We start from the raw sequence: 57671 nt of genomic DNA, 5'->3' as shown, positions 1-57671 counted from the left end.
CTTTTATCACCATTACAGCTACCAATCAAAGTGAGTTGGCCAAACGAAGTAGTATATGTATTCAGGTGCCTAATGACGAAGTAAAGCATGCTAAGATTGGTACATTTTCGTCGCAAATTGCCTTTGACTATGTATTAAACGTGATTTACTCCTGTATCTATAAAATCGACTACTTGAAAAATATGCAAACCCTAACACAATCGTTGGAGAATTCGCATCTCAATGACATGATGAATGACGTATAGAAAGATTAGCTTCTCTCTAACTTCAAAATAAGCGGCAACTTATAAGTATAGATGGTTGTTTTTCGGCAAATAAGGTCTAGTTAGTATTATGCTAACTAGACCTTTGTTTTTTATTGCTTGCTAAGAATCTGCCATACTGGCGACTTCTTATGCTTTTCAACTATTGTCCACATTGAAGGTCAATTTTCATCAATAGCGTTTCGAATATCGTAATCATCAATGTTAATATCCAGGACCATTCCAAGTGCTAACTTTGCCAGTTGATCTCCAATGAAGGGAGCCATGGTCAGCCCGGATGCTCCAAGCCCATTGGCAGCGATAAGGCCGTTCCAGCCAGGGACAGCTCCAAGCACCGGTAGAAAACCGGGGGTAAAAGGACGAAAACCGACTCTTACTTCCTGAAAAGTGCTATTTGCTAAACCAGGTGCTAATTCTAAACCTTTATTTAGGATTTCCTGCATCCCGCCTGCTGTTACTCTTGTATCGTAGCCTTCGATTTCATTCTCGTGAGTTGCCCCAATTACGATCTTCTGTTGATCAAACGCCAACAAGTATTGATCAGTAGGCGGCATGATTACAGGCCAGGTGCCGGTATCTTGTTTGACAGGAACCTGCAAGTGCATAATCTGTGCCTTTTGAAAACTAACCTTAAAGCGAATGCCCAACGGCAGCATCAGTTGATTGGCCCATGCACCTGCACAAACAATAACTTCGTCAGATGAGAAACTGTTTGCACCGACCGCTACTCCGGTTACATGGTCGGAATCGTATTGAAGCACAGCATCCCCATGGATAAGGGTTGCCCCATTTCTTTGGGCTGATCGGATCAATGCATCACGCAGCGCTCGACCATCTATACGAGCGGCACCGCTAATATGAACAGAATGATAGTGATCTACTAACAAAGGAAAACGTTCATGGGTTTCCTTTTGATTTAGTTGCTTAATTTCGCCGATTTCTGGTGCATCTGTATGTCGTAAGTGTGCCCGTTCCTGCATTTTTTTAATTTTCTCCGAATCATCATGAATACTGAGAGCCCCGACTTGAGCATAGCCAGTTTCTGTTTCTCCCTCGCTTTTGAGTTCTTCAATCAACCTAGGGTAAAAACGTGCGCCTGCTTTGGCTAGCTGGTACCAAGCCTGATTGCGTCGCTGTGATAGCCAGGGACAGATAATGCCAGCAGCTGCATCTGTCGCCTGTCCTTTATCTTTGCGGTCTACAAGAATGACATCAGCGCCCATTTTTGCTAACTGGTATGCTGTCGATGCCCCCAGAATTCCTGCTCCGATTACGATAACTTTCTTCATGAATACATCCCTTTCCTAAATCACTGTATCCATTATAGCGAATACTGCATGAATGCATAAAGTTTGAAACATTAATATTTCAATCCTTATAAAGTTCTTAGAATTGATCTGTAAAGTAATTGTCAGAACGAATGAAAAGGATGAACTGATATGGATAACATTATTTTACAGACTAAAAATCTCTGCAAAACCTTTGGACGACAGCAGGCAGTGAACAACGTCGCGTTGTCTATTCAGGAGAATTCCGTGTATGGATTGCTCGGGCCAAATGGGGCAGGAAAATCAACTACCTTAAAAATGCTAACCGGTATGCTACGCCCGACAGCCGGTGAAATTTTATTTCAAGGAAAATCCTGGTCCCGTAAAGATCTCGCTCAGATCGGCGCACTGATCGAATCTCCTCCACTCTATGAGAATTTGACAGCTAGAGAGAACCTGAAGGTTCGCACAACGTTGCTTGGACTACCTGATTCGCGGATTGATGAAGTGCTGAGCATTGTTGATTTGACCCATACCGGGAAAAAGCGCTCCGGCCAGTTCTCGATGGGTATGAAACAGCGGCTGGGCATTGCGATTGCTCTCCTCAATCATCCCAAGCTATTGATCCTAGATGAGCCAACCAATGGACTAGACCCCATTGGTATTCAGGAACAACGTGAGCTGATTCGCTCCTTCCCGAAGCAAGGAATTACCGTAATTCTTTCCAGTCATATCCTATCCGAAGTCGAACAAATCGTTGACCATGTTGGGATCATTGCTGGCGGCGTATTAGCTTATCAAGAGGCGGTCACTTCAGGACAAAACCTGGAATCGTTGTTCATGCAGATTGCACAGGAATACCGAAAGGGAGGTGAGTAGCATGCAGCAAAACATAGCAGCCGAACATTTAAAATTAAAGCGCACCTTCACGAAAAAGCTAGTCTGGCTGGCTCCCATCGTTACTCTTCTTCTATGTACCGGGCTCATGGGAGGACATATGTTCCAAAGCGCCAGCTACAACTGGTGGTATATCATGCTGCTGCCAGGTGCTCTCACCTTAATGTGCTCAGGAGTCATCCAAAAGGATGGCAAGAAGCTGAAATACCGTGCTATCCTCGGCATGTCTGTGGATTTGGCCCAGGTATGGTACGGGAAAATCGGGGTTTGCGTAAGGCTCTTAATGGTTTCATCTATTATCCTATTTGTAGGAATAACTCTTGGCGGATTCGTATTCTCATCTTCCGTGACACTAGCAGGAAGCGTCGCTGCAACTCTGATACTTTTTGTTACCTTTTTGTGGCAAATTCCACTTTGCCTGTTCTTAACGGACCGAATAGGCATGTTTGCCACTCTAATCATCAACATGCTGGGCAATGTAGCCTGCACCATCTTGTTCGCAACGTCTTCTATATGGTGGGCGGTACCCTATGCTATTCCAGCGCGATTGATGTGCGCCGTTATTCAAGTGCTGCCTAATGGGCTTGCTGTTCCTTCAGAAGATCCACTTTTGGATAGAGGCGTAATTGTGCCCGGCCTAGTGATCACCGTTGGTCTATTCATGATTCTGTCCGTCCTGACGGCCATGTCTTTCCGCAAGCGGGAGGCTAAGTAAGATGATATCTTTCTTCCGCAATCTGAAATCTGATGTGCTTAAACTTAGAAGGCAGCCCTTATTGCTGGTGCAGCTGCTTGTGCCACTCCTAGGCATAGCAATCTTTCTAGCCTATTATTCCTTCACTCCGTACTCACCAATTTCGAAGGTAGACGGCTATTTGCAGGTCCTAGCTGTGGCTCTTCCTACCATGATTGGTATTGTATGCTCCATTGCTGTTGAGCAGGAGTCAGTCGCTGGAAATTTCCAACACCTCTTGACCTCGCCGGTGAAGCTGCTACCTTTTTTGAGCAAGCTTAGCCTGCTTCTGTGCTTGGGATTTGGTAGTGTGCTGCTTGCCTCAGGCGGCTTTGGAGCTTGTTATATATATCTGATGAAAGAGTCCCCGTATGGCTTGATGTTTTATGTGTTGGCTGCCTGCATTCTGTTTATGTCCAGTGTATTCCTTTATCTTCTGCATTTTTTCATTAGCTTGAGATTCGGCAAAGGAGCTTCTATCGGTCTGGGCATCATGGAGAGTCTATTGTCTGCTTTGCTCCTTACAGGGCTGGGTGATCATAATTGGATATTCATCCCCCCTGCTTGGGCGGCCCGGTTCATCACCATCTGGGTGCAATACGGTGTAAGCCCAGCAGATTCTATCCCTGAAACTATACAGCTTGATTGGGGAATTAGATATTGCGTAGTAGGGACCTTCGTCATCATGGTATTATTAGGGTTATGGATTTGTCGTTGGGAAGGACAAAACTCATCGGAGTAAAGATTAGAGTAAAGAAAGCAAAGGGAAGTGAATTAAGCATGGCAAACTTGTTGGCCGTTGATGATGAACCTGCCGTTTTGGCACTCCTTCAAAATATTTTGCAAAAAGATGGCCATGTTGTCACGGTGGTCTCCGCCTCCCCACAGGTTCTCACCATGCAGCTTGGAGCCTTTGACCTCATCCTACTTGACGTAATGATGCCAAGCATGGACGGATTCACCCTCTGTCGGGAAATTCGCAGTAAAGTGGACTGTCCGATACTGTTCCTCACGGCAAAATCCATGGAGAACGATGTGATGTTGGGCCTTGGGGAAGGGGCTGACGATTATATTGTCAAGCCGTTTGGGGCTGGAGAGTTGCGCGCTCGAATCAACGCCCATCTCAGACGGGAGCATCGTGAACGACGAAATGTATTCTGCATCGGGGAAGTTCATTTTAATCTGTCTGGTAAGGAAATCACCGTTCAGAATGTTGTAATCCCGTTTACCAAAAGTGAATATGAAATATGTAAGTTTTTAGCTCTAAATTGGGGCCAGGTGTTCTCTAAAGAGCAGATTTATGAAGCCGTCTTTGGGTTTGATGGGGACAGCGATTCCGCTACCATTGTGGAGCATATCAAAAATATCCGGGCCAAGCTTGGCAAAGTAGAGGTTTCGCCAGTGGAGACAGTTTGGGGGATCGGGTACCGATGGAAGTAGCCAAAGTACAGCAAGCACGCAAGATAACCAAACTGCGAACCATTTTCCTGGGCTATTTAGTTATGTTCTGTATCGGGACAATTGCGCTCGCGCTGTTCCTGGTCCTCATCTTCTATGTCCTGATGTCTTGTGGAACCATTCTTCCCGCGAACTATGCTGAAAATCAAGTATGGGAGGATAAGGCAATCATTGAAGCTGGCAAGACCCTACAGCCGGATTCTCGGCAGAAACTATATAGATATGCGTTATTCACTTCGAAAGGCCGCCACATTGAGGGAAATCTTCCTGAAAAGCAGGCTCAAGCCGCTTGGAGTGTTACGCAGCAGAGCAATACTGCCTATCAATTTCCCTATAACTATGTAAAAGTTTCACATAATAATAAAGTTACTGTGATGCGCTACTCTGTCTCGGCACAGTTTGAACATCCTATTCTACGTCAATATCTGCCGAACGCGGAATTGTCCTTTTTTGCCGTGTTTTGTATCGCCTTCCTGGGGGGAGGAGCCCTACTCGCTTCCTCCTTCGGACGAAAGCTGACGCGCAAAATGAGTGGATTGCAGCAGGCTACAAAGCAAATTCAGGCACAGGACCTGGACTTCTCAATTCAGCTCAGTGGTGTGATGGAAATCGACCAAGTGCTCCATTCTATGGATAAAATGAAAGAAACGTTAAAGACTTCGCTTCAGAAACAATGGAATCTCGAAAAATCTCGTCGCGAGCAAATATCCGCCCTTGCACACGATGTCAAAACACCGCTCACTATCGTTCGCGGAAACGTAGAGCTGCTGTCCGAAACCGATCAATCGGAAGAGCAAAAGAACTATACCGATTATATAGCGGAGAGCACCAGGCAAATGGAGCAGTATATCAAAACTCTTATTGAAATTTCAAAAGCAGAAACAGTAGCCACCCTGCAGGCGGAAACGATAGATACGGACTACTATTTAACGAAGGTGAAAGATCAGGTAAAGGCCTTGGCTGCTGTCAAAAAAACATCCGTCGCATTTGCTGCATACAACCTCCCTAAGACGTTGTATGCAGACCCCGTTCTGCTTGAGCGAGCCATCATGAATGTTGCCTCTAATGCGGTAGATCAAGCACCAGAAAATAGCGAAATCCGGCTGACTGTAGAGTCTGTGGAAGAATGTATGCGGTTCAGCATCGTAGACGAAGGCCCGGGCTTCTCTCCTGAGGGCCTCAAACAAGCAGCGGAGCAATTTTATATGGGTGATTCGTCCAGAAGATTAAGTGGACATTACGGTATGGGCCTATATATAACAAAATCCATTGTGAACCTACATGGCGGACAGTTGATCATCGCCAACTCTACCCAGACAGGCGGCGGACAAGTAAGCATTGAGATACCATCGGTGCATTGATGACCTAATGTTAAAACCACCAAAATAAGTATTAGCTATTAGGTTGGTTTGATTTCATAAGGTCCCCCCTCTTCCTCGTTTGTTATTGAAACGATATAAAACGCTACTGACCTTCGAAGGTCAGTAGCGTTTTATCATTTTGCCATCGGAATGAAAACACTCCTGGCGCAGGCTATAGCGATTATTATAAGGAACGTGGTTATTTGATTACTGTATGTGTTGCTAAACGAATGTTGCTTTTTTACGGAAAACTGTAAAATAAAATATAGCAAATCCTATTATCCATATGCCCATAATCCAAAAAATAGAGCTGAACACACTTTGACTTTGTGCTTCTTGATCAAGTACGGATCCTAGAATAGACGTTCCGATAGCCCCCGCCATAAAGCTTCCCATCATATAGATACCCATACCAACTCCGGTTTGCTTACCGCTTAATGTTCGAGAAATGGTGTTTGCCATTGTAATCTGAGCGAACGTTAACCCAGTATTCGCTAGAATTAAAATGATCGCAATAACTGCTGGGGCCGCCTCTGTAAAAATACCTAATATAAGATATGCTATCACTTGGAATAGGAAAGCCAACGAGAATACAAAGCGGTTGCCCTTTGCATCCGCGATTTTCCCACCTACCAGCCCAAGCAATGCAGCAATCAAAGCACCGGGAAACATTACGAGTCCTGTATTTACAGAAGATAAGTGATGTATTGAGCTTAGCACCTGCGGTATCAAATACGGAACACATAAATTAAGGGTAAGAACCATACAAGCGATAATCAATCCTATCGTATATCTTGTATTTTTAAAGAGTGTCGGTTCAATAAAGGGTTCATCTGTTTTGTTAATACGAATAATGAACAATACGAATATGAGGATCGTAGCCGCGAAATAGCTCCAGCTGTGACCAGTAATGGAGAGCAGCAGCAGCGTAATGGAAGCGGCAAGCAAAATACCTCCTATGAGATCAGCTTTTCCTTTTGAAGGTGCTTCATTGATTAAATACCTTCTGAAAAAAGGAATGGTAACAATTATTAAAAATGAGATTAAAAATAGGTAACGCCAGCTTGCGAATCCAATAACAAAACCAGCAATAATTGGACCTATTGCCGTCCCTAAAGCCATTCCGGCAGAAGTAATCCCCAAAGCCTTGCCACGATTTGCAATAGATATATAGCGAATCGGGATCAACATGGATGAGGCCGGAACAACAGATGCTCCAATGGATTGGAAAATTCTGCTTACAATAACCATCCAATAATTAGAAGAAAAGAAGCCGAATATAGATCCTAGCGCAAAGCAACATAATCCAAAGGTAATTAGGTTCTTCAACCTAAACATGTCCGCCAATTTTCCGTAAGCCACTGATCCAATAGCATAAATAATGATATATGCTGTTACAACCCAGCTTACTTGGGAAGAGGATAATTGAAATTCTTCGCGTAGTGAAGGTAGTGCGACATTAAACATGGTAGAATTCATCACTGAAATCACCATTGCAAATGCAAGTATCCAGATAATAGCATAGGACTCAGATTGTTTGGTGCGATTGTTAACTGACACTGCGTCCTCCCTACTTCCGATCGAGCGGAGATTTAGCCACCACGTTCAGATCAAGTTCGTCGATAATAGCCATTACACGATCCATACGGAGCGGGCCTGGTTCTGTTGGAAAGGTGTATGTTTCGTGCGGTTCACCCAATGCCCGGAAGAAAGGTTCGAACAATCCAGACACCAACATACCTACGACTTTCGTATAATGAGAGTCCAGTCTATACGAATGAAGTGTTCCTGCAGGTACATGAAGAAAATCTCCAGGGAATAGTTTTACTTCTTCTCCGTTTGCCCACATCGTCATTTGTCCCTGCACACAGAAGAAAGTTTCTGTATGGTGGTTATGAAAATGTTCAACAATGGGGTCTCCTTTCGGGCCATCAGAAGCTACAAAAATGTATTCCCCGTTCGTATTTTCTTGAGTAGCTAGAATCCTGTGAAGCTGGTCTCCAGTGAGCAACCGGTCTCCCTCTCCATTTTCCAGAACATAAGGAGCTACGCTTCTTGGATTATGGCTTTCTTCAGACGAGTTATACTCCCCCCATCGAACAGCATCTTGAAGGAATACAATGTCTGCTCTATTGGAAGCTTCCGTCAATTGATTCTCAGAATACGAATTCATCGCTGTGGTTGGATGTTCAAAGTAAGGATACGGCTCTCCTAAAAGCTCATATATTGCCGTGAGATTACCTTTAATCGAATAGGAAGCAAAGCGATTTCGATGCCCAGCCATTCGATACGCATGTGCGATTCCAGGAGGGATATGAACATAGTCTCCGGCAGTCAACAAATAGTTCACTCAATCGAGCATAAATTCAATTTTACCTTCCATTACATAGATAGATTCAAAAGCATCTTTATGTCTGTGTAGCGGAAAGGTCTCTCCTTTCCCACCTGAAATCGTCGTTAATTCGAGTACATCCCCAGTGCTTTTAAAATCGGCAATAACAGTAGCTACCTGTTGACCAAATACATACCTTCTTCCATCCCCGCTACGCAGCAAATATGGCTTTTTTTCTTCTGGAAGCTCTGTAGTTAAACTAACACTCATCATGTTATCCTCCTTTGTATTTATATTTAAAATTTTAATAGTTTCGATTTTTCACTTAAATGGTCATGAGCGACAGCTTATGGGCAATTACGACCTGTATCAATTGAATACATCTTAAAAATTGATATAATAAAATTTATGACTAAAAAATGGTGTGCTTTCTACCAACAAAGGAGGGGATCGCATTGGTTAGCGAAGAGGCATATTATCTAGACCATAATTTCACAAATGGGACTCCAATTTCTCTTTGTCCTATTCAAATAGAGGGAAATATTCAAAAACACGCTCATGATTTTTACGAAATATCTTATATCAAGGAAGGTAACGGCACACTAAAATTTTCTACACAAACGTTGCCCGTCTCCAAGGGAGATATTATTTTTATCCCTTATGGAAAAGAACATCTCTTTGTTCAGAGTAATACAACAGATCATACACCGCTTGAGGTTATGAACTGTCTTTTTGACAAGCAAATACTAACATTGCCCGGAGAGCCTGCTGATAGCCAAATTCAAGAGGATTTCTATCGTTTGGCCCTTCTTTTTCGGGAATGTACTGACTATATTCAAGTTCGAGAAAATGCAAAAGAATTTGCTAAAATTATGTACACTATTGAAATGGAGCAAAAATGTAAATCCACCGGATTTAGATATAAACTTTATTTATACTTAATCGATTTATTAGAACATATCAGCCATGCCATGCAACAAATAGCTCATGTTTCCAGGCCAATCATAACCGATCCCATTCAATATGCGATTGATGATATAACCAGAAATTATAAAAATCCGTTGTCCGTTGACCAAATTTGCAAACAATTCTTAATTAGCTCACGGCAATTTCAACGCAAATTTAAACAAGCCAGCGGAATGACCTACACCAAAATGCTGCAGGATATTCGTATTCACGAGAGTTGTAGCTTACTATTAGATACTCATTGGAGCGTTCAAACGATCGCACTTGAAGTCGGTATTCATGATATGAAATATTTCTATCGAATCTTCAAGGAACGATGTGGATTAACCCCTCATGAATTTCGCTTTCATGCCTGTTCGAATATTCAGTAATGCGTAGATCTTATGGGCGTCTAAAAGCTCCCTTTTTCGCATGTTCATATACATTTCCTAACAAAAAGAGTTCTAAAGTTTTTACTTTAGAACTCTTTTTTCAGAAGTATTTATTTGGTAATCGTAATTTGTTTGGATGCAGTATTATAGTTTACCTGATAACCCGAAAGCTCGCTGATGACTCGTAATGGAACCAGCGTGTAGCCGTTAACAATAACTGGAGCAGTGATGCTCGTCGAATAATTTCGGGAGTTGTTTAACTCATATACAGCAAGTGTGGAATTCTTGACTTGAAGTACTATTTGTTTGCCGTCTGTAGGACGATTCAGAATGATCTTTTTGGTGCCTTTTTCATAATTTACATCGTAACCCACCCGTTCACTGATAAATCGTAACGGGACCATCGTTACGCCATTTATGATTTTCGGCGCCTGAGCTATCGTTGTAGCCCGACCATCCACATAAGCTGTTTTAGCTCCTGGTGTTAGGGTGAACGACGTTGAATAGGAAGCAACCGCACTGTTCGTGTAATTCGTCGTAGTACCGGAAGTGGTGGTAGTAGAGCTTGTCCCGGACGATGAACTGCCGGTGCCTAATGCTCTATTGCGAATAGCCTCCAATCGATCCAGCAGATCGCTTTTACGTGTACCGGTTGGCAGATCACTAATCGCATCTCTGGCAGAACGCCAGTCGGACGCATTTAGACTGTTCTCCGCAATCCGCATTAAATCTCTCGCTTTCTCATAGTTCGATGAACTAGAGGACGAAGAGTAGTAACCATCCGAATTCGTGCGTTCGGATATCTTTACACCACTAGATTCCCTACCACTACTATTTACGGTTATGACCTTAATCTCATACCAGCGTCCCTCTCGTAAATCCGTAATTTTATAGGATTCTGAGCTTGTAGTTCCCTTATAATCGCCATCAACATATATTTTCACCTTCTCTGCTCTGCTCGGCATGTCATAGGTGATTTTGATCCAGGTGTCGCTTTTGCTATCGACTTCAAGATTGGACACTTCTGACGAATTGGAGGACGTACTGTCCGTTGTGGCAGTCAGTTTCACACCGGAAGACAACGCACCTGTGCTTCGCTTGGATTTTATCGTGAATGTGTATGTCTGGCTTGCCGAAAGATTGTTAAATGTATAGGATGATCCTGTTGAATCCGTTACCAGCTGGCCATCCTTATACAGGCTGACTGTACTAATTCCGCTAGGTCTTGTCCAGGAAACAGTAACGCTATAGTTATTAACTGATGTCACTGAAGCACCTGTCACTTCGGGCACAATATCGGTAGAGACTGAAGACGTTGTAACGGGAATACTAACTCCCTGAGATAAGTTTCCGGATTTGTCTATCGTTTTGACCGTTACATTGTAGGCTGTAGCAGCATTCAAGACATTAAACGTGTAAGACGTGCCTGTGGTTCTCTGAATTTCTGTACCATTTAAATAGATAATCGCTTGGCTTAAGTCAGTATCCTTAGGCAATATGTAATTGATGGTAAATCCATTATAACCTACATTCGTCGCTGTCAGCCCGCTTACTTCTCCTGGGGGTGTCTTATCTACAGGACCATCAACGGAAGCTGTTTTAGCCTGAATTGTTGTACCGAGAGATTCATTTCCACTCTTATTCACCGTTTTCACGCGAAAGGTATATGTCGTGTTCGGCTGTAAACCGCTCATCATATAAGAGTTACTTCGAATGTTATCTACATATACATCGTTAGTGACATTAACCACTTTTACATGGTCAAAATTGATGTCCGACGGATTGATCCAAGACAAATTTACTTTTGTTGTTTCTGTAGGAACCGCAGTAAGACTGCTTACATCTGCTGGCGCAATATTCGAAGTAACCAGCTGGCTCGACATTACTTTTATCATTTGGTTAAGAGTGGTCTTCTGACCAGTTAACGAAGTCAATTTCGCGCCAGAAGTGATCGGTATATGGCGTCCTTGAAGAGTCGCTAATTTGGTATGTGATTGTGCACTATTCAAACCTGTCAGATTTGAGTTATGCCTTTCAGTCGGCAACGCGCTAGCCACTGCATCGGGTCCCAAAATGCCATATCCCGTATTCAAAATCAGTGTGGCCGTTGCGAACGGAGCCATCCATTGACGCAGACGTTTTTTATTCATATGCTATGCTCTCCTTGATACCAGTATGGAAATTTTATTTGTCAAAACGAATAAGTAAACGCACAAACCCTTCTGCTGCAATCCAGCTTTTAAAATATATACCATAACGTACAGACGTTCATTTAACTGTTATCGGAATTTCCATACCAAATGTTTAGACCTCATTTTTTTCTTACGTTAATCTAAACAACCCGGACGTTGTGACCCGAGTATCAAAGTAAATATTAAGAGTTAGCTGTAAATTTTCGATATATCGTAACTTTCTACCGTTTAATAACATTGCATTATAGGATATATTAAATTTTAAGTAACAGAAAAAGGAGGTCTATTATGTTCAAAAATGCTTTTAAAACGTTTGGTGCCATTGGTAATATTGAAGCGATTTCTTATTTGCTGCTTGTATGTATTGCCATGCCACTTAAATACGCAGCTGGAATGCCGCAAATGGTAAGCTGGGTGGGAATGATCCATGGGGTACTGTTTGTGGCTTATGTGGTTGCCACGTTAGTCATGTTGATATTGCGTAAAATTACGCTGCTGCAAGGGCTTGCAGCCTTGATTGCCTCGCTGTTGCCGTTCGGCCCCTTCATTTTCGATCGTAAGGTGCTTAAGAAAGCCGCAGCCCGCACTAATCATGCCAGCCCGATCAAAGCTACATAAACCTATACCAGGCCTAGGTCAACGCAGCCATGCGGTGTTCTCTTTACCACTTATATAGCAGAATATAAAAAACAACCGATGGCTGTAAACCACTCGGTTGTTTTTTTATTCATGAATAATAATTATTAGTTCCTGGCATTTTCCAAAAATTCATAATAGCCATCATTTGACGGATCATCCTGGTTATTACGTTTGAGATATCCTGCTATAGCTAGATAAGCAAAAAGTCCGAACATAGCAGCAGAAACAACTATATATACTTTAAAACCGAAAATCATTGAAAAGATGATCATAAAAATACCGATTGTAAGGGAGACGCCTAACTTTGACATTCTTTCATCCCTTTCTGTTATATTTATGTAATCACAACTAATCTCTCGGGTAATTTACACTCATGATATCCATAAAAGGAACTTTATCCGTTTCTCCATTACTCTCTACATGAACCTTGCCTGTTCTCGGGTCCATTTTAACGATTTGTCCGCGGGTTGCTTCTTCGCGTCCCCATACAGTCAATACAACTTCGGATTGCTCTTGTTGTGCTTCTACAAGCTGATTCCCGATTTCCTCCAGTACAAATTCATCCCGAGTAGGCCGTTTGGGTACCTTCGCTTTTGCCACTTGCATCACTCTTCCTTTCGCGCAAAATCAAATTCATTCCATTTTACCATACTTTTCATCATTTGGTGCTGGTAATGTGAGTAAAATTACATCCCAGGATGCACCAAAAAGCCGAGTTCTCAAAAATGAAAACATCGACTCTCTAAAGTCGCTTGTTGGAGCTCATTAGGGGCGCTTGAAAACCGACCAGCTAAGTCATTTGACCAATTGTGGAATGTAATCCACGATGTTATAAATTGGAGCACTGCTCTGTTGCGTAACGGCCAAAATTAATGCACCTTCGAGCATTGAAATGATCAGTACCGCCAGGCTGTGTGCCTTTTCCTCATCCAAGCCCGATTCCTGAAGACGCTCCATATAAATGCGCTGCCAATCTGTAAACGTATTCACACAAGCATGACGTAGCGATTCGCTGATACAGGAAGTTTCCGCAGCAGCCCAGAAGCCAATCGGCATGAAGCTGTCAAAGCCGAGACGGTCTGCCTCCTCAGCTGTATGACGAATAAAATCCTGAATGGCTACTACAGGATTTTCGTTTCCGCTCAGTGCCTGTTTTAATTTTTGCTTAATAAACTCATTCCCTCTTCTTATGCACTCCAAAGCCAACTCTTCTTTACCATGTGGAAAATAATAATAAAGTGATCCCTTCGGCGATCCACTCTCGGCAAGAATCTGATTCAGTCCGGTCGCATGATACCCCTGGTGAAAAAAGAGTCTCGACGCCGTTTGTACGATATTCTCATATGATTCGGGTTTAGCAGTCATATACAGCATCCTTCATTATATAATATTTGAAACTTTTACTTTGACAAAAAAATAATAGCATGTTTATTATATATAGACCGATCGTTATAATTCAATACCCATTAATTTATTGGAGGAACAAAAACAACATGAGTACAATGAGTCAAACAAGTTCACCCTCTGAACCCAAGACGTTCAAGGTGCTACCTATTATGATTGCCCTGCTCCTTAGTGGCTTTATTGGAATGTTCAGTGAAACGGCACTTAACATTGCGTTGAATGATTTGATGCAGATTTTGCATATTACAACAGCAACAGCCCAATGGCTGACTACCGCTTATCTGCTGACACTCGGTATTTTGGTGCCTGTATCGGGATTGCTGCTTCAAACCTTTACTACAAGACAGCTGTTTGTGGCATCGTTGCTGTTCTCAATAGCTGGTTGTCTCGTTGCGGCGCTTGCCCCTACCTTTTCAGTGTTATTGATCGCACGCATTTTGCAGGCCATTGGTACAGCACTGTTATTGCCGTTAATGTTTAACACCATCTTAATTATCTTCCCTGCTGAAAAAAGAGGCGCGGCTATGGGAATTATCGGATTGGTTATTATGTTTGCACCTGCGGTAGGGCCTACTATTGCAGGGCTGGTGCTACAAAATTTATCTTGGCACTGGATCTTCTGGATCTCTCTTCCGTTCCTGGTACTCTCGCTGATCTGCGGTATTTTGTTTATGCAGAATGTCTCAGAACCGACCAAGCCCAAGATTGATCTTTTATCTATTATCCTATCTTCCATTGGTTTCGGCGGTGTCGTGTTTGGTTTCAGTAAATCCGGAGAAGGTGGCGAAGGCTGGACCAGCTTGGTTGTTTTGCTTCCTGTGATTGTCGGTGTGGTATCGTTGATTTTGTTCTCTGTACGACAGTTGAAAATGAAGGCACCTATGCTGAATTTGCGTGTATTTAAATTTCCAATGTTTGTGATCGGCGTTATCATGGTGTTCTTATGTATGATGACGATCCTTTCTACGATGCTGATTCTTCCACTGTTCTTGCAAAAAGGGCTGGCCTTGTCCGCTTTAACAGCAGGTTTGGTGCTTCTGCCCGGTGGGATTATCAACGGTCTCTTGTCGCCTATTATGGGCTCCTTATTCGATAAATTCGGTCCCAAATGGCTTGTGATTCCAGGACTTGTAATCGTGGCTGCTGTGTTGTTTTTCCTGTCAGGCATTACAACGACATCCACGCTCGTACTCATTATTGTGCTGCATAGCTGCTTGATGATCGGCATTTCTATGATTATGATGCCAGCCCAAACTAACGGTCTAAACCAGCTCCCTATGGATCTATACCCAGACGGAACGGCTATTATGAGTACGCTCCAGCAAGTCGCTGGTGCAATCGGTACTGCCGTAGCGGTAAGTATTCTCTCCAAAGGCATGGACAGCTATTTGAGCCAATCCAGCATGCCTCAATCCGTAAATGAAATGGCTAATGCCATGGTAATCGGATCTCAGAATTCATTTTTCTTTGCAATGGTCATCAGCGTGATCGGTCTGATCCTTGCGTTTTTCATTCGCAGAGTTCATGTTGAACATGGCACTGCTAAAGCACCCATGCACTAATTAACCATTATTTTTATTCCAAATATAATACCTGAATAAATTTAAAGGCTGCTAACCATCTCATTTATGGTTAAGCAGCCTTTTTTTACGAATCTAGATAGGTATTCATATAATTACATATTTACAAATCCTCCTCATTTGGTTACGATATGACTCACGGAGTAAAGCGTAAAAATTACGATTACTATTAAGGAGGACTCCCTGTTGTTTAAACGTTCATATTTCAAACTATGTATCCCTGCGGTAATGGCGGTGATGATGACAGCCTGTGCTTCATCTCCATCCACTACATCCACATCCTCTACGGCACCACAAGATAAGAGTGTCACCTTATTGTTCAACGTGCAAAGCCCTTCTATTGATCCTCATACAGATATTAATTACACAGCCGTTCGTGCTGGAGTAAATGAAACACTGATCAAAGTGAATAAGGATCTCAAGCTGGAAGCTTGGCTTGCAGAGAAATGGGATAGTAAGGACGGGCGACACTGGACCTTTAGCATCCGACCAGGCGTGAAATTCCATAGCGGTAAAGCCGTAGATGCCGCAGCTGTCAAAGCCTCTCTGGAAAGAGCGCTAAAGCTCAATCCATCGGTCAAAAATGCACTACATATCCGTGATATTCATGCAGAAGGGAAGACCTTGAGCATTACGACGGACAAGCCCTTCCCGGAATTTGTATCTGAGCTGGTTCATCCGAATACCGCAATTATGGACACCACAGCCACAGGTGACTTCCCATCGGGAACGGGGCCGTTCCAGGTTGCCAGTTTCCGTGCCGGAAGTGAACTGAATCTGGAGCGCAACGAGCACTATTGGAACGGTGAAGTAAAGTTGAAACATGCCAAGTTCATGTTTAACGAAGACGCCAATGCACGTCAGCTTGCTTTTCAAGCTAAAACAGCCGATATTGTGTATCGTCCGCCTATTGAAAGTCTGGAGCTCTTGAAAGCTGATTCTACCGTTAAGATTGACTCTCTTCCCAGCCTACGGACGCACCAACTTATTTACAATATGAACAATCATGATCTAAAAAAAACAGCTGTGCGCAAAGCATTTGATCATCTGATCAACCGAGATGAGATTGCGAGCGGTATCATGTCTGGTCAGGGAACCCCTGCGCAAGGTCCGTTCTTGCCGGATTTTCCTTTTTCACCGGAATATATTACGAAAAAGTTTGATTTGAATGCGGCGCGAGAAGGCTTCAAAGAGGCTGGATATACAGTGCAGAACGGCAAAATTACGAATCCTGATGGCTCCCCCCTTCATTTTACATTGTTAACCTACCAGTCGAGAGCAGAGCTTCCACTCATTTCACAGCTAATTCAGGCTAACGCTAAGGAGCTTGGCATTACGATTGATATCCGTCAGGTTGATAATATTGATGAATATCTGGCCGCTCATCAGGATTGGGATTTGGCGACTTACAGTAACATTACAGCCCCGCGCGGCGATGCAAGCTACTTCCTGAATGCGGCCTATATGCCGGAGGGAGCATTGAATTACGGTCGTGTGCATATACCAGAACTCGAGCGTATGATTACACAACTGAACACAACTGTGAATGAGGAGCAGCGCAACAAGCTGGCGCTGAAGGCTGTCACGCTGATTGACCAAGAAAATCTGCAATCCTTTCTAGTTCATCCAAACAACGTAGTGGCCTATCGTAATTACGTACATAACTGGGTAACCAGCCAAAGTGAATACTATCTGCTGACCCAGGACTTGGATGTGAACTAGCATGTTTCAATCCATTGCCAAAAAGTTTCTGACGTTTATGTTGTTTTTTCTTATTCTTTCCTTTGTGAGCTTCTGTCTGCTTAAGCTTGTTCCGGGCGATCCCGTTCGGAGTATTCTTCGAGTAGATGATGTAGCTGTATCCAATCAGCAAATTGCAGATATGCGTAGCCAATTGGGGCTGGATCAGCCATTGCCTGTGCAATATGGTAAGTGGCTGGTTCAGTTGCTCCAGTTGGATTTTGGACAATCTTATTTAACCCATCGTCCAGTCTTGACAGAGTTTATAGAAAAGCTGCCTTATACACTCCTCCTGACTGGAGGCTCCTTGTTCATTATGCTGCTGATAGCTCTCCCGTTGGGCACATTGTCTGCGCTGTACCGTAACCACTGGATTGACAGTGCCAGTCGTGTGTTTGCCTTAATTGGCTCCTCGATTCCCAGCTTTTGGTTAGGTCTTTTGTTTATCGAATGGTTTGCGGTTAAATTGCGTATTTTGCCGTCTATGGGAGACGGAACTATTTTCCACTTAGTCCTCCCTTCCCTTACCCTCGGATTGGCAATGGCGGCTGTTTATGTACGAATGATTCGCGCAAGTCTGATTGAAAGCTCGGGGCAGGATTTTATCAAAGCAGCTCAAGCCCGTGGAATCAGTCCGGTTCGCATTTTTTTCAGACACATGTTCCGTCACAGCTTAGTTCCACTTATTACGGTATTCAGCGAGAGCATTGGCAGCCTATTAGGAGGTACGGTGGTGATCGAAGTGCTATTCGCCTATCCGGGGCTTGGCAAATGGATTGTGGATGCAATTGCCGCGAGAGACTACCCCATTATACAGGGCTATACAATCTTTATGGCCGTATTCATTATATGTCTCAATATCTTGGTAGAGCTGTCCTACCGTTGGGTCAATCCTGAAATTGCTTTGAAGGAGAAACGTTTATCATGATAAAATCCGTACATGCGGAAAACAGGCAGTTCACCAGGGCACGATTGTCCAAAGCATGGATCGGATCACTCTCCATCCTGTTTATTCTTACAGCCATTACAGTCATACCCTTCTTAGCTCCGCAAGATCCGTATCATATCCAAATGGGAAGTCGACTTCAACCGATCAGCGCAATGCACTGGCTGGGAACCGATCATTTGGGTAGAGATGTGCTGTCGAGAGTCATAGCAGGACTACGGACGACAGTCGGAACCAGTTTGTTGATTTTGATCGTTTCGCTGGTTGTCGGGGTTCCCTTCGGTCTGCTGTCAGGATTTATTGGAGGCTGGATGGATCGTGTATTCCAACGTGTGGTCGATGCCTTCATGACTTTGCCTGATTATATTTTTGCCATTGTACTAAGCGGCCTGCTCGGACCAGGCTTAGGGAATCTCATATTCGCGGTCTCTGCAGTAAAATGGGTTGGTTATGCCCGCCTGGTGCGCAGTACCGTTCTGGCTGAAAAGCAAAAGGATTACATTTCGCTATCGATACTTGCGGGTACCTCCTCCCTGCGAATTGTCATGCGGCATATTCTGCCCCATGCCATTGGGAATGTACTGGTACTGGCTACGCTGGATATCGGCAAAATCATCTTAATGATCGCCTCTCTATCTTTTTTGGGCTTAGGTCCTCAGCCGCCCATTCCCGAATGGGGAACGATGTTGAATGAAGGGCGTGCATATTTTCAAATGGCACCCCATTTAATGCTGGGTCCCGGCATAGCTGTCGTACTCACCGTGCTACTGGCGAACGTGTTTGGAGACAAGCTACGCGACCGATATGATGTTAGAACCCGGTCAGAGGAGTGAACTATACATGCTGACTATTGAAGGCTTAACGATTCGGACAAAAGCAAAAACGATTGTAGAACAACTGGAACTTGCCATTCATCCGGGAGAATGGTGTGCTCTGGCAGGCGAAAGCGGCAGCGGTAAAAGCATGACTGCGTTCGCTATTGGCGGTCTCCTCCCCGCTTCTGTTAGCGCTGAAGGAATCATCATGTGGAATGACGAGAATTTGCTTGCCCTACCTGTTAAACAAAGACGTTCCTTGCTTGGCAGTGAAATATCTTACATTTTTCAAGATTATCACGGGGCTTTTACACCTTTTTTACGTGTGGGCAGCCAACTCGACGAGCTGATGTGTGCTCACGGCAAGCAAGACCGTAAAGCGCGTAAGCAGCGCTGTATCGAGGTGCTGGAGCACGTACAGCTTCCCGCCGAACGTGTGTACCGCAGCTATCCATTCGAGCTCAGCGGCGGTCAATTGCAGCGAGCGGCTATTGCAGCTGCACTGCTTCTAAAACCAAAGTTGCTTATTGCCGACGAGCCCACAACTGCGCTGGATACGCTCACTGCACACCGAGTACTCCAGCTCATTGATCAAATCCGGATGGAAACGGGAATTTCCGTCTTGTGGATTACTCACGATCTACGGCATGTACGGAAGTATGCGGATCGAATTGCAGTAATGCGTACAGGTGTTTTGGTTGAAGCTGGCCAAACGCAAGCGGTGCTAGACCATCCAGTCCATCCCTATACGCGTCGCTTGCTGGCGGCTATTCCGCCGCTGTCTCCAGGCGCTCCTTCGCGTTTGCCATGCAATAGCACTGATGAACAGCTTGCACCGGAAAGGAGCACAATACATGAATAATCAAGCCGCCTGCGCTCAGTGGCAAGACAGCTCTAATCCTGTTGTTACCGTCTCCGGTTTGACGAAGGCTTACACTGGGGGCAAAACTGTGCTGCACGATGTTGCTCTATCGATCTTGCCCGGAGAATGTCTGGGTGTTGTCGGAGAAAGCGGCAGTGGGAAAAGCACACTCGCTCGCTGTATTTTAACATTAGACCCGTTTGATCAAGGTGAGCTTAGACTGGATGGACAGTCCATTCGAGGATTAAAGCGAAGTGAATTAAAACGGATTCGCAGCAGACTGGGGGCGGTATTTCAACATCCATCCGCAGCTTTGAACCCCAGACTAACCATTCTGCAATCACTGCTGGAGCCATTGGATCAGCTCAAGTGCTATGTTCCTTCCTTTATGGCGGGTATGCCCTCCGGACGTCGGAATATAGCAGAACAACTGTTAGGTATGGTAAAGCTTCCGGCCAGCTATCTGGATAAGTTCCCACATCAGCTCAGTGGTGGGGAAAAGCAGCGTGTAACCATTGCACGTGCCATTAGCACAGAACCGGATTTTATCGTATTGGACGAACCGACTGCAAGTTTGGATGTGACCACACAAGCCACGGTTTTGAATCTGCTTAAGGATTTGCAGGATGAGTTGCGACTGGCTTATCTGTTTATCTCGCATGATCTGGCGGCTGCGCACTTTATGAGTGATCGAATTATGGTTATGAAAGATGGCCGTGTGCTTGAGCATTTTTCCAAGGAATCATTATTTCATTCGGATCGGCATCCCTATACACAATCGTTACTGGAGGTTTTTTCAACATGCTGCCTTCCCACCGAGCCTATCTTGCTTTAGCAATCCCTTTAATTATTTCGACGATTACAACCCCGCTACTCGGTGCGGTGGATACAGCAGTAATCGGTCATTTAAGCCACTCTGCCTATTTAGGCGGCGTGGCAGTCGGTACTCTTATTTTCAATACTTTATATTGGCTGTTTGGCTTTCTGCGAGTCAGTACGTCAGCTTTCACAGCACAAGCCGCAGGGGCACAAAATAACGATCAAGGCATAGCTGCTCTCATGCGCCCACTTGCCATAGCTCTACTCATTAGTGCAGTATTTATTGTATTGCAAAAGCCCATTTTGCTAGCTTCTCTCCAGCTCATCCATCCAGCTCAGGATGTGGCAGAGCAAGCAGCAATTTATTTTAACATCCGTATTTGGGGAGCACCCCTTACATTAGTGAACTATGTGCTGCTCGGATGGCTGATGGGATTGTCCCGCGTGAAAGCTACACTATTTTTACAAATATCCATGAATGTGATTAATATGCTATTAGCTATTGTATTTACACAGATCATGCATTGGAATGTCGCTGGGGTTGCAAGCGCTACTCTGATTGCAGAAGCTCTTGCATGTGTATTGGGTCTTGTACTGGTGTTCCGTTCACCGATTTGGAGAGAATGGAAGCGCAGCGGACAGAGGAATTGGCGAGAATGGTTCGGTGCCTCAGAGTTAAAAAGTGTCATGGCGACGAACCTTGATCTCATGATTCGTACTGCCTGCCTGTTGACGATGTTTAATCTGTTTACGGCGCGCAGTGCGAGCTTTGGAACCGATCAGTTGGCGGCAAATGCTATTTTGTTGCAGATCCATTACATTATGGCTTACTTTTTTGACGGGTTCGCCAACGCCAGTAGCATCATGACGGGTCAGGCTCGTGGTGCCGGGGATCGTAAAATGCTGCAGAGAGTTATTCATTTGTCCTGGTTTTGGACACTGGTTACCAGTGTAGTGACGGGAGGATTGTATCTTGCACTGAAAGATCCGCTGATCTCGCTATTTACGGGGAATGCTACAGTGATTAGCCTGACAGCTCCTTACAATGGGTGGCTGGTGGTCTTTGCCCTAGCAGCCGGGCTGGGACTGGTATTCTACGGTGTGTTTACAGGGATGACGGTAACGTATCCGATCCGTAATTCGATGCTGATTTCACTGGTCTGCTTTTTGATTGCTCTCTTCTGGTGCGTTCCTCATTATGGGAATCATGGACTTTGGTTATCCTTTATCATCTTTGCCCTGGGACGGTCACTGTTTCTGGTGGTCTACTTACCTCGGTTGAAGAGGATTTAGTAGCCCCTGCTTTACATCGCTCTCAAAAACAAAGGATGTCCCCTCCACCATATATGTGGTGTGGGGACATCCTTTTATTATTTATTCATACGGCTTTCAGGTTAGGCGCTTGCCAATCCTTCTACTCGCCTTGTGGTACGGTCAAGCCCAGACCATCCGCTACACGACGCCCGTATTCAGGATCAGCTTTATAGAAATGACCGATCTGACGCAGTTTGATTTCATCACTTTCTACAGGCTTCATGGCATTTACAATGTTTCGGACCAGACGTGAGCGCTCCTCTTCACTCAGCAAGCGGTACAGGTCCCCTGGTTGTGTGTAGTGATCGTGATGATCATAGGCTACACTTTGTGCCTCGCCAGACACTTCAAAAGGAGCAATTTTGTGAGCAGATGATTCTTTCGGTCCGCCGAGACTATTCGGCTCGTAATAGACAGATCCCCCGCCATTACCGTCACTGCGCAATGCACCATCGCGTTGATAGTTGTGTACTTCCGCATGTGGCCGGTTGATTGGCAACGCATTATGGTTTGCACCTACACGGTAGCGATGTGCGTCACCATAGGCAAACAGGCGTCCTTGCAGCATCTTATCCGGGGAAGCCTCAATACCAGGAACAAATGAACCTGGCGAGAATGTCGCCTGCTCTACCTCAGCAAAGTAGTTCTCAGGATTGCGATTCAGCACCATGCGCCCTACCTCGATCAGCGGGTAATCCTTTTGAGACCATACTTTGGTCACATCGAATGGATCAAAACGGTACGTATCCGCATCTTCTATGGGCATAATCTGCACATAAAGTTTCCATGCTGGGAAATCGCCCTTTTTAATCGCATTAAACAAATCTTGTATATGATAATCCGGGTTTTCACCGGCAATTTTCGCAGCTAAATCCACATCGAGATTTTGTATGCCTTGTTCTGTTTTAAAATGATATTTCACCCATACGGCCTGTCCCTCGGCGTTCACCCACTTGAACGTGTGGCTGCCAAAACCATGCATATGTCTAAGTGTAGCGGGAATACCGCGATCAGACATGAGAATACTTACCTGATGCAGCGATTCAGGAGACAAGGACCAGAAATCCCAGACCGCATTCGGGTTTTTCAAATGCGTTTGGGGGTGACGTTTTTGCGTATGAATAAAGTCAGGAAATTTAATGGCATCCCGAATAAAAAAGACAGGTGTATTATTGCCCACGAGATCATAGTTTCCTTCTTCTGTATAAAACTTTACCGCAAATCCACGTGGATCGCGTACAGTATCGGACGAGCCTAGCTCACCTGCCACAGTAGAAAAACGGATAAACATCGGTGTACGCTTACCCACTTCGGACAAAAAGCTTGCTTTTGTATATGAAGACAAATCATTAGTGACTTCAAAATATCCGTGTGCCCCCGCACCTTTGGCATGAACAACCCGTTCCGGCACACGCTCCCGGTTAAAATGCGCCAATTTTTCCAGCAGATGCACATCCTGAATTAGTACAGGCCCCCGTGAGCCTGCTGTAATCGAATTCTGATTATCTCCAACAGGAGCGCCCCAGCTTGTAGTCAGGTTCGTTGGTTGGTTACTCATAATTGAAATCACCTCTTGATTGAATTGGTTGACCTTGTGCCTTTCACTATAAATTGTGCACAAACAAAAATCAATACTTTTTTATAATAATTATAATTTAGGATTTAGAATTAGTTTAAAATCACAAATAAAAAAGCAAGCCCCTTAAGGCTTGCCGTAATATAGTGCTGTATTTATTTACAATAAAGTGACTTCAATTTCTATATTCTGAAATGATCGCATTGATCACTTCTTTAGGTTTTGCTATAGAGACTTTCAGACAATATTCATATAGAATTCATCATAAAATCATAATAAGAGCTGCTTTCTATCGAGAAAATCCAAAATATCCTGTACCGACTGCTTTACCTCCCGGCCTTCCGTAGATACGATTAAATCAGGTTCCAGCGGTACTTCATATGGAGCATCAATCCCTGTAAAATGTTGGATTTCTCCAGCTCTTGCTTTCTTGTACATGCCTTTTGGATCACGACGCTCGCATTCCTCTAGACTGCATCGGATATAAATCTCGTAACAGCCCTCCTGCTGTAAAATGTCCTTTACCATTTCACGATCCTCACGATAAGGCGAAATGGTGGCGCAAATCGTTAGAACACCCGCATGGGCCATTAGCTTGGACACTTCGGCTATACGACGAATATTTTCTTTGCGGTCAGCGGGCAGGAAACCCAAATTGCGATTCAAACCATGCCGAACATTATCCCCATCCAAAATAAATGTACGTATACCTCTTGCATATAACGCTTTTTCGAGTGTGGAGGATACCGTTGACTTTCCCGAGCCAGACAGCCCCGTAAACCAAAGCACCGGACTCTTATGTCCATTCAGAAGCTGTCGAGCTTGCTTATCCACTTCTGATACATGCCAGGTAATGTTGGAAGATGGGTTCATTCAGCACTCTCCTATTTCATCAGTATTAATGTTTAATCTGTCTCTAACATCAGGATAGAGCATTTTTAAAACTGTTTAAAGTACGCTGCTCTGCTTTGTGGTCCAATACCGCAAAGACAACCCGTTTAAACAGGAATCCATATCCTTCAGTTACAAGTACTTGCTTAAACCAACTGGCTACCTCCTCCGGCTTATTGCGGAATACTCCACAACCATAAGCACCAAGCACAAGATGTTCTACCCCGTTTTGCATGGCCATTCCCAAAATGTAACGAATGCGCTCCAACATAACTTCTCCAATCCGATTGACCTGCTCTGGCTCCCGTTCATGCACGACTCCAGCATTCACAGCAGGCGCGGTCAGGAAATCGACTAGATACGGCTCTTCCAGCAATGTTCCCTGATCATCCCGAAATACAGGAACTTGAGGAGAATAAATCATATAATCTGAATAAAAACAGCTCCGCAGCTTCCGATTATGTTGGTACATTTCCTCCATTTGTGAAATACAAGGATACAGTGCTGACGAACGAGCCAAGCTTTCCTCTTGAGCCTGACTGCCTCCAAGGAATCCGCCCCCGGGGTTTTTGGCTGATGCAAAATTCAAACAAGCTACGTGTTCCCGCTTCTCCTCGACCTGGAGTCTATGTGCGGCCTGCAACGTACTTTCTCCCGTTACTTCCATCTTTTTAATGATCGCCTGTTCGACTACATCGGAAGAAGCTCCTAATATACTTTTTATTCTTTGCTCTGCATCTTGCTTTATCACTACCAGTTGAGAAGGTCTATATAGCTTCGAGCCTGTGACCGCATTCCCTACCTCTTTTGCTATATTTACTTGTACCTGTTTGGTATTTGTATAATGCCCATTCTCTAAAATGGATAATGTTTCATGCGCCATATGTGACCTGGCATCCCGCTTACTTCGGGAATTCATTGTGTTTTTCATGGTGACTAATCCTCCTTTTGCAATAGATCTTCACGTAAATTCGTCAATATTTCCCCCAGCCAGTTCGTACCCCGCCATAGCTTCCGGTGCCGTATACGAGCATCATTTTCAGCTAAACCTACACCCCAAATGGTATCCGTAGGACTAGCCTCAACCAGAGTAGTTCCCTTCGTTTTAAGCAGGTGCTTGAGCAAATTCGTATTTTGGGTGAACTTGGCATAATTTCCGTCATACACAAATTGCTGGCAATTTGCTTCCCATAAGGATTGGTCAAATCCGCGCACACTGCGACCACGGGCTTTTTGCTCCCTTGGGGTAGGGGCTTGCATAATTTTCAGAGCTGCCTCTTCATCTCCGAAAAGCTGCGCTTTTTTTAGCATCATATATTGCTCAGCACAGTTAAACTCCAATCCATCTACGACAAATTCACAAGGGTACCATTGCGAAAATGGTGAATGACTGCGATAAAAAAATGTAAACTTCTCCATGACTAATCCTCATTTCTTCTTCCTTTTATGCTATATAAAACGTGACCGTGGCTTAAATCGGTATAGCTTGGACGGACGATGTCCGGCCGCCTTCCTGTATTCATTGGTTTCTTCCACGAGATCTGCTATTTTACGACGAAAAGCCGCGGCTAACAGCTCTTTACCTAAAATAATTTCATACACCTGTTGGAGTTCACTCAGTGTAAACAGAGCTGGCATCAGGTGAAACGCAATATCTGTGTATTCAATTTTGCTGCGTAGACGCTCAATACCGTACGCAATAATTTTGGCATGATCAAAAGCAATTCCCTGTGACTCCAGCACTTCTCGCTTGATTTCTATGGTTTTCCCCTTAAGAATTTCAGTTACTTTCACTTTGGCTGTTAAAAGGATGTCCGCATGCTTCAATGTAATGTCAATGTTTTGCTCCCACGTATAACCTTCCGGTTGATTCGTCCGCGTCTCCTGAGCCACACTGTAATCCAGCTCAAACCATTGAGCATCTGCGGCATCATCTCCTGCCTGTACCTCCAAGGATTCATGGTCTACTAACGCCATGTAAGCGCAGCTGATCACCCGCATACGCGGATCACGTGCTACATCTCCCCAAGTGTACAGCTGCTCCATATAAATCTGATCCACATTGGTTTCAGTTTTAAGCTCACGGCGTGCAGCCTCTTCCAGGCTTTCATTCATGCCTACAAAACCGCCGGGCAACGCCCATTGCCCTATAAAAGGATGCTCTCCTCTTTGGATCAAGAGGAGCTGAAGTGTTTTCTCCGGTAGCTTACGGTAATTCTGCTGGAGCTGATCCATTACAGTAAATAGCAGCATATCTACCGTTACGGATGGACGCTCATATTGATTAGCATCATAAAGGGCCAAAAATTGCTCCTCCGTCAAGCCACTGTCGTTGTATTTCGATCTATCTGTCACTTGTGTCACCTACCTGCTCATATTTGGGACATCATCGCTTTTCCTTCAAAAGCAACGAATGCTCTATGTAAATTTTAATTTAAATCATTTGATAAAAACAAAATGTTAATATCAATACATTAATATATAATTAGCGCTTCGTCAATAGGGTGTATAGACCTATTTTTGGTCATGTGATAGTACTATTAGACTGTTTACTGAATTTTACTTGTTGCTTATTGTCATATCATGTATGATGTTTTGGACAATATAGGAAACACAACATACTAAACACGTAAGGAGAAGATCCAATTGTCTAACCCGTCTAACCCGTTTAATCCGCAATACAATCAACAAGGAGCACCGTCCAGACCTGCCCCTGTTTACCCGCCACCTGTTTCATTCAAGGAGTGGATGATCAGCTTACTCCTGATGGCAATACCAGTAGTTGGAATTGTTATGCTGTTTGTGTGGGCTTTTAGCGGCTCGACAAATCCGAGCAAAGCGAACTACGCTAAGGCAGGCCTGCTATGGGCCGCTATTGTAATTGTTATCTATATCATTATGGCTGTTGCTCTATTGCCTGCGATCATAAGCTCATTAAATTCCAGCAGCTATTATTGATTTCTAGTACATAGCAAAATAACCTTCTGATGAATCCAATTGAATCATCAGAAGGTCTTTAAACTAAAACTGTCGACCCTGTCGGCAGTTTTTTTACTTCACCTTACTTCACTTTACTTGTACCAAAGGTCATCGGTTTCAAGCTCTTGTAGACTGTGCAAAAACGATTTTGAGTTATCGACATAAAGTTCGGTATCGATATAGTCAATGAGCATTCGACCATGATTCCAACGGGCTCGTCCTTATCTACACCTTTGACCCGCAAAGCATGTGCAAGCTGATTGGCCTGTTTGTTCAGATCAGCATACGTCAAGTGCTTGTCCCCAAGTACAACCGCCACATGGTCCGGTGTGCGCTCAACCTGCTCCTCAAACAACTGATGAATCGTTTTCTCCCGTGGGTAATCCGCTAACATACCATGTAACATGCTCAACTTCATCTCCTTCTCCTGTCAGCCATAATCCAGATATTACAATAGGTTGGGGATTTAACTGGAGAAAAAGAAATGACATCAGAGCTTGTTTTTCGACTGAACATTTCTTTAAAATAAGTATATAGCTACTTCTTGCTCTACAATAAATACCACAGATTGGTTACTCGACTGGAGGAAAAGAAATGACATCGGAGTGGCAGAGACTACAGACCAAACTGCCGGAATGGGTAGAACAAAGCCGTCATGAGTATATTCATGGCAAGGTAGCAGCGTATATTCCCGAACTGTCCAAGGCCCCGGCCGACGCGCTGGGTATTGTGGTCATGAACGGTGCGGGTGAGACCGTGGTAGCCGGAAATACGGAAATCCAGTTTACGATGCAAAGCATCTCAAAGGTATTTACGCTCATTCTGGCCTTGATGGATAATGGAGAGGACGTTGTCTTCTCTAAGGTAGGTATGGAGCCTACCGGAGACCGTTTTAATTCCATGCTAAAGCTAGAACTAGTCGAGCCGGGGATTCCATTTAACCCACTGATTAATGCCGGAGCAATCGCGGTCTCCTCTCTGATTCGCGGAAACAGTCCAGAAGAGAGATTTGCCCGTGTTCTTCAATTTTTCCGTCTGCTTACTCATAATGACACATTGGAATATGATCAGGATGTCTACGATTCAGAATCAGCCACAGGCCATTTGAACCGTTCCCTTGCTTATTTTCTAATGGAAAAGGGGATTTTAAGAGGTCATGTGGAGGATGTGCTTGACGTCTATTTCAGACATTGTGCTGTCAAATTAAACTGTACAGATTTAGCACGTATGGGACTCATACTAGCCTACAACGGCCGTGATCCGGTCACAGGTATACCTTTGATCCCTCGTCGCTATGTACAGATCGCCAAAACATTTATGACAACATGCGGTATGTATGACGCCTCTGGTGAATTTGCCATTCAAGTCGGACTCCCTGCCAAAAGCGGCGTATCTGGCAGTATAATGACGATGGTACCTGGACGATACGGCATCGGGTTAGTGGGACCTTCATTGAATCGTATGGGCAACAGTACAGCGGGGGTACACTTGCTGGAGACAATGTCCCGCGATTTGGATTGGAGTTTGTTTTAGGATATAAAAAAAGGGTATTCCCAGCCAGTACGGCTCATAGGAATACCCTTTTCTGTTACGTTCTTGCTATGTTAAATGGTTTGACCCTGAACCAATTTGATTTGAATACGGAACGGGTCAGCCACATACAAGGCCCCATCACGTTCTTGTAATCGATAACCTGTCGCAGTCAAACGAGCAGTAATGGCATCCAATTCTTGTTGGTCTGGAACAATCAGTTCAAAATAATCCAATCCAGCAGCCTGCTCGGGAGCTGGTGGCGCTCCTTCACCTGCCCATATATTCAAGCCCATATGGTGGTGGTAACCACCTGCGGAAACGAACAAGGCTGAAGATCCATATCGGCATGTAATGTCAAAGCCAAGCACATCGCAATAAAATTGCTGTGCTGTGAGCAAATTAGACACATGGAAGTGAACATGCCCAATTACCGTTCCCTGTGGCAGTCCCTGCCAAGGTAAATTTTCAGAAATGGCAATCAGGTCTTCTGCATCCACAGGTCCAGTTCCCATCATGTAAAATCCATTTGCATCTTTTTTCCATTGATTACGAGGACGATCCGCATAGATTTCAATTCCGTTATTATCGGGATCATGGATGTATAATGCTTCACTTACATCATGGTCTCCCTGTCCGATTTCAATCTCATGAGCCAGCAGATTACGCAAAGACAAACCCAGAGCTATACGATCCGGTAGAAGAATAGCAAAGTGATACAATCCGGCTGCAGACTGGCGCGGCAGAATAACTGAATTTTCAATATAGTTAAGAATCAGTAGCGCATGCTTTCCGTCAACAGTCAATTCAGCGGTATCCGCTGTTTGACGTAGAAGCTGTAAACCAATGACCTCAGTGTAAAATTGAATAGAGCGCTCCAAGTTACTAACTTTTAATGAAACCTGCCCGATTTTAGTGTTGTCATGAATATGTGCTGTCATGAGATTTCCCTCTTTCTACATGGATTGGATGACTAGGCTTAATCAAATTTATTGTTCTGTTGACCCACGACGGCTGAACAAAGAATCCAGAGACCAGCGAGTTGTCGGCGCAAATACGAGATGAAGAGCTACCAGAATAAAAGCAATATCCAGCTCATAGCCAGCGCCTTGACCATTCCCCATCAACCCGCCGGACAATTTGGCCGTGAAAATAGCACCGATCAATACAATAACTAAAAGTCCGGATACATAGCGAGTAAGCAATCCAAGAATTAATGCAATCCCGCCGACCAACTCAATCACCGCAACGACATAACCTAAAAATCCTGGGACACCAATGCTGGAAAACCAGCCTGCAACATTACCCAATCCCATTTGGAATTTAGCAATTCCGTGCGCCAAAAACAAAATTCCGAGCGCCACCCGCATAATTGTAGAAACATTTCTGCTTGCTGAACTCATGTTTATCTCTCCATTCTGTTTGTTTTAATACACTCATACAAGCGTATATGAATAATTAATTTATATTACTAATAATTTAGCCAAAAAAATAATGACGTCCGAATCTATACTGCAACACATAAGTATGAATTACACTCAAATTATTAGTAATAGTAATAATTATTTTGTAATGTGAATTTAGCATAAGAAACTATAGTCTGTCAACAAATTATTTGGTATGATAAATAATAAATTAGTATATATTATTTTTTCTGTAAGGAGGAACGCTCTATGGGTATAGGATGCAACATTCGGGCGGCTCGTAAACGTAAAAATTTATCCATCCAGCAAATATGCGAACGAACCGGTCTATCTCAAGGATTTATGAGTCAAGTCGAAAATAATAAAACCTCCCCTTCCATCGCCACATTGGACAGCATCGCTAATGCGCTGAATGTACCTCTCGCTTTTCTGCTTCTTAAAGAAGAGGAACGGATGCAAGTGATTCGTAAGGACGAGCGTCGTAAAACATTGTATGGTAAAAACAAACTCCAGGTCGATCATTTGGGTGGTCAGGGTAATGTCAAAATGATGCTGGTGGACATGCCGCCAGGCTCATCTACAGAAGAAGAACATGCTCATGCAGGGGATGAGATTCATTTTATTTTGGAGGGTACGGTATACGTGGAGCAGGGTGAGGATTCAGCTACTCTGGAAGCAGGAGATTCCTTTAGCTGGAGAGCAGCCATCCCCCACTATGCCAAAAATGTTGGAGAAAACAACGCGCGTATTCTGATCTCCGTGTTTCTCGAAGCAGAAAATGACGCCTAAACAAGATTTGAGCATATCACAATATCAATTACCCATTTCATTGTAAAAAGCGTGTACCGGGAAGTTAAATTAACTTCAACGATACACGCTTTTTTGTAATGGCTGTTTAACTCATCTTATTCTATCGCCTGCTGGGCGTCTGTACGCGATTCCCACGGCAGCTTGAAGGTTTTCATGATCTGCTTGGCATTGGCTGGGAGCCCGCTTACCGGATCACCCGTCGTACCCAACAACTCTTCTTTTTTATCTATAGTAACACGCCCATAAAAAGTAGTGCTGCTGTCTCCCCATCCTGTAGTATACTTGTAGATCAGCGGCTTATTTAATTTCGGATAGGTTCCCCACTGATCTTTGGCTTTATTAGCCAAAAACAGCTCCAGTGGATCGTATTCCATCGTAAAGGTTTTATCAAAGGGAGCTCCCACATACCCTTGATAGGTAACAATCGGAAAACCGTCCTTCACTTCAACCAGACTCAGCACATCCCCGTTCACTGTAAAATACCGCAATGCTTCGCCTTGGGGGAACATATAGACACTGGACAGCAGCTCAGTGTTAGGACGATGTTCTTCTATATAAGGATGGACAGAACGTCTTTCTAAGTGGATTAATGCTTCACGTGCTGCCACGAGATCTCCCTCATATATTTGTTCTTTTAGTTTACCGTGAATCGGTGGCTGGATCTGAATCTGTGTATTTGTCTTCTCTAACGTATAACCTAAATCAAGAGATACATCTCTAAGAGGCACATATACGTCTTTACCTACAACCTCAAATGTAAGCTGCTGCTTGCTCTTACGTAATCGCTCCTTAAGAACTAAGGGTTCTGCCCACTTTTGCAGCGTGACCTGCTTTTTTTTAGCATCCCAATGGTAGCTTGCACCTACAGCTTCAGCCAAAGGTTTAAGCGGTACCATGAGCTTACCGTCAATCAATAGAGATTTGGTCTTGTTGTTTAAGGGTTGACCGGCTATAACAATATCTGTTAGTTGTGTTGATTGAGGTGCTGTGGTTCCCTGTTCAGCCGCTTCGACTTCTCCTTGGTGCATTGTTGTCAAGAGCAATGGTAGCATCAGCAAGGCGACAAACAATCGCTGAAATCCTGTTCGATCTAGCTTCATTATGAGTCTCCGTTCACTTAATAGACTTGTTCATTCCGGCTCTATTTCTTTTTGGCTGCGTCAATGTCTCCAGGTCTCATCCCTGCCCAGATGTTCGGGATACTGACGGTCTCTGGATGCTCAAATACGAGAAACGCAGTCGGCAAATATCGTTCTCCGTATTCAGAGGAAGGCTTGTTGACAATGGTGTTATCCTTGACGAGCACCGTTGATGAACCTCCATCCAGATTAGCACCGATAACCGCTCCATGCTTAAGTAAAATATTTTGCATATCATACAAGTTGGCACCTATGCTGTACCCAGGCTGGCGACCGTCGACGGTTACGAAAAGGATTGCCCCGTCTGCTCTCTGTCCCATCGCGGTACGGGGAGCAATGCCCCATCCCTCGCTTGCACTGCGAATCAGGCCTTTTCCATTCACAATTAGGCGTGGTTGGAAAGTAACCGCTTCTTGCACATTCATTTTGGACAACTCGGACAACGAATAGTGACCGGCTATCATTTTTCCCTGTTTATCAATACCTACGATTTGAACAGAGGCATTTTTACCCATATCGTTGTAATATATCTGGCCCTGAGAAATGACAACACCAATCGGTTTAAAGCCATTCCCGTTCCAGTTGGGATCAGCGAATCCACCGCCGTTTACACCAGCAACGGCCCCCAAACGCTCGACCATACTAGATACATGTTCTCCCCGGCCGACTTTAGCAGGAACCCCGAGCCTAATTTTAGTGGGGTCATGCACCGTCATAACATAGCCATGATAGTTACGACCCGACACCTCTTCCACTTCAACCAACGGTGTCTGTTGTACTTTAGTAGGTATCAGATCAGGCAGATTGATTGTATGTCTATCCTTTTCCTCTCCCATCTCTTCGAACCGGGCCGAATATTCAGCCACGCGCTTCTTCGCCTCTGCTTCGCCGATAAAATATTTCGCCCAGTGACGATGCTGAGTCGTAATCAGCGTATCCGCAGCCAAATAGCGCATCTCCTTGCCAGAAGGGGTTAAAAACAACCATGCACCGCCCCCAATTCCTGCTAACAGGAATACAATAAAAAGTCGCAACATAAAGCGACCAAATTTTCCTTTTCGTTTCTTTTTCTTATTTTTCTGCCTGCGAGCTGCTGCACGCTGTGGCAAGACTTCCGGTTTCATTCATCATCTCTCCTGTTTGGTGACTTCTATCGTATTTCTTCACTATTGCCCATCAAATGATCAGTAGCGATAGGCTGCGACATCTAACGACAATATCATAAACTAATTTTGTAGAATGATAGTGTCAATTTTTTAACAGATTCATCCACTCTGAAAAAGAATACAGCAAAAAGCCCTTCACATAAATGTGAAGGACTGTAAATAGGGGGGATATCCTATTTACGGAGCAGCCTCCGGTTCGAGTAGCATGAACAGCTCTTTCATCTGCTGTCGCTTAAGTTTGGGACTAAGCACATACAAAGTATCGCCCGGTTCAATCACAGTTGTACCTCTCGGGGCAATAATTTGCTCGTTCCGAATAATGGCTGTGAATAAGATGTCTTCAGGCAGCTGTATATCCTGAATCGCCTTGCCGGCGATCGACATCCCCTTTTGTACCTGAATATGGTTGATTTCCGAAGTGGTTTTTCCCAAAGAAACTAATTCCAACAGTGAAGGCGACGATGTCTCGTTAGGGTCCATCAAGCCAAGCTTCACCGCTAGCCACGAGATCGTGGTACCTTGAATAATCGCAGAGGTGAGCACGACGAAAAATACGACATTAAAAAACAAAGGTCCTACATCCATTTCGTCCAGTAATGGATAAGTTGCTAGTACAATGGGTACCGCTCCCCGCAGTCCTGCCCAGGATAACAGTGTCTTCTCACGAACAGAGTACCTGGAAAAAAGCAAGCTTAGGAACACACCTATTGGACGAGCCACCAGCATCAGGATAAAGGAGAGCGCCAAGCTTTGCCACGCAATGCCCAGCAATTGATCGGGAAAGACCAATAGGCCGAGCAGGACAAACATCATAATTTGCACCATCCAGGCGAAGCCATTGTTAAAATGAATAATGGATCGCTTGTAGGTCAAGTCGGAATTTCCCAATACAATGGCCATGACATATACCGCCAGCAATCCGCTCGCCTCCAGTAACGATGCCGCCGCATACGTCAAGACTGCAAATGCCAATGCCATTACAGGATACAAACCGGATGAATCAAAATTCATTTTATTAATCGCATATACACCTAAGCGTCCGAGTACAAAACCAACGGCTAGACCAAAACCCATTTCCCATAAAAACAACAAGATATGTATCCAAATGGATTGCTCAGGGTGATGTATCAGCTCAATCAATGTTACTGTGAGAAATACAGCCATCGGGTCATTACTGCCGGATTCCGCTTCAAGCGTCGAGGTAATTCGCTTTTTGATGTTTTTACCTCCTAAAACGGAAAACACAGCTGCCGCATCTGTCGATCCGACAATAGCGCCAAACAGCATGGATTCCATCCAGCTTACGCCTAAAATAAACTTGGCGCACACGCCAATGACTACAGTCGTGATGATGACCCCTAACGTTGATAATGACAACGCAGGTCGAATTACTGGCTTAACATCTGTAAACTTTGTCTGCATCCCGCCTTCAAACAAGATTACAATGAGCGCGAGAATGCCCACCAGCTGTGTGATAAAGGCATTATCAAAATAAATAAACTGACTGAGCACCATGCCTACAGCAATAAACAAAACGAGCGCAGGCATACCGAAACGGCTGGAAAATTTGGTAGTCAGCACACCGACCAGCAGCAAGCCGGACAGCAAAAGCACAATCAAATTAATCACGGTTGTCTGTTCCATACGGCTTCTCCTATCTTGAAAATAAATGTTCATTTTTTCGCCTTCTAACTATATACCCTCAAATCACACAGAATACTAATCATAAGTAAAAAATATATGAGAAAATCAAAAAATCCAGCTTATGGTTTGTGCTAAATTCCGCACTCCACAAGCTGGTTTGTACATTTTTTTAAAATTTCTCAAGCTGTACCCGTTCGTCGTGCTTAGGCTTTGGGCTGAATCATATGTGCTGGTACAACATATTGATCGAACTGCTCTTCCGTCAGCAGTCCACTGCGGAGTGCCGCTTCCTTTAGAGACAGCCCTTCTGCATGTGCAAGTTTAGCGATTTTAGCAGCATTTTCATATCCAATATGTGGATTCAATGCTGTCACCAACATTAGTGAATTATTCAAATTGTGCTCAATCTTGGCGAGATCGGGCTCGATGCCAACGGCACAGTTGTCATTAAAAGCAATGATGGAATCGGCCAGTAGATGAACTGATTGCAAAAAGTTGTATATGATTACTGGCTTAAACACATTCAGTTCAAAATTACCTTGACTTGCTGCAAAGCCGATAGCTGCATCATTACCCATGACTTGCGTAACGACCATCGTCAGTGCTTCACTCTGGGTCGGATTTACCTTACCTGGCATAATGGAGCTACCCGGCTCGTTAGCAGGAATCGTGATTTCCCCCAAGCCGCTTCGCGGACCACTAGCCAGCCAGCGAACATCATTGGCGATTTTCATCAAATCCGCAGCTAGCGCTTTGATTGCTCCATGTACAGCCACCACTTCATCGTGACTGGTCAGCGCATGAAATTTATTAGGTGCAGAAGTGAACGTTTTGCCAGTGAAGCCGGAAATTTCCGCAGAGGTTCGGGAACCAAACTCTGGATGAGCATTAATTCCTGTGCCCACTGCTGTTCCGCCAATCGCCAGCTCCTTCATATATTGAACCATGTCGACGATCATCCGCTTGCTTTTATCCAGCATGGCATACCAGCCGCTAATTTCCTGACCCAGTGTAAGTGGTGTAGCATCCTGCAAATGGGTTCGACCAATTTTGATAATATCCTTGAACTGTTCTGACTTCTGTTGAAAAGTCTCTTTCAGCTTGTCAATGGCAGGCAACAAACGGTCCTCGACCGCAATGACACCCGCTACATGAAGCGCTGTAGGAAACGTATCATTTGAGCTTTGCGACATATTCACATCGTCATTCGGATGCAGCTTCGCATCTTTTCCCTGTTCTTGTAACCATTCGCTGCCTAGATGAGCAATCACTTCATTGACATTCATATTAGACTGCGTACCGCTCCCTGTCTGCCATACAACCAATGGGAAATGGTCATCAACTCGTCCAGCTAGAATTTCATCCGCTGCATAAATAATAGCATCCTGTTTTTCCTGAGATAGCTTACCCAACTTATAATTGCTGATCGCCGCACTTTTTTTGAGTACCGCGAACGCCTGAATGACCTCTAATGGCATTTTCTCCGAGCCAATCGGGAAATTTTCCTTACTGCGCTGTGTCTGCGCTCCCCACAAACGATCTGCCGGTACTTTGATTTCGCCCAACGTATCCTTTTCAATGCGGTAGTTCAACTCATTTCCTCCTCTTGGCCTATGTAATTCAGACAAAATATGGTGATCTTCTTTGCCTATTATACATTAAATTTCAAATGTTATCATATATTTTGCAAGCGCTTTTTTACGATAAGGTTAGAGGAGATAGAAGAAAAAATTCAGCTATAAGCTTGATTACCAGCCTCAGCTAATCGTGATGTTGCTTTTGGCATGCACTTCTTTTCTGCCCAGTAGCTTATTTAGTGCGTCGATATAAGCTTTAGCGCTAGCTTCCAAAATATCTGTACTAGTACCTCTTCCCAGTGCTGTGTACTCACCTTGCCTCAAAATAGCGTGAACTTCCCCCAACGCATCTTTGCCATACGTTACAGACTGGATGGAGTAATCCTCCAACTCCACCACTTCACCACTAGCCTTGTCAATCGCATGAAAAATCGCATCTACAGAACCATTACCCATCGCAACTTCATCAATTGATGTGCCATCTTGTTTATTCAACCGTATAGAGGCGACTGGAACCGACTGATTACCATAGGACACCTGAATAGAATTTAGTGTGTAAATTTGAGGTGAGGCATTGCGGCTTTCATCCATCAGGACAAGTAAATCCTCATCCAACACCTGTTTTTTCTTATCTGCCAAGGCTTTGAATTTGCGAAATGCAGCCTGAAGTTGTTCCTCTGTCAAAACATCAAACCCCATGTCCGCCAGTTTTTCCTTAAACGCATGACTTCCCGAATGCTTGCCTAATACAAGTTTACTGGTCTTCAAACCAATGCGCTCAGGGGACACGATCTCATATGTTGTACGCTCCTTCAGCATCCCGTCCTGGTGTATACCGGACTCATGTGCAAATGCGTTGGCCCCAACAATGGCCTTGTTCCCCGGTACCGACATTCCAGTACGCTTGCTTACCAGTCGACTGGTAGCATACAGCTCCTCCAAAACCAGACTCGTTTGTGCACCATAGAGATCGGTTCTCGTGTCAAGGGCCAGTGCGACCTCCTCGATAGGTGTATTTCCGGCTCGCTCGCCAATACCATTAATGGTACCTTCAAATTGATCTACACCGTTACGGATAGCTGCCAGCGTATTAGCTGTTGCCATCCCAAGATCATCATGACAGTGTGTGCTAAGCTGTATTTTTTCAATACCTGGTACTTGTTGTTTTACGATTCTAAACATTTCTCCAAACTGATCTGGCGAGGCATAACCTACGGTATCCGGTAAATTGACGACGGTCGCTCCAGCGCGAATTGCCATATCTACAACTTCACAAATAAAGTCCAACTCGGTACGACTGGCATCCTCTGCCGAAAATTCTACCTTGCTGAAATACTTACGTCCATAACGAATGGCAGCAGCAGCGGTCTCTAATACCTTCGCTTTATCCATTCGTAGCTTATGCTGGCGATGAATAGGTGAGGTAGCCAGGAACAAGTGAAGACAAGCGTCCTCCGCTCCCCGTAGAGCTTCTCTGACCGCATCTATATCCTGCTCTTTCGAGCGTGCAAAACCAACCAGTGTTGCTTGGGTGACCTGTTTGGCAATCTCCTGCATGCTGATGATCTCACCAGGTGAGGTTGCCGGAAAGCCGGTCTCAATCCGATCTACGCCTAATTTTTGAAGCTGAAGAGCGATTTCCACCTTTTCTGTGCTGGTTAAGCTAACTCCTGGTGATTGTTCTCCATCTCTTAACGTTGTGTCCAACACCCATATTTTGCGCATACAGATACCACCTTTGGTTTGATTTTAGGAGATGCTCAAAGTAGAAGGTTTATACATCATTTTATTCATCCGATCATCTGATGTTTAGGATTAAAAAAATTAGGAACTTCCCATATGCTTTTGCAGCTCCAGCTTGGTGCCGTCCAAATGCTGAATACTATATAACTCTGCAGCCTTACCATCCTGATCCAAGATCGCTTCATAAATTTTTTCATGCTGAAGTGTAAAATGATTTGGCATCGCCGGATCGGTAATCAGATTGCTCAGCGCCTTGCGAATAGCCTCTACAAAGCTGCGGTATACGTCCGTAAGCACCTTATTGCCTGTAGCTGCTGCAACAGCCAAGTGAAAAGTAATATCCGCATCCAAGTACCCATTCATATCTCCAGCAGCCAATGTCGCAGCTCGACGGTCCAGTGCCTCTCGCATCAAGCGTAAATCTTCGTCATTACGACGTAACGCAGCTAATCTGGCAATCTCCAGTTCCAGCACGCTCCGCACTTCATAAACTTCAATAATTTCAGCACGGCTTAGTCGGTAATCCAATGGTTCTTGAGAAGTCGTCGGTTGGCAGACAAAGGTCCCGTGTCCTTGCTTTTTCTCTAATAGACCGGCATGCACCAGTACGCTAACCGCCTCCCGAACTGTAGATCGCCCGACTCCAAATAGCTTCATAAGCTCGGGCTCAGTTGGAATCTTAGTGCCTACATTCCATTCACCAGCAGCAATTTTTCGTTGCAACTGCTCAGCCACTTCATCTGCAATTTGCTTGCGTTTAACAGCTTGAAAAGGCATCATTCCATGATTCATCTGATCATCTCCTGTTTCGTATCATACTATGACACATTGCTTTTCTGCAACCTTTTTCATAATCTTTCTTAGTGGTCTTGTAACTGGAGCCTTAGCAATCGAAAAAGCCTGCACCGTTCACCACGATGCAAGCTTATTTGGATAAAAAACATATTAAGATTTCGTTTTATTCGGAGTAACACAATACAGACGGCTGGTTGTTTCAAAAATATGTCCCGGAGCCAGTGCAATTAACCCGATGTCTTCCGCAGGCAAGTCTGGTCGATTCGGTGCATTGATCATGTTCATTTGCGGTTCAGGACAGATGAATTCCTGGTTCGCTTTGTTGTTCCAGATCATCCAGTGCTTATAAGCAGTGCCTACATCGTATACAAGGGTAGCACCTGTCTTACTGTGTGTGAGTTCCATATAGTTACGTCCATTTTGCGGAGCCGCCGTATAATGATTATCCATAGAGGCAAAATAAGGGCTAACTCCTGTTGTCTTCATCAGTTCCTCTTCCGGGGATAAAGGTTGGAACTGTCCAGTGGCCAACAACCGATCTGTCAGCTCACGCCGCTCACCGATCGTAACCTTAATCTTGTAATCCTCAGGCGAGCTATCAGGTACAAACGGTACCCGAATGGCTGTGTGAAAGGCAAACAAGTTGGGAATCGGCTGATCCCCCTCGTTATGGATCACATAACGCTGATGCAGGCCAAATTCGTCAAGGCTGTACGTCAGCTTCATCGTAAAGGTGAAGGGTAGATAACGGAACATAGGATGCCCTTCCCTTACATGCTGATTCATTACCACATAACTACCTTGCTCCCCGGAACCGTAATCCTCAACCTCCCACCGAACGGTGTGTAAAAAGCCGTGCAAATGGTTATGGGTAGCCTCTTCATTAATTGGCAGCTCATATGTAACACCATTCCACAGGAATTTTCCATCCTCATATCGATTCGGAGGGAATAAGAAAGGAATTCCGTAAACGGATGGGCTTTGCTTAAAAGCCTCTATGCTCTCAGCATCTGGCTCACGTAAAAAAGAATATCCCGTCTCATTGTCACGAAAAGAAATCAGATTTGCGCCGTTTCCTGGCAGGGCAACCGCTTCATATCGTCCAAATTTAAGACGAATCGCCGGTATTCCATAATAAAGATCACCAATTGCAGTATGCTGTTGTGTCATCAAAAATCCTCCTTGATGAAATGACGATGTTTAATGAAAGCGTTTAGCTTTTGGCTTGACTATACCATGTCCAGCAAAAAAATTCCACGTCCACGCAAAAAAACGATGCCCCGCAAGGCATCGTCCTTCACACATATTACACATAACGTCCCTGTTTGGGTACTGCCATGTGTTCAAAATTTCCAGCCAGCTTTTCCAACTGATCAGTCAGCTCGGTACCTTGCATGAAATGTCCATGCCCTGTAACTGCAATTGCAGGCTTTAAGCCTGCTAACATCCTCACTGACCGCTGTGCAGCTTGCCAATCTGTTGTAAAATACGCAGGCGGTCCGTGGATTTCTTTTTCCTGTAAAAGCACAGCCAAGGCCGATTCCTGCTTTACCGTGATAAAAGCATCACCAGCTACCATTAAGCGTCTCCGCTCATGAAAAAGCGATACATGACCAGGCGTATGTCCTGGTGTATGCAGCCACTTCCAACCAGGGGCGCCGGGGACACTACCATCTTGGGGCAAGGAGGTGATGCGATCATCGAGATCTATAGCATCATTGGGGTACAAGAAGGAAATTCCCGACATCAAGCCTCCCCCAACACTAGGGTCAGGTTTTTGATAATCTTTCATTCCCGTTAAATAAGGTAATTCCAAAGGGTGTGCATAAACAGGTGTACCCCAATGCTGAACCAACTCAATAACCGAACCTACATGGTCAAAATGACCGTGAGTAAGCACAATAGCAACCGGAGGACCCGTAAACCGTTCTTCAGCTAGGCGTATAATCGAGTCTGTGAATCCTGCCATCCCCGTATCCACCAGCACCCAGGATCGACTTCCCGGCTCTCCGATAAAACACACATTTACAAACAGCGTCCGTAAGCTCAGGAGATCGGGAGCAGCCTCTTCATTTGCCGTCATTCCTTCGGTGAACAGATGATTTGCCAAAGCTTCACCCTCCTATTCACATGGAATTTCCTGTTATACTCGACCTTTAGGCTTCCCCCATGTCAGCAGATTATGCGGACACTGCTAAATATAATCCGCTTGTCACGAAAATAGACCATGTTTACATTACTCGGGTAATTTACTCCATGCCGCATCCAGCAAATAGTCGAAAAGATCATCGTTCTCTTCAATCCAGCTATCCATCTGTAGCATCTCTTCCTCCAAGCGTGGCTCTCCTGCAAAATGGAGACTATAATCCCACTCCTTTCCCTTTTTACTGTGGAAGGTGATTTCATATATAGAACTCTGTCCGTCTACTCCAAATACCACTTGGCCTAAATATGCACCGTTCTCATCTCTAGTCATTTGCGCCTGCTGAATATGTACTTCTTTCAATTCCTGAGAAGAATTTTGCTCCGTCATTTATTTATCCGCCCTTTCATTTTCACTAAAAAGTACCAAAACTGATTTGTGAACCTTTTCGTTACATTGTACAATATATAAGCTATGTGTGGAATTTGCAAAAAAACTGTGCGAATTACCCTATTCTTATTTGAGGCTTTTTCGTGAAATGGAGGAAAGTTACATGTCAGATTTTCAACAAAAATTGCAGAAATATGCGGAATTAGCCGTTCGAGTGGGCGCCAATGTCCAACCTGGGCAGACACTTATCGTTCATGCGCCAATCTTGTCCGCCGAACTCGTACGACTTATCGTTAAATCAGCGTATACTGTCGGAGCTAAGCTGGTAAAAGTAAAATGGAGTGATGAGACGGTTACCCGATTACAGTATGAACTAGCTCCTGATGAAACTTTTAATATTGCTCCCAAATGGTACGCAGCCGAAATGACTGAAGAAGTCGAAAATGGCGCTGCAGTGCTCCATGTCATTGCCGAGAATCCTGATTTGCTTCAAGGGATTCCGTCCAGCAGAATTACCGCTGCTCAGCGTGTGCGATCCCATGAGTTACGTCAATACCGTGAATACCAAATGGCTGACAAGTTTAGCTGGTCTCTGATTGCTTATCCTTCAGCAGAATGGGCAGCCAAAGTATTCCCTGATCTGCCAGCTTCCGAGCAAATGGATAAACTGTGGGAAGCCATTTTCAGCACTGTACGTGTGGATCTGGACAACCCTGTGGAGGCGTGGAATGAGCATTTGAAAACCCTCTCCAGCAAAGCTGATATTTTAAATTCCAAACGCTATAAAAAGCTGCATTATCTGGCGCCAGGTACAGACCTCACTATCGAACTGGCAAAAGACCATCTATGGGTAGCAGCCGAAAGCGTCAACCAACAGGGACATACTTTTGTAGCCAACATGCCTACTGAAGAGGTATTTACTGCTCCACTTAAAACGGGAGTAAACGGTAAAGTCAGCAGCACCAAGCCACTCAGCTACAGTGGCAATATCATCGACAACTTCTCACTGACCTTTGAAAATGGTCGTATTGTCGAAGTACAGGCCGAGACTGGTCTGGAGACTCTCCAGCATCTCGTAGAAATGGACGAAGGTTCACACTACCTGGGCGAGGTTGCGCTCGTGCCTCATAAGTCACCGATCTCTGATAAAAATATTTTATTCTACAATACATTGTTTGATGAAAATGCCTCTAACCATCTGGCTATCGGTAATGCTTATGCATTCAATCTTAAAGGCGGTAAGGATATGACTCAAGAGGAGTTGGCTGCCAACGGTCTGAACTCCAGTCTGACTCACGTCGATTTTATGATTGGTTCAGGTGAAATGGATATCAACGGTGTTACCGAAGACGGTACTGAGGAACCGATCTTCCGTAAAGGAAATTGGGCGATTTAACACGGTAAAAAAGGCTCTCACCGCTTCATGCGAGAGAGCCTTCTTGCTTCATCTTTAAGTTATGTTACATACATTTACAGTGTATTAATCCAATAATTCGCTGCAAGTCCAAATACGATTTGTACTATGCTGATGATGAAAAAGACAATAAAGCAGCTTACAACTCTTCGATTAATGGTTTGATGTAAGGATAAAGATGATTTCACATAAAACATGCTGCCTAATATCCCCAAACACAGACCAAAGATACCTGCAAATAGCCACCCTATAACCAAGCTGACTACGACAAAAGCCCAGCTCCAGCCCGGAGCTTTACTTACTGGAACATAAGGTTGATTGGACCCAAGATATATACCGTCCACAGCTAAATCTGCTTTGTTGCCAATGACCACAACATTCACAGCTTTCTCCTTCAATCGAATTGGAAAATCAATCAAGTTCAAAAATGCGTTCTGGCTTTTCACCTTCTGCTCGCTACCATTCACAATAATTTTTCCTCCGGTAAAGCCACGCTTGTACTCAATACTATATTGAATACCTTGGTCTTCTACATTCCATTTGGCCATCGCTAAACCCCTCTCAAATTTTAGGTAATTTTCTAATTATGTACCATGAAAATCATACCATAAGCCGCAAGTTAAATAATGGAAAAAGGCCGCTTATCAGCGACCTTTGAATCTACTTATTTCGTATGTGATTAGTTTCTATGTCCAATTTTAGTCTTGTAGGCAACTGAATACTGATCAGCCGCTAAAATCGCATCAAGCACATCATCCGCTGTAACAGCAAATGGTAAATTGTGAGCGGTTTCGCCTTCTTTGGTAGCAGCCTGAGCTACTCGGTACAAATCCTCTCGGGAAGCTCCCTGCAGCTTAATGTCTTCCAGCGTAACCGGCAGATCGAGTTTTAGGTAAAAATCAATATACCGCTCCACCTCAGTTAAAGGTCTTTTTTCCAAGGCAAGCTGTACTAAGGTGCCAAAAGCTACTTTTTGGCCATGCGTCAGGTGATGAATGTCTCCTTCGAGTACGGTAAAACCATTGTGAATGGCATGTGCACCTGCCAAGCCGCCACTTTCAAAGCCCAAACCGCTTAGCAATGTATTGGCTTCTACCACCGCTTCAAGCGCTGGTGTAACGACTTTGCGCTTCACAGATTCATAAGCTTGCAGTCCGTAATCGAAAAGAACCTCCTCGCACTTGGACGCAATGGCTTCTGCCGCCAAGGTTGGCAAGCCGCCAGCCATAGTTGTAGCACGAGCTTCAATGACTGCACGGGCTTCAATCCACGTTGCCATGGCATCCGCAATACCTGAGGAGAGGAACAAAGGCGGTGCCTGAGATATGACCTTCGTGTCAACCAGGATTAAGCTCGGATTTTTACTGAAAAAGGTATAGGTATCAAATGCACCCTCATCCGTGTACAAAACAGATAGAGCACTGGTAGGGGCATCTGTAGAGGCGGTTGTTGGAACAATCACCACCGAGGAACCGAGTAGCTCATTAACGGCTTTGGCGGTATCCAGTGTTTTACCGCCACCTACACCAATGACAATATCGACCTGGCCGCTTCGTCCCTCATCAGCAATACGGTTTACTTCATTTTTGGATGCTTCTCCTTGAAACTCAACCTTTATAGCAGTGATATCAGCCTGCTCCAGACTTTTGACCACTCGATCGGCTGCAATCTCCCAAACCAGCTTGTCCGCAATAACCAAAGCCGTATGGCCTAAAGGCTTAACATATTCACCTGTTTTATCAATCACATTTTTCCCTTGCACATATTTACCTGGACTAATAAATACTTTTTCGCTCATCATTCAACTCTCCCTTCCATGTTTGTACAATCTCTATTATACGGCTGAAAGGGCACACATCTCAATTTCAAAGCCAAAATCTTCTATCATTTGATGATCAGCGGTAACTTCTTGGCCTGCTGTCGTTAAATAATCTCCTACAAAAATCGAATTTGCTGCATAAAGGGCTAGCGGTTGTAATGAGCGTAAATTCAATTCCCTTCCGCCTGCGACGCGTATTTCTTTGGATGGACAGATGAACCGAAACAGTGCCAACACCTTTAAAGCTTGGATCGGCGAGATCCGCTGTGCTTCTCCCAAAGGGGTTCCGGGGATTGGATTCAGGAAATTAATCGGAATAGAGTCGGCATCCAACTCTCGTAAGGCATAAGCCATTTGAACGATTTCCTCATTCGTCTCCCCCATACCGATAATAACGCCAGAGCATGGAGACATTCCGTGTGATTGAGCCATTTTCACAGTTTCGATGCGTTGGTCATATGTATGTGTGGTCGTAATCGAGGGATAGTTGGCTTTGCTTGTATTTAAATTATGATTGTAACGGTGTACCCCAGCATCTGCCAATCGCTGTGCTTGATCTCCCTTGAGAATCCCCAAGCAAGCGCAAATTTTGAGCGGCATGGTACGACTAATTTCTTGTACAGCATCAATCACCTGATCCAGTTCCCGATCTGTCGGACCTTTACCGGAAGCTACAATGCAATATGTCCCCGCTTTTCGTGCTAGGGCTTCCCTTGCCCCAGCCAACAATGATTCCTTATCCAGCATACTATACTTGCTGACAGGTGCCGTAGAAACGATGGATTGTGAGCAATAACCACAATCCTCCGGGCACAGACCACTTTTGGCGTTCATGATCATATTGAGCTTTACTTTTTTTCCGTAAAAATGATGCCTTACCTGAAATGCAGCTTGCATAATCGGTAATATTTCCACATCGTCCGCTTCCAGTACCGCCGTGCCTTCTTCCAGCGTCAGATTGCTGAAATGTATTGCTTTTTCAGCTAATGAGTCCCAATTTACAGCCTTATTGAATAAATTCATACTTCATCCTCCCTCATTTAGATGGTTATGTAAGCAGATGAGATTTTTACCGTAAGGAAATCCACTCTATTGTCAACTTAATAATTATGTATTAGGTTGACAATAACACAGATATCATATCAATTCACATCCTTTATGTAAAGAAGACAAATTAAAAAGCGACCCCACATCATTAAAGGTCGCTTTCCATATTTATTCCATTATGAGACTCCTGCTTCCTCCACGATGATAGGCTGTTTGATTAGCCGAATACGTGAAATCCGCTTGTTTTCAACTTCTTCTACAATGAACATACATCCTTCAAACACTACAGACTGACCTGGCTGTGGAGGGATAACCTCTACATGTGAGTAAAGCCAGCCCCCTACTGTATCATAATCCTCATGATCAAGATCTAGCCCGAAACGATCGTTCACTTCATCAATTAATAACATACCGTCAATGGAAAATTCCTCGTCATTAATCTGCTCACAACTCGGACGTTCTTGGTCGAACTCATCCTGAATTTCACCGACGATTTCTTCCATAATATCTTCTAATGTTACCATACCCGATGTGCCACCGTATTCATCAATCAAAATTGCAATTTGCGTCTTGCTACGCTGCATGCGTTTGAGCAGATCACTAATTTGCGTTGATTCAGGAACAGCAAGAATCGGGCGAATCATCGTACGGGTATCCAGCGTGTTCGCACGTAGAAGATCTTTAATATGGATAAAGCCGATAATATGGTCCTTATCTTCGGCGCAGATTGGATAACGGGTTCTCATGCTTTCCGTTGCAATCGCGAGATTTTCTTCTGTGGACTCATTACTGTATAAACAGATCATCTCCGTGCGCGGAATCATGATTTCCCTGGCGGTCGTGTCGGCAAAATCAAATATATTATCAACAAGCGCCAATTCCGTATTATCAATTAGTCCGCTCTTATTGCTTTCTTTCATCAGAATGCGTATTTCATCCCCCGTATGCGCGGAATCATCATATTCGGATACCGGCTCCAGACGGAATAAACGCAACAGGCTGTTCGCCATTCCATTCAACGCCCATATGAATGGATACATCAACTTGTAAAACCAAGTCATCAGCATGGCCGAATACAGTGTAATAGTCTCAGATTTACGAATAGCTATCGTTTTGGGTGCCAATTCACCCAACACAATATGCAGAATCGTAATGACAATAAATGCAATCACCACGGCAGTACCGTGTACGTATACCGCTCCCAAGCCAACGGCAGTAAATATAGGCTCAATCAAATGTGCGATGGCCGGCTCTCCGATCCATCCCAGTCCCAACGATGCTAAGGTAATACCCAATTGGCAGGCAGACAAATAAGCGTCCAAATTGTGTATCATATTGGCGGCGTATACGGCCTTTTTATTGCCCGCCTCCACCAAGGTTTCGATACGGCTGCCCCTGACCTTCACCATGGCAAATTCCGCAGATACAAAAAATCCATTCAATAATACTAATGCAAAAACAATAATTAAGTTAAACATACTCGGTAAAGGGTCACTCAATATGCTCCCCATCAGCCGTCATTACGGCAGACAGGCGCACCTCCTTCGGATATTTTCATCATAGACAGAACGATAACACATCATAAGCAACGTCAACTTCCCAACACATTCACCCCTTCCGGCTTCCATAAGCCATATTCCGCATAAATGTTTAAATCATTCATCAGCTTATATTTAATTATATAACTATACTCTATACAGTCAAACTACAAGCAATGTCAGAAAAATCAATCCCTCTATCATTTAGGTCGAAAAGCTCTCATTTTCGCCTCTTACCACCAAGAAAGCAACTATATTTGAGAAAGAATATAAACAAAATACATCCCCTGCCGTCTGGCAGAGGATGTAAACTCATATATATGAAGGCATCAGCGAACCGGAGATCCGCCCGGGTTCCCGATGACGCCGGGATATTGGTACAACAATGGCTCATCAAAAGTTGCATAATCCAGGTTTAACATCAGCAGAATGGTCCGTTTGCCTGTCGCCGGATCACTAATAATAATGTGGTCCCGACCTGCTGCTTCCAGAATGCCTTTGAATATTTTAGCATTCCATTCTCGGTTATTTTCATAGGTCATATAAAAAGTTCCCGTTTTGCCCAAGTTCAAGCGTAAAATATTCTCGATGTATGATTGCTCGTATTGAGGAGTCTGAACCTGCACTACCGTACCCGTTGGTGTCATAGGGCTGCCACTACTTACTTGAGGTGGAAAGCCAGTCATAGGTTGCATGGTTCCGGCTGGAGCCATTCCTCTTGGCCATTCGGGATATCCATTGCCGGAAGCATAAGATACGGGACGGTAAGCTTGCTGTGAAATCATTTAAATTCCTCCTAAAATGGTTTTAATTTTTAAATTCTTCAAGCCATCCTGAAAGGTGTCTAATATACATTAGGACAGTCCTGTGCAGTCGGGCTAAAAAAGCAATGGGCTTTAAAACGTCCGGTATTGGTCTGGTTATACCAGGTACCCGGGCAGTCTCCAGCCGGTCTGAAAAACCATAATGCATTGGATGCTGGACGTATTTTTTCACCATTGATTACACGCTGGGCAAGTCGAATGTCCCGATCACGGGCCCTCTGATAAAAATACCCCTTCTGAGTAGCCTCAAAACCTCCAGGGCTTTGAAACACCATGTCATTCATGAGGCGTATCCCTTGGAAATCTAGGCAATTGGCTAAAATTCGGTTCACACCGACATTGCCAACCATGAGCATTCCAGACTCGCCTTCACCTTCAGCCTCAGCCCGCATCAGCCGGGCGAGGGTCCTCACATCCTCTGAGTTGGTCTTGATTACAGCCACCGCGTCCCCTCCTTGCTTCTCCTTCACATACCCTATCCTATGGTACAAATGCCCAATAGGTGACAGTCCAGAAAATAAAAAAATAGCCCCAAGAATGGGACTACTCATTTAGGCTTTTATCATGGCTCGTAGATCATCTTACGCGTCATGCCACCATCGACCACTAGATTCGTGCCTGTTACAAAATCATTGCCGGGTTGTGTTAAATACAGACAGGCTCGTGCGATGTCTTTAGGGGTCCCTACTCGCCCAGCCGGATGCTGTTGATGGTCTTCCGCACGCAATTGCTCGTAATCCCCGGTTTCAATCCATCCTGGACTAATACAATTGACCTGAATCCTATCCTTTCCTAGCGATATGGCCATCGCGTGTGTAAGGGCGGCTATGGCTCCTTTGGATGCTGCGTAGGCTTCTGTGTCCGGCTCTGACATGAAAGCTCGTGTAGAGGTCATATTAACCACTGAGCCCCCTTCTGCGTTTCGCTTCATTACCTTAGCCGCTTCTCTGGTTGCAATAAAACAACTGCGTACGTTTGTATTCAGAATGTCATCCCATTCTGCTACGGTTAACTCATATGGAGATTTCCATCTGGATACGCCTGCATTGTTAATCAACGTATGAATTGTACCGTATTCTTCTTCCGTGGCACGGATCAGCGCTACAATATCTGCTTCCTTACGCACATCACAAGGAATAAAAATAGCCTGATGACCCTCGTTCCGGGCTGCTGCAGCGGCTGCGGCGCCCTCTTCCTCATTGTAGTCAGCAAATACAACTTTGGCACCCTGAGCAGCATAGGCAAAAGCGACCTCTTTCCCGATGCCATGCGCCGCTCCTGTTATAATAACAACTTGTCCTTCAAATGACACGACTTATTCCTCCTCTGAACTACTCTGTTTTAGTATATATGTACCAAAATGTGCCGTACAAGAAACATTCACAGCCCCCTACCCTGGCTCCTCGCAGAAGGCTGTAAATGAGCATGAATGTTTTTGACTGAATCCTACATTTTAACCTGCTCCAAGCTATAACGATTAAGACGCTGAAACCCGATATACCTTTTACCTTGAAAAGTAAGCCGTCCCTCATCCCCTTCAGCACATTGACCATATTCTTCCCCTGATACCTTGAACTCCATCCGGTCGCCACTCTCCACTTCAAAGGTTACATAATAGAAAGTATAGGTACGACTCCCTTGTTCCTCTTGGCGCCTCTGTTGGAGATGTGTCCTTCTGGCCGTAATGCGGGAACCCACCGTCAACACAGGCTGCCGCTTGTTCCGGCTCCATTCCATGACTTCCCTGCCCGCAGACAACACGACAATACCCAACACAACTACGAAAAATACGGGCAATACCGTACCCAGCCAATCGAACATCCATAATGACTCAAATCCCATGCACCGCACTCCTCTCCGCCAGGCATTCCACAGGGAAACCACTGGGCATCCTGACCTGCCTCAAGCCTTCTATAACAGTATATGTATGTTGCTGCCCAAATTTGATAGCAACCCTCAAGAACGCCAAGAGCCTCCACGGATTAATCCGGGAGGCTCAAGATATGGCGATATCAGAATGGCTCATCGATTTACACATGTACAAGCTGGAGATAACGTTGTGTTTCATCCAGAACTTCATGATCTTCTTCTTCGGCGTAACGCTCTGCGCATTGCTTGCAGTCCTCTTCCGTCGTGCAACCGTAGGCATCCTGACAAGTGTAGCAAAATTGAAGGTAGTATTGGGTTAACATATGATCCTGATTCGCTCTCATGATTATCACTCCTATCGTTGTTTACAGGTTTAGTATAACAGTGGCTCATTTGTTAGTTTGTGATTTTTTTCACATGTTGTCGTATAAAATTTAAATTTTTTAAAAATAAAACGCCCTGGGAAGACATCCCAGGGCAATCACCTTTATCGTGATTACAAAATTCTCCAGTTCGCACCACCATCTGTTGTTTTTAACAGCAGTGATTTCTTGTCGTCGAGTCGTTCCAAAAGCAGCCAACCTACCGATGAAGAAGCAAAACGCAGCTTGACTGATCGTGGGTAGTCTTTTAGCTTCGAAGGCAGCACCTTGTTGCCTTTGAGACTTGTCCACGTCTTGCCTCCATCTATTGTACGGCTCATTCCGTTTACGGTTATAACCCATCCTTCTTTATCGCTTAGAAAGGTACGCCCAGGAGTTATAGAATTATTATTGCTACTCAGACCCAATGGCACATCATTCCATTGTGTTCCTGTATTATTCGTAAACAGCCCGTTATATTTGGTACCGTTATCCCCATAGCAGAAAACCGGAATCCAGTATGAGGAACTGTTACCTTTAAGAGACTGCTGAGCTTCTGCCTTAGCCTGAGGGCACCCTTGCATGCTGTTAGCGACTGAAGTCCACGTTTTCCCTTGATTCGAAGTTTTATACAATTTCACGCTATTGTCCACGTTAATCGCCACAAAACCCTGATTGTTGGAAGAAAAGCTCATTCCCGCCATACTGCCTTGATCGGGTAAACCTGAGCCTGATTTGTTGGAAGTCATACCAGAACTTTGCGCAACTTTATTCCACGTGGCTCCTCCGTCCGTGGTGTGATACAACATTTTTTGTTGATCCTGCTCATTCAGTTTTGTATAAGCCATGATCCAGCCTGTGGTTGGATTTACATATTGAATCGAGCTTACATGGTCTCCGCTAGGTAGCGCTGAAACATCCCAGCTCTGCCCTCCATCTGCCGTTCTTAGAATGACTGTTGCTGTTTGGTCCAGATTTTGGCGGACGACCCAACCGTGACGTGAATCTGTGAAACTGATATCCTTGCCATATTCAAGCTTGTCTTGAAATTGGACGTTTTCAGAAGGAGAAATATTATTCCATGTTTTCCCACCATCATGGGTATCATAAAGTCGAAGCTCATTATGGGTAACTCCCCAAACCAACCCTTTATTGTTATCGATTAAATGAAAATCCGCGATTCGTGTCTGTACTACATATTTGGCGTTTGGATCGCCAGCCTTTGGGGTTACCGGCGGATTAATAGTTATCGTTTGTCCCTGGTCATCTGGTTCCTCAATCGGAGGTTTAGTTACAGTTTTTGGGGGTTCAGCAGAACAGGCAGTTAGCAGGATGCCCGTCAATAGCATTACTCCTCCCAAGAGCGCACGCCAGCGCAGTTTCATATCAAAATCCTCCCTCGATGGCATGCGGTAATCACGTGCCAAAAGCTTATCTGAAACAGAATTATACCATAAACACCCCTATGTGACACTTTTCGCGTAATGACAAAAAAAACCGGCTCCTTCACAAAAGTGAAGAATGCCGGCTTTTTTCATACTAATATTGTTAGGATTTATGATTCAACAAACTTTTGTGATATCCATAGAAGAAATAAATCAGTAATCCAAGCAGTAGCCACACGATAAATCCGATCCAGGTGCTGATATGAAGCTGAAGCATCAGACCGATGCAAACCAAAGCACTCAGTAGCGGAAGTAACGGAACCCATGGTACGGTAAACCCTCTTTTTAAATCTGGTCGTGTCTTCCGCAAAACGATGACCCCAACCGAAACTACAGCAAAAGCGAACAGGGTTCCAATACTCGTCAAGTTGGTCAGTGCATGTAACGGGAACAAACCACTTGCCAATGCGATAATGCTACCCACCAGCCATGTGCTTCGAATCGGTGTTTGAGTTTTGGCATTTATCTTAGAAAGAAAAACGGGTAAAAGACCATCTCGTGACATAGAAAAAATTAATCGTGTCTGGCCGTACAACAGCACCAGCAAAACGGTCGTCATCCCAGCAATCGCACCAACTGAAATTAATCCAGCTACAAAATCCTGATGAATAAAGCGGAGAGCAAACGCAACCGGATCACTAACGCCCAACTGCGTATAAGGTACCATTCCCGTTAACACAACTGAAACGGCAATATACAATATCGTGCAGATCGCTAAAGAGGAAATAATGCCGATGGGCATGTTCCGTTGCGGATTGCGTACCTCTTCAGCAGCAGTTGAGATAGCATCAAAGCCTAGATAAGCAAAAAATACGATTGCCGCAGCACTCAATACACCAGAAAATCCATAAGGCAAGAACGGTGTCCAGTTGGCAGGCTTAACATAAAAGATTCCAATTCCAATAAATAGCAGTACGACCCCGACTTTGACACAAACCATAATGAAATTGAATCGGACCGTTTCCTTGGCTCCGAGACTAAGCAACAGTGTGATGAGCATGATGATGCACACCGCTGGCAGATCAATAATGGTCCCCTTGGTCGAATCGAAGGCTGCGGTTAAAGCTAACGGTAGATGTATATCAAATCCGGCCAGCAAGCCTTGAAAGTAAGCAGACCAGCCACTACTCACAGAGGCGGCCGCCACTCCATATTCCAGAATCAAGTCCCAACCTAGTACCCAGGCCAGAACTTCTCCAAAAACAATATAACTATATGCATAAGCGCTCCCAGCCGCGGGAACTGTAGATGAAAGCTCTGCATAGCACAAGGCTGCCAATACGCAGGCAATCCCTGCAATAACAAAAGAAAGCATCAAGCCGGGACCTGCATTTTCTGCTGCTGCCTTGCCAGTAATAACAAAAATCCCTGTCCCGATGATGCATCCTACTCCTAGCATGGTGAGATCAAAAGGCCCCATTGTTCTCTTTAAGTGACCTGTAGATCCGCTTTCCTCGTGCGAGAGCAGTCCTGTTTTTTTTCGAAATAAGTCCATATTCCTAATCCTCTTTCCATAATTTCATGCGTCAATATCGGTGCTGCAACGCTTTAGTGCATGTTCTTATCATTCGATTAATTATTAGCGAGCTCGCCTTTGAAGTCAAGGAAAAATGTCATATTTCTTTGCGGTGGGTTAGTATATAGGGTACACTAAGTTGGAAAGATAAATTTTTAAGTAATATCCCAAAATGAAAAGGTATACAACCCGAGAAGGAGATGAGGATTTTATGAGCTTAAAACCTTACAAACGAAGTAGAGTGGCTATTGTCGGCATGGGAGCGGTTGGCACAACAACCGGCTACACCCTGCTGCTGCGCCAACGCATGCAAGAACTTGTCTTTATTGATGTCAACGTCAAAAAGGCGAAGGGGGAAATGCTCGATATGAATCATGGGCTTCCTTTTCTCGGCGGTGTCAAAGTATGGGCGGGTGATTATGAAGACTGCCGTAATGCAGATATCATCATTGTTGCAGCGGGAGCTTCACAAAAGCCGGGAGAAACACGTATTGATCTGCTTAAACGTAATGCCGAAATTTTTGAAAGTATTATTGATAATATCATCAAGGTCAATACACATGGCATTTTGCTGATCGCAACCAATCCAGTGGACATTCTCTCCTACATCTCTTGGAAACGCAGTGGTTGGCCTTCAAGCAGAGTCATTGGATCAGGAACGTTGCTGGACAGCGCACGCTTCCGCTATCTGATCGGGAAGCAAAAGGGCATCGATCCACGAAGCATCCACGCCCATATTATTGGAGAACATGGTGACTCTGAGTTACCTGTATGGAGCACAGCCAACGTGGCTGGAACTCCACTGGAGTTGGACGAAGGAACGAAAAATGAAATTTTTGAGAATACGAAGAATGCTGCCTATGAAATTATAGATGCCAAAGGCGCTACATCCTACGCCATCGGGCTGGCTCTTGACCGTATCGTAGCCGCTATTCTCGGAGACGAGGGGTCGGTACTTAATGTGTCCACCCTGCTGGAAGATTATAACGGTGTATCTGACGTTTATTTAGGTGTTCCAAGTATCGTGGATCACAATGGAGTACGTGAAATTTTGGATCTTCCGCTCAATGACGAGGAACGTGCAAGGTTGGTTCAATCTGCGGACAAGCTGAAAGATCAAATTAGTAAAGTGCATATGTAATTCAGTAAGTCAAGAATATAAAAGCTAAACAAAAACGGACCTCCACAGCGGATACATCCGTTGTGAGGTCCGTTTTTTTATAATATAATTCCGTTCGTTTGTCGCCCTGCTATGCGTTCCAAATTACCAAGGTGGTGTATCGCCATCCATACCCTCATTTTCATGTTGCCGTTTCTCTTTGAGCCGCTCAGCCACCGTTTCAAAGGATTCAGGTTGTAGCAGCTCAATCGGAGAAAATCCCTTTTCAAACGTAAATGCATCACCTTCAATAATAAGTGCATATCTATCATGAAGTTTCGTGATATGCAGCTTGGCACCAAAGTCGGATAGTAACCCACGCACAGCCGTATCATCCAGTTTGAAACGAACTTCAATTTCCGGTTTTAGCTCGACAATATGCTGCGCAGCTTCTACGACCTGAAGAGGTTCCCATTTTCCTTGCAGATCCCGTTTTTCGCTGGCCGCCCACAGCTCCAGATCGCGCTCTTCCTGCTGTCTTTCCTCATTAGATGCATCCGGCCATTTGGTTTCTACATAGTTCTGAACAAAGCCCATGACATGCTCATTAACGATTTCCGGCATGGATTGCTCATAAGTGACGAATTTCAAAAAATCTTCAAAATACCGCGCATGCGAAGACTGATGTATTTTAAGCTCCCACTCATCGTTCATACCCTCCTCCAGCATGTAGGGATACATGATGGATTTCATATTACGGGCTGAAATGGCCATTTCGACCTCACTGACCAGGCTGCTTTCAGTAATTCGTGCAATTTTGGGTTCAAAATCACATTTGAGTACAAAAATAAACGGGTCGTCAGAGTGGGTATTTAATGTAGCCTGTACAATGATCAGTGCTCCACCTCGTACCGCGCTTGTATCCAGGTACATCCGCACCAGGTCATCACATGCATTTTTAAAATCTTCCTTATCCTCTGCTGCTCGTAGTCGAGCGAACATATTGAAATTCGGATTACTGCTCAGCTCATGTTCCGGTTCAACGATAAAGCGGCCGATTTTAGTCGGTGCCTGCTCTGTGCTTGGATTTTTTTCAACCTTTCGCTTGCTAATGCGAGCAAATTCCCCGTCCAGAAATTTTTTGACATCACTCTCATCGTAATCATAGTCATCCATTGTAGCATAATGCTTGTAGGACTTACCGCCTTGTCCTTCTTTCCCGTCTACCTGAATCACAAAAAAAGATAAAAAGTCCACTTGAAAGTTCATTTACGTTCTATACGCTCCTTTTCAGGCATGTACGCGTAATTATATCACTATGATTTTAAAAGGTACATCGGATTCAGATTCTGGTAGATAATAGACACGTAATAGTTAACATAATATTTATTATGTAATTTTGTTTTTTTATTTGGATATCCCATCCAATTTGTAAATATGTAGTGCTCCACCCCTTTTCTATTCTAATCCGCTTTTTTTGCATGATTGACTATTTCCTTTTCTATTCTCTATTTTATTCAGGGATTACAAAAAACATTTGACTAAATAGCAGTATATTTATTATATTATCTATTATTATATAGACAAATTATAATTTTGTTTATAAAAATATTCAAAGAAATACTCTGAAAATAAGAAAGGAGAGTTTGTTGTTGTTTAAAAATCCATATATAAGGACCATTATTGCCTCCAATGCGTTGCTAAATTTGGGCATCTGGGTGCGGAACTTTGCCATACTGTTGTATGTAACAGATCTGACCCATAATGATCCTGTATACGTATCGCTCATTTCGGTCGCTGAATTTGCGCCTATCTTTCTGTTTGCCATCATTGGAGGTACATTTGCAGATCGTTGGCGGCCTAAACGGACAATGGTTAGTTGCGATCTGCTGTCGGCCGCGTCTATTTTTATCGTGTTGCTCGCATTGTGGTACGGGTCATGGCAGGTGCTCTTGCTATCCACTTTCTTCTCGGCCATTCTATCTCAATTTTCTCAGCCATCTGCGATGAAAATATTAAAGCAGCATGTAGCACCAGAACAGCTCCAGGGAGTGATGGCTCTTTTTCAGTCTCTCATGGCATTATTTATGGTTATTGGTCCTGTCGTCGGTACATTTATTTATCAACACTTTGGAATTTTCTCTTCATTGTCTATAACAGGAATGTTGTTTCTTATCTCTGCGCTTGTTCTAACTCGTATCCCACAAGATGAGCAAGTAATTGAGATAGATCGACCAACTCATTTCATTGAAGAGCTTAAAGAAGGAATACGTTATGTATGGAATAACCGTACACTTCGCACGCTTGGAGGAACATTTACCATAATTGGGCTGGCGGTCGGACTTATTCAACCATTAATGGTTTTTGTAGCTATCGAGAACCTTGGACAAGATAAGGAATTTTTACAATGGCCGTTAATGGCGAACGGAGCGGCTATGCTGTTGGGCGGCGGTCTGATTATGGGGGTTGCCAAAAAAGTTCAGCCGCAATTGCTGCTGGCGGCTGGACTTCTGGTCAGCACACTGACAACCTTTGGAGTCGGATGGTCGCACAATATTGTGCTGACAATGGCATTGCAAGTACTCAGCGGTCTATTTTATCCTTGCATTCATATTGGTATCAACACGATGATGATGAAAAATGCCGAAGCTGCTTTTATCGGCCGCGTCGGTGGTGCCCTCTCTCCCCTGTTCTCGGGGATGATGGTCGTGGGTATGAGCATCGGCGGTACACTCAAACGCGAATCCTCCCTGAACACCGTATATACCGTGAGTGCCGGTTTATTTTTACTGGGAGCGATGCTGTTGTTACCATTGCTACGTGACAGGCAGCCTGTACAAGCTGTCATAGCCGATGATTCTGAATAACACCACAAGAAACCGCCCTTGGTAGATATGGGACTGACCCCCATTTGTGAGACAGGGATCAAAACACCTTTCAAGTTTAAGCAACCAGTCGCCTGTAATCTACT

The 57671-nt window shown here is 44.4% G+C and carries 56 protein-coding genes and 1 pseudogene (1 of these 57 running past the window's edge); 21 read left to right on the top strand and 36 right to left on the bottom strand.

Features of this window, described 5'->3' with window-relative positions:
- Positions 1-245 carry the 3' portion of a MurR/RpiR family transcriptional regulator gene (locus tag G9G57_RS22190; RefSeq protein WP_164965559.1) on the top strand. Its footprint begins 622 nt before the window's first position, so 245 of the gene's 867 nt are visible here — the last part of the coding sequence; its start codon lies off the left edge, out of view; its stop codon occupies positions 243-245.
- 179 nt (positions 246-424) lie between these two features.
- On the opposite strand, the gene G9G57_RS22185 is transcribed toward G9G57_RS22190, so the two are convergent.
- On the bottom strand, positions 425-1552 hold the full coding sequence (locus tag G9G57_RS22185) for an NAD(P)/FAD-dependent oxidoreductase (protein WP_164965558.1): 1128 nt from the start codon (positions 1550-1552) through the stop codon (positions 425-427).
- Between the two features lie 150 nt (positions 1553-1702).
- On the opposite strand from G9G57_RS22185, the gene G9G57_RS22180 reads away from it, so the two are divergent.
- Genes G9G57_RS22180 through G9G57_RS22160 form a run of 5 tightly spaced genes read left to right on the top strand, consistent with a single transcriptional unit; the run spans position 1703 to position 5980 of the window.
- Entirely contained in the window at positions 1703-2410 is a 708-nt protein-coding gene (locus G9G57_RS22180; protein WP_164965557.1) for a lantibiotic protection ABC transporter ATP-binding protein, read from the top strand.
- Between the two features lies 1 nt (position 2411).
- Entirely contained in the window at positions 2412-3143 is a 732-nt protein-coding gene (locus G9G57_RS22175; RefSeq protein ID WP_044786016.1) for a lantibiotic immunity ABC transporter MutE/EpiE family permease subunit, read from the top strand.
- Position 3144: 1 nt separating this feature from the next.
- Positions 3145-3903: a lantibiotic immunity ABC transporter MutG family permease subunit gene (locus G9G57_RS22170; RefSeq protein ID WP_164965556.1), complete on the top strand. Its 759-nt coding sequence runs from the start codon at positions 3145-3147 to the stop codon at positions 3901-3903.
- A gap of 38 nt (positions 3904-3941) precedes the next feature.
- Positions 3942-4601, top strand: coding sequence for a response regulator transcription factor (locus G9G57_RS22165; protein WP_019687345.1), 660 nt, complete (start codon positions 3942-3944; stop codon positions 4599-4601).
- Positions 4592-5980, top strand: coding sequence for a HAMP domain-containing sensor histidine kinase (locus G9G57_RS22160; RefSeq protein WP_019687346.1), 1389 nt, complete (start codon positions 4592-4594; stop codon positions 5978-5980). Before G9G57_RS22165 ends, G9G57_RS22160 begins: the two co-directional genes overlap by 10 nt.
- Positions 5981-6202: 222 nt before the next feature.
- Here G9G57_RS22160 and G9G57_RS22155 read toward each other — a convergent pair whose 3' ends face one another.
- Together G9G57_RS22155 and G9G57_RS22150 are read right to left on the bottom strand one after the other, a co-directional pair.
- Complete coding sequence (locus tag G9G57_RS22155) at positions 6203-7540, bottom strand: MFS transporter (protein WP_019687347.1); 1338 nt, start codon at positions 7538-7540, stop codon at positions 6203-6205.
- Positions 7541-7550: 10 nt separating this feature from the next.
- A pseudogene (locus tag G9G57_RS22150) lies at positions 7551-8582 on the bottom strand (quercetin 2,3-dioxygenase).
- Positions 8583-8767: 185 nt separating this feature from the next.
- On the opposite strand from G9G57_RS22150, the gene G9G57_RS22145 reads away from it, so the two are divergent.
- Positions 8768-9649, top strand: coding sequence for a helix-turn-helix domain-containing protein (locus G9G57_RS22145; protein WP_019687348.1), 882 nt, complete (start codon positions 8768-8770; stop codon positions 9647-9649).
- A gap of 110 nt (positions 9650-9759) precedes the next feature.
- Here the strand turns inward: G9G57_RS22145 and G9G57_RS22140 are convergent, their stop codons facing one another.
- Positions 9760-11799 carry a fibronectin type III domain-containing protein gene (locus G9G57_RS22140; protein WP_016820810.1) on the bottom strand — a complete coding sequence of 680 codons (2040 nt, stop codon included), beginning with the start codon at positions 11797-11799 and terminating at the stop codon, positions 9760-9762.
- A gap of 330 nt (positions 11800-12129) precedes the next feature.
- Here G9G57_RS22140 and G9G57_RS22135 point away from each other — a divergent pair, with 330 nt between their 5' ends.
- Positions 12130-12459 carry a DUF3817 domain-containing protein gene (locus tag G9G57_RS22135; protein WP_016820809.1) on the top strand — a complete coding sequence of 110 codons (330 nt, stop codon included), beginning with the start codon at positions 12130-12132 and terminating at the stop codon, positions 12457-12459.
- 125 nt (positions 12460-12584) lie between these two features.
- Here the strand turns inward: G9G57_RS22135 and G9G57_RS22130 are convergent, their stop codons facing one another.
- From G9G57_RS22130 to G9G57_RS22120, 3 genes are all read right to left on the bottom strand, one after another.
- Positions 12585-12791 carry a hypothetical protein gene (locus G9G57_RS22130; protein ID WP_016820808.1) on the bottom strand — a complete coding sequence of 69 codons (207 nt, stop codon included), beginning with the start codon at positions 12789-12791 and terminating at the stop codon, positions 12585-12587.
- 37 nt (positions 12792-12828) lie between these two features.
- Positions 12829-13080, bottom strand: coding sequence for a YolD-like family protein (locus G9G57_RS22125; protein WP_025364962.1), 252 nt, complete (start codon positions 13078-13080; stop codon positions 12829-12831).
- Between the two features lie 195 nt (positions 13081-13275).
- Positions 13276-13845, bottom strand: coding sequence for a TetR/AcrR family transcriptional regulator (locus G9G57_RS22120; protein WP_019687349.1), 570 nt, complete (start codon positions 13843-13845; stop codon positions 13276-13278).
- Between the two features lie 137 nt (positions 13846-13982).
- Here G9G57_RS22120 and G9G57_RS22115 point away from each other — a divergent pair, with 137 nt between their 5' ends.
- The 7 genes from G9G57_RS22115 to G9G57_RS22085 all read left to right on the top strand — a co-directional run bounded on the left by G9G57_RS22115 (position 13983) and on the right by G9G57_RS22085 (position 21939).
- Positions 13983-15446, top strand: a complete 1464-nt coding sequence (locus G9G57_RS22115) for a DHA2 family efflux MFS transporter permease subunit (RefSeq protein WP_172494063.1) — start codon at positions 13983-13985, stop codon at positions 15444-15446.
- Between the two features lie 204 nt (positions 15447-15650).
- Positions 15651-17186 carry a nickel ABC transporter substrate-binding protein gene (gene nikA, locus G9G57_RS22110; protein ID WP_019687351.1) on the top strand — a complete coding sequence of 512 codons (1536 nt, stop codon included), beginning with the start codon at positions 15651-15653 and terminating at the stop codon, positions 17184-17186.
- A 1-nt stretch (position 17187) separates the two neighbouring features.
- Complete coding sequence (gene nikB / locus G9G57_RS22105) at positions 17188-18132, top strand: nickel ABC transporter permease (protein WP_019687352.1); 945 nt, start codon at positions 17188-17190, stop codon at positions 18130-18132.
- Entirely contained in the window at positions 18129-18983 is an 855-nt protein-coding gene (gene nikC / locus G9G57_RS22100) for a nickel transporter permease (protein WP_019687353.1), read from the top strand. The genes nikB and nikC overlap by 4 nt, the downstream gene beginning before the upstream one ends.
- A gap of 7 nt (positions 18984-18990) precedes the next feature.
- On the top strand, positions 18991-19827 hold the full coding sequence (locus tag G9G57_RS22095) for an ATP-binding cassette domain-containing protein (protein WP_019687354.1): 837 nt from the start codon (positions 18991-18993) through the stop codon (positions 19825-19827).
- Positions 19820-20662 carry an ABC transporter ATP-binding protein gene (locus G9G57_RS22090; RefSeq protein WP_019687355.1) on the top strand — a complete coding sequence of 281 codons (843 nt, stop codon included), beginning with the start codon at positions 19820-19822 and terminating at the stop codon, positions 20660-20662. Before G9G57_RS22095 ends, G9G57_RS22090 begins: the two co-directional genes overlap by 8 nt.
- A complete protein-coding gene (locus G9G57_RS22085; protein WP_164965555.1) occupies positions 20629-21939 on the top strand; it encodes an MATE family efflux transporter in 1311 nt (436 codons plus the stop codon). The genes G9G57_RS22090 and G9G57_RS22085 overlap by 34 nt, the downstream gene beginning before the upstream one ends.
- 121 nt (positions 21940-22060) lie before the next feature.
- On the opposite strand, the gene katA is transcribed toward G9G57_RS22085, so the two are convergent.
- The 5 genes from katA to G9G57_RS22060 all read right to left on the bottom strand — a co-directional run bounded on the left by katA (position 22061) and on the right by G9G57_RS22060 (position 26782).
- Positions 22061-23518 (bottom strand): catalase KatA, encoded by a 1458-nt coding sequence (katA, locus tag G9G57_RS22080; protein ID WP_017427013.1) that lies wholly within the window; start codon positions 23516-23518, stop codon positions 22061-22063.
- A 288-nt stretch (positions 23519-23806) separates the two neighbouring features.
- Positions 23807-24409 (bottom strand): adenylyl-sulfate kinase, encoded by a 603-nt coding sequence (cysC, locus tag G9G57_RS22075; RefSeq protein ID WP_017427014.1) that lies wholly within the window; start codon positions 24407-24409, stop codon positions 23807-23809.
- 49 nt (positions 24410-24458) lie between these two features.
- A complete protein-coding gene (locus G9G57_RS22070) occupies positions 24459-25358 on the bottom strand; it encodes a TIGR02452 family protein (protein ID WP_045244534.1) in 900 nt (299 codons plus the stop codon).
- Positions 25359-25363: 5 nt separating this feature from the next.
- Positions 25364-25846 (bottom strand): NADAR family protein, encoded by a 483-nt coding sequence (locus tag G9G57_RS22065; protein WP_016820795.1) that lies wholly within the window; start codon positions 25844-25846, stop codon positions 25364-25366.
- 30 nt (positions 25847-25876) lie between these two features.
- On the bottom strand, positions 25877-26782 hold the full coding sequence (locus G9G57_RS22060) for an NUDIX hydrolase (protein ID WP_019687360.1): 906 nt from the start codon (positions 26780-26782) through the stop codon (positions 25877-25879).
- Positions 26783-27073: 291 nt separating this feature from the next.
- Between G9G57_RS22060 and G9G57_RS22055 the strand changes: the two genes are divergently transcribed.
- Positions 27074-27385: a hypothetical protein gene (locus tag G9G57_RS22055; protein WP_017427018.1), complete on the top strand. Its 312-nt coding sequence runs from the start codon at positions 27074-27076 to the stop codon at positions 27383-27385.
- A gap of 103 nt (positions 27386-27488) precedes the next feature.
- Here G9G57_RS22055 and G9G57_RS22050 read toward each other — a convergent pair whose 3' ends face one another.
- Entirely contained in the window at positions 27489-27824 is a 336-nt protein-coding gene (locus G9G57_RS22050; protein WP_025364974.1) for an AMP-binding protein, read from the bottom strand.
- 176 nt (positions 27825-28000) lie between these two features.
- On the opposite strand from G9G57_RS22050, the gene glsA reads away from it, so the two are divergent.
- A complete protein-coding gene (gene glsA, locus G9G57_RS22045; protein ID WP_017427020.1) occupies positions 28001-28939 on the top strand; it encodes a glutaminase A in 939 nt (312 codons plus the stop codon).
- Positions 28940-29010: 71 nt separating this feature from the next.
- Here the strand turns inward: glsA and G9G57_RS22040 are convergent, their stop codons facing one another.
- Positions 29011-29877 (bottom strand): VOC family protein, encoded by an 867-nt coding sequence (locus G9G57_RS22040; RefSeq protein WP_164965554.1) that lies wholly within the window; start codon positions 29875-29877, stop codon positions 29011-29013.
- A gap of 48 nt (positions 29878-29925) precedes the next feature.
- Complete coding sequence (locus G9G57_RS22035; RefSeq protein ID WP_016820790.1) at positions 29926-30339, bottom strand: DoxX family protein; 414 nt, start codon at positions 30337-30339, stop codon at positions 29926-29928.
- A 270-nt stretch (positions 30340-30609) separates the two neighbouring features.
- Here G9G57_RS22035 and G9G57_RS22030 point away from each other — a divergent pair, with 270 nt between their 5' ends.
- Positions 30610-31149: a helix-turn-helix domain-containing protein gene (locus G9G57_RS22030; protein ID WP_016820789.1), complete on the top strand. Its 540-nt coding sequence runs from the start codon at positions 30610-30612 to the stop codon at positions 31147-31149.
- Between the two features lie 116 nt (positions 31150-31265).
- Here G9G57_RS22030 and G9G57_RS22025 read toward each other — a convergent pair whose 3' ends face one another.
- The 9 genes from G9G57_RS22025 to G9G57_RS21985 form a co-directional block, all read right to left on the bottom strand.
- The gene (locus G9G57_RS22025) at positions 31266-32270 is read right to left on the bottom strand and encodes a stalk domain-containing protein (protein ID WP_164965553.1); all 1005 of its coding nucleotides are present in this window, start codon (positions 32268-32270) and stop codon (positions 31266-31268) included.
- A 41-nt stretch (positions 32271-32311) separates the two neighbouring features.
- Entirely contained in the window at positions 32312-33433 is a 1122-nt protein-coding gene (locus tag G9G57_RS22020) for a phosphodiester glycosidase family protein (RefSeq protein ID WP_102998022.1), read from the bottom strand.
- 219 nt (positions 33434-33652) lie between these two features.
- On the bottom strand, positions 33653-35119 hold the full coding sequence (locus G9G57_RS22015) for a potassium/proton antiporter (protein ID WP_016820786.1): 1467 nt from the start codon (positions 35117-35119) through the stop codon (positions 33653-33655).
- Between the two features lie 203 nt (positions 35120-35322).
- Positions 35323-36711 (bottom strand): class II fumarate hydratase, encoded by a 1389-nt coding sequence (gene fumC / locus G9G57_RS22010; protein ID WP_016820785.1) that lies wholly within the window; start codon positions 36709-36711, stop codon positions 35323-35325.
- Between the two features lie 165 nt (positions 36712-36876).
- The gene (locus G9G57_RS22005) at positions 36877-38421 is read right to left on the bottom strand and encodes a 2-isopropylmalate synthase (RefSeq protein WP_044786031.1); all 1545 of its coding nucleotides are present in this window, start codon (positions 38419-38421) and stop codon (positions 36877-36879) included.
- A gap of 99 nt (positions 38422-38520) precedes the next feature.
- Positions 38521-39231, bottom strand: a complete 711-nt coding sequence (locus G9G57_RS22000) for a FadR/GntR family transcriptional regulator (RefSeq protein ID WP_031461535.1) — start codon at positions 39229-39231, stop codon at positions 38521-38523.
- Positions 39232-39384: 153 nt separating this feature from the next.
- Positions 39385-40404 carry an aldose 1-epimerase gene (locus G9G57_RS21995; protein WP_016820782.1) on the bottom strand — a complete coding sequence of 340 codons (1020 nt, stop codon included), beginning with the start codon at positions 40402-40404 and terminating at the stop codon, positions 39385-39387.
- A 136-nt stretch (positions 40405-40540) separates the two neighbouring features.
- Entirely contained in the window at positions 40541-41344 is an 804-nt protein-coding gene (locus G9G57_RS21990) for an MBL fold metallo-hydrolase (protein WP_017427024.1), read from the bottom strand.
- A gap of 126 nt (positions 41345-41470) precedes the next feature.
- Entirely contained in the window at positions 41471-41767 is a 297-nt protein-coding gene (locus G9G57_RS21985) for a hypothetical protein (RefSeq protein WP_013371376.1), read from the bottom strand.
- A 163-nt stretch (positions 41768-41930) separates the two neighbouring features.
- On the opposite strand from G9G57_RS21985, the gene G9G57_RS21980 reads away from it, so the two are divergent.
- Complete coding sequence (locus G9G57_RS21980) at positions 41931-43163, top strand: aminopeptidase (protein WP_017427025.1); 1233 nt, start codon at positions 41931-41933, stop codon at positions 43161-43163.
- A 74-nt stretch (positions 43164-43237) separates the two neighbouring features.
- Here the strand turns inward: G9G57_RS21980 and G9G57_RS21975 are convergent, their stop codons facing one another.
- The 11 genes from G9G57_RS21975 to G9G57_RS21925 all read right to left on the bottom strand — a co-directional run bounded on the left by G9G57_RS21975 (position 43238) and on the right by G9G57_RS21925 (position 53580).
- The gene (locus tag G9G57_RS21975) at positions 43238-43729 is read right to left on the bottom strand and encodes a hypothetical protein (protein WP_016820779.1); all 492 of its coding nucleotides are present in this window, start codon (positions 43727-43729) and stop codon (positions 43238-43240) included.
- Between the two features lie 131 nt (positions 43730-43860).
- Positions 43861-44979 (bottom strand): glycerol dehydrogenase, encoded by a 1119-nt coding sequence (locus G9G57_RS21970; protein WP_102998021.1) that lies wholly within the window; start codon positions 44977-44979, stop codon positions 43861-43863.
- Positions 44980-45015: 36 nt separating this feature from the next.
- Entirely contained in the window at positions 45016-46023 is a 1008-nt protein-coding gene (bioB, locus tag G9G57_RS21965; RefSeq protein WP_017427027.1) for a biotin synthase BioB, read from the bottom strand.
- A gap of 200 nt (positions 46024-46223) precedes the next feature.
- On the bottom strand, positions 46224-47525 hold the full coding sequence (locus G9G57_RS21960) for a hemolysin family protein (RefSeq protein WP_172494064.1): 1302 nt from the start codon (positions 47523-47525) through the stop codon (positions 46224-46226).
- A 389-nt stretch (positions 47526-47914) separates the two neighbouring features.
- Positions 47915-48370 (bottom strand): spore coat protein GerQ, encoded by a 456-nt coding sequence (gene gerQ, locus G9G57_RS21955; RefSeq protein WP_017427029.1) that lies wholly within the window; start codon positions 48368-48370, stop codon positions 47915-47917.
- Between the two features lie 59 nt (positions 48371-48429).
- The gene (locus G9G57_RS21950; RefSeq protein ID WP_016820774.1) at positions 48430-48852 is read right to left on the bottom strand and encodes a cell wall hydrolase; all 423 of its coding nucleotides are present in this window, start codon (positions 48850-48852) and stop codon (positions 48430-48432) included.
- Between the two features lie 119 nt (positions 48853-48971).
- The gene (locus tag G9G57_RS21945) at positions 48972-49721 is read right to left on the bottom strand and encodes an SDR family NAD(P)-dependent oxidoreductase (RefSeq protein ID WP_164965552.1); all 750 of its coding nucleotides are present in this window, start codon (positions 49719-49721) and stop codon (positions 48972-48974) included.
- A gap of 134 nt (positions 49722-49855) precedes the next feature.
- On the bottom strand, positions 49856-50251 hold the full coding sequence (locus G9G57_RS21940) for a DUF2500 domain-containing protein (RefSeq protein ID WP_126666521.1): 396 nt from the start codon (positions 50249-50251) through the stop codon (positions 49856-49858).
- 188 nt (positions 50252-50439) lie between these two features.
- Positions 50440-50622: a hypothetical protein gene (locus tag G9G57_RS21935; RefSeq protein ID WP_013371387.1), complete on the bottom strand. Its 183-nt coding sequence runs from the start codon at positions 50620-50622 to the stop codon at positions 50440-50442.
- Positions 50623-50774: 152 nt separating this feature from the next.
- Positions 50775-52025: a YCF48-related protein gene (locus G9G57_RS21930; RefSeq protein WP_102998020.1), complete on the bottom strand. Its 1251-nt coding sequence runs from the start codon at positions 52023-52025 to the stop codon at positions 50775-50777.
- A 163-nt stretch (positions 52026-52188) separates the two neighbouring features.
- On the bottom strand, positions 52189-53580 hold the full coding sequence (locus G9G57_RS21925; protein ID WP_090890563.1) for an amino acid permease: 1392 nt from the start codon (positions 53578-53580) through the stop codon (positions 52189-52191).
- Positions 53581-53812: 232 nt separating this feature from the next.
- Between G9G57_RS21925 and G9G57_RS21920 the strand changes: the two genes are divergently transcribed.
- Entirely contained in the window at positions 53813-54742 is a 930-nt protein-coding gene (locus G9G57_RS21920; protein WP_107733547.1) for an L-lactate dehydrogenase, read from the top strand.
- Positions 54743-54865: 123 nt separating this feature from the next.
- Here G9G57_RS21920 and G9G57_RS21915 read toward each other — a convergent pair whose 3' ends face one another.
- Positions 54866-55969 carry a DUF3900 domain-containing protein gene (locus tag G9G57_RS21915; protein ID WP_016820767.1) on the bottom strand — a complete coding sequence of 368 codons (1104 nt, stop codon included), beginning with the start codon at positions 55967-55969 and terminating at the stop codon, positions 54866-54868.
- Positions 55970-56352: 383 nt separating this feature from the next.
- Between G9G57_RS21915 and G9G57_RS21910 the strand changes: the two genes are divergently transcribed.
- Positions 56353-57567 carry an MFS transporter gene (locus G9G57_RS21910; RefSeq protein ID WP_090890561.1) on the top strand — a complete coding sequence of 405 codons (1215 nt, stop codon included), beginning with the start codon at positions 56353-56355 and terminating at the stop codon, positions 57565-57567.
- Positions 57568-57671 lie beyond the last annotated feature (104 nt).

Origin of the sequence: Paenibacillus sp. EKM211P (assembly GCF_011066175.1) — a bacterium.
Classification (GTDB): domain Bacteria; phylum Bacillota; class Bacilli; order Paenibacillales; family Paenibacillaceae; genus Paenibacillus; species Paenibacillus polymyxa.
Note: the sequence above shows the minus strand (reverse complement) of the source record. Positions and strands in the feature narration are given on the sequence as shown.

Bases quoted from the DNA above. Each gene is read 5' to 3' on its own strand.
- G9G57_RS22185 (WP_164965558.1), bottom strand. From the start codon at position 1,552: ATGAAGAAAGTTATCGTAATCGGAGCAGGAATTCTGGGGGCATCGACA.
- G9G57_RS22180 (WP_164965557.1), top strand. From the start codon at position 1,703: ATGGATAACATTATTTTACAGACTAAAAATCTCTGCAAAACCTTTGGA.
- G9G57_RS22175 (WP_044786016.1), top strand. From the start codon at position 2,412: ATGCAGCAAAACATAGCAGCCGAACATTTAAAATTAAAGCGCACCTTC.
- G9G57_RS22170 (WP_164965556.1), top strand. From the start codon at position 3,145: ATGATATCTTTCTTCCGCAATCTGAAATCTGATGTGCTTAAACTTAGA.
- G9G57_RS22165 (WP_019687345.1), top strand. From the start codon at position 3,942: ATGGCAAACTTGTTGGCCGTTGATGATGAACCTGCCGTTTTGGCACTC.
- G9G57_RS22160 (WP_019687346.1), top strand. From the start codon at position 4,592: ATGGAAGTAGCCAAAGTACAGCAAGCACGCAAGATAACCAAACTGCGA.
- G9G57_RS22140 (WP_016820810.1), bottom strand. From the start codon at position 11,799: ATGAATAAAAAACGTCTGCGTCAATGGATGGCTCCGTTCGCAACGGCC.
- G9G57_RS22135 (WP_016820809.1), top strand. From the start codon at position 12,130: ATGTTCAAAAATGCTTTTAAAACGTTTGGTGCCATTGGTAATATTGAA.
- G9G57_RS22130 (WP_016820808.1), bottom strand. From the start codon at position 12,791: ATGTCAAAGTTAGGCGTCTCCCTTACAATCGGTATTTTTATGATCATC.
- G9G57_RS22120 (WP_019687349.1), bottom strand. From the start codon at position 13,845: ATGACTGCTAAACCCGAATCATATGAGAATATCGTACAAACGGCGTCG.
- G9G57_RS22115 (WP_172494063.1), top strand. From the start codon at position 13,983: ATGAGTCAAACAAGTTCACCCTCTGAACCCAAGACGTTCAAGGTGCTA.
- nikB (WP_019687352.1), top strand. From the start codon at position 17,188: ATGTTTCAATCCATTGCCAAAAAGTTTCTGACGTTTATGTTGTTTTTT.
- nikC (WP_019687353.1), top strand. From the start codon at position 18,129: ATGATAAAATCCGTACATGCGGAAAACAGGCAGTTCACCAGGGCACGA.
- G9G57_RS22095 (WP_019687354.1), top strand. From the start codon at position 18,991: ATGCTGACTATTGAAGGCTTAACGATTCGGACAAAAGCAAAAACGATT.
- G9G57_RS22090 (WP_019687355.1), top strand. From the start codon at position 19,820: ATGAATAATCAAGCCGCCTGCGCTCAGTGGCAAGACAGCTCTAATCCT.
- G9G57_RS22085 (WP_164965555.1), top strand. From the start codon at position 20,629: ATGCTGCCTTCCCACCGAGCCTATCTTGCTTTAGCAATCCCTTTAATT.
- katA (WP_017427013.1), bottom strand. From the start codon at position 23,518: ATGAGTAACCAACCAACGAACCTGACTACAAGCTGGGGCGCTCCTGTT.
- cysC (WP_017427014.1), bottom strand. From the start codon at position 24,409: ATGAACCCATCTTCCAACATTACCTGGCATGTATCAGAAGTGGATAAG.
- G9G57_RS22070 (WP_045244534.1), bottom strand. From the start codon at position 25,358: ATGAAAAACACAATGAATTCCCGAAGTAAGCGGGATGCCAGGTCACAT.
- G9G57_RS22065 (WP_016820795.1), bottom strand. From the start codon at position 25,846: ATGGAGAAGTTTACATTTTTTTATCGCAGTCATTCACCATTTTCGCAA.
- G9G57_RS22050 (WP_025364974.1), bottom strand. From the start codon at position 27,824: ATGAAGTTGAGCATGTTACATGGTATGTTAGCGGATTACCCACGGGAG.
- glsA (WP_017427020.1), top strand. From the start codon at position 28,001: ATGACATCGGAGTGGCAGAGACTACAGACCAAACTGCCGGAATGGGTA.
- G9G57_RS22040 (WP_164965554.1), bottom strand. From the start codon at position 29,877: ATGACAGCACATATTCATGACAACACTAAAATCGGGCAGGTTTCATTA.
- G9G57_RS22035 (WP_016820790.1), bottom strand. From the start codon at position 30,339: ATGAGTTCAGCAAGCAGAAATGTTTCTACAATTATGCGGGTGGCGCTC.
- G9G57_RS22030 (WP_016820789.1), top strand. From the start codon at position 30,610: ATGGGTATAGGATGCAACATTCGGGCGGCTCGTAAACGTAAAAATTTA.
- G9G57_RS22025 (WP_164965553.1), bottom strand. From the start codon at position 32,270: ATGAAGCTAGATCGAACAGGATTTCAGCGATTGTTTGTCGCCTTGCTG.
- G9G57_RS22020 (WP_102998022.1), bottom strand. From the start codon at position 33,433: ATGAAACCGGAAGTCTTGCCACAGCGTGCAGCAGCTCGCAGGCAGAAA.
- G9G57_RS22015 (WP_016820786.1), bottom strand. From the start codon at position 35,119: ATGGAACAGACAACCGTGATTAATTTGATTGTGCTTTTGCTGTCCGGC.
- G9G57_RS22005 (WP_044786031.1), bottom strand. From the start codon at position 38,421: ATGCGCAAAATATGGGTGTTGGACACAACGTTAAGAGATGGAGAACAA.
- G9G57_RS22000 (WP_031461535.1), bottom strand. From the start codon at position 39,231: ATGAATCATGGAATGATGCCTTTTCAAGCTGTTAAACGCAAGCAAATT.
- G9G57_RS21995 (WP_016820782.1), bottom strand. From the start codon at position 40,404: ATGACACAACAGCATACTGCAATTGGTGATCTTTATTATGGAATACCG.
- G9G57_RS21985 (WP_013371376.1), bottom strand. From the start codon at position 41,767: ATGACGGAGCAAAATTCTTCTCAGGAATTGAAAGAAGTACATATTCAG.
- G9G57_RS21980 (WP_017427025.1), top strand. From the start codon at position 41,931: ATGTCAGATTTTCAACAAAAATTGCAGAAATATGCGGAATTAGCCGTT.
- G9G57_RS21975 (WP_016820779.1), bottom strand. From the start codon at position 43,729: ATGGCCAAATGGAATGTAGAAGACCAAGGTATTCAATATAGTATTGAG.
- G9G57_RS21970 (WP_102998021.1), bottom strand. From the start codon at position 44,979: ATGAGCGAAAAAGTATTTATTAGTCCAGGTAAATATGTGCAAGGGAAA.
- bioB (WP_017427027.1), bottom strand. From the start codon at position 46,023: ATGAATTTATTCAATAAGGCTGTAAATTGGGACTCATTAGCTGAAAAA.
- G9G57_RS21960 (WP_172494064.1), bottom strand. From the start codon at position 47,525: ATGTTTAACTTAATTATTGTTTTTGCATTAGTATTATTGAATGGATTT.
- gerQ (WP_017427029.1), bottom strand. From the start codon at position 48,370: ATGATTTCACAGCAAGCTTACCGTCCCGTATCTTATGCTTCCGGCAAT.
- G9G57_RS21940 (WP_126666521.1), bottom strand. From the start codon at position 50,251: ATGGGATTTGAGTCATTATGGATGTTCGATTGGCTGGGTACGGTATTG.
- G9G57_RS21935 (WP_013371387.1), bottom strand. From the start codon at position 50,622: ATGAGAGCGAATCAGGATCATATGTTAACCCAATACTACCTTCAATTT.
- G9G57_RS21930 (WP_102998020.1), bottom strand. From the start codon at position 52,025: ATGAAACTGCGCTGGCGTGCGCTCTTGGGAGGAGTAATGCTATTGACG.
- G9G57_RS21925 (WP_090890563.1), bottom strand. From the start codon at position 53,580: ATGGACTTATTTCGAAAAAAAACAGGACTGCTCTCGCACGAGGAAAGC.
- G9G57_RS21920 (WP_107733547.1), top strand. From the start codon at position 53,813: ATGAGCTTAAAACCTTACAAACGAAGTAGAGTGGCTATTGTCGGCATG.
- G9G57_RS21915 (WP_016820767.1), bottom strand. From the start codon at position 55,969: ATGAACTTTCAAGTGGACTTTTTATCTTTTTTTGTGATTCAGGTAGAC.